61 protein-coding genes and 1 pseudogene (1 of these 62 cut by a window edge) are annotated in these 53,800 nt (G+C 72.2%); 34 read left to right on the top strand and 28 right to left on the bottom strand.

From position 1 onward, the window contains the following. Positions 1-1,744: the 5' portion of an amino acid adenylation domain-containing protein gene (locus ABZ459_RS48275; protein ID WP_357986750.1), read on the bottom strand. Its footprint begins 1,388 nt before the window's first position; the window shows 1,744 of its 3,132 coding nt (coding positions 1-1,744); it begins with the start codon at positions 1,742-1,744; its stop codon lies beyond the left edge, outside the window. Positions 1,745-1,749: 5 nt separating this feature from the next. Further along, the gene (locus ABZ459_RS48270; RefSeq protein ID WP_357986747.1) at positions 1,750-1,953 is read right to left on the bottom strand and encodes an MbtH family NRPS accessory protein; all 204 of its coding nucleotides are present in this window, start codon (positions 1,951-1,953) and stop codon (positions 1,750-1,752) included. Positions 1,954-2,035: 82 nt separating this feature from the next. Between ABZ459_RS48270 and ABZ459_RS48265 the strand changes: the two genes are divergently transcribed. Beyond that, positions 2,036-2,800 (top strand): alpha/beta fold hydrolase, encoded by a 765-nt coding sequence (locus ABZ459_RS48265; protein ID WP_357986744.1) that lies wholly within the window; start codon positions 2,036-2,038, stop codon positions 2,798-2,800. On the opposite strand, the gene ABZ459_RS48260 is transcribed toward ABZ459_RS48265, so the two are convergent. After that, positions 2,794-3,048, bottom strand: coding sequence for a hypothetical protein (locus ABZ459_RS48260; RefSeq protein ID WP_357986741.1), 255 nt, complete (start codon positions 3,046-3,048; stop codon positions 2,794-2,796). The genes ABZ459_RS48265 and ABZ459_RS48260 overlap by 7 nt on opposite strands. 110 nt (positions 3,049-3,158) lie before the next feature. Beyond that, positions 3,159-3,740, bottom strand: a complete 582-nt coding sequence (locus ABZ459_RS48255) for a helix-turn-helix domain-containing protein (protein ID WP_357986738.1) — start codon at positions 3,738-3,740, stop codon at positions 3,159-3,161. A gap of 115 nt (positions 3,741-3,855) precedes the next feature. On the opposite strand from ABZ459_RS48255, the gene ABZ459_RS48250 reads away from it, so the two are divergent. From ABZ459_RS48250 to ABZ459_RS48230, 5 genes are all read left to right on the top strand, one after another. Further along, positions 3,856-4,686, top strand: a complete 831-nt coding sequence (locus tag ABZ459_RS48250) for an SDR family NAD(P)-dependent oxidoreductase (protein ID WP_357986735.1) — start codon at positions 3,856-3,858, stop codon at positions 4,684-4,686. Positions 4,687-4,720: 34 nt separating this feature from the next. After that, the gene (locus tag ABZ459_RS48245) at positions 4,721-5,629 is read left to right on the top strand and encodes an SDR family NAD(P)-dependent oxidoreductase (RefSeq protein WP_357986732.1); all 909 of its coding nucleotides are present in this window, start codon (positions 4,721-4,723) and stop codon (positions 5,627-5,629) included. Positions 5,630-5,700: 71 nt separating this feature from the next. Beyond that, positions 5,701-5,940: a hypothetical protein gene (locus ABZ459_RS48240; RefSeq protein WP_357986729.1), complete on the top strand. Its 240-nt coding sequence runs from the start codon at positions 5,701-5,703 to the stop codon at positions 5,938-5,940. A gap of 27 nt (positions 5,941-5,967) precedes the next feature. After that, entirely contained in the window at positions 5,968-6,972 is a 1,005-nt protein-coding gene (locus tag ABZ459_RS48235) for a winged helix-turn-helix domain-containing protein (protein ID WP_357986726.1), read from the top strand. A gap of 125 nt (positions 6,973-7,097) precedes the next feature. Further along, positions 7,098-7,553: a hypothetical protein gene (locus ABZ459_RS48230; RefSeq protein ID WP_357986723.1), complete on the top strand. Its 456-nt coding sequence runs from the start codon at positions 7,098-7,100 to the stop codon at positions 7,551-7,553. Between the two features lie 85 nt (positions 7,554-7,638). On the opposite strand, the gene ABZ459_RS48225 is transcribed toward ABZ459_RS48230, so the two are convergent. Next, positions 7,639-7,968 (bottom strand): helix-turn-helix transcriptional regulator, encoded by a 330-nt coding sequence (locus ABZ459_RS48225; protein WP_357986720.1) that lies wholly within the window; start codon positions 7,966-7,968, stop codon positions 7,639-7,641. 129 nt (positions 7,969-8,097) lie between these two features. Here ABZ459_RS48225 and ABZ459_RS48220 point away from each other — a divergent pair, with 129 nt between their 5' ends. After that, complete coding sequence (locus ABZ459_RS48220; RefSeq protein ID WP_357986718.1) at positions 8,098-9,255, top strand: MFS transporter; 1,158 nt, start codon at positions 8,098-8,100, stop codon at positions 9,253-9,255. Between the two features lie 308 nt (positions 9,256-9,563). Here the strand turns inward: ABZ459_RS48220 and ABZ459_RS48215 are convergent, their stop codons facing one another. The 3 genes from ABZ459_RS48215 to ABZ459_RS48205 form a co-directional block, all read right to left on the bottom strand. Beyond that, the gene (locus ABZ459_RS48215; protein WP_357986715.1) at positions 9,564-10,376 is read right to left on the bottom strand and encodes a hypothetical protein; all 813 of its coding nucleotides are present in this window, start codon (positions 10,374-10,376) and stop codon (positions 9,564-9,566) included. A gap of 110 nt (positions 10,377-10,486) precedes the next feature. Continuing rightward, entirely contained in the window at positions 10,487-10,915 is a 429-nt protein-coding gene (locus ABZ459_RS48210; protein WP_357986712.1) for an NUDIX domain-containing protein, read from the bottom strand. 53 nt (positions 10,916-10,968) lie between these two features. Beyond that, the gene (locus tag ABZ459_RS48205; protein ID WP_357986709.1) at positions 10,969-11,223 is read right to left on the bottom strand and encodes a hypothetical protein; all 255 of its coding nucleotides are present in this window, start codon (positions 11,221-11,223) and stop codon (positions 10,969-10,971) included. A 124-nt stretch (positions 11,224-11,347) separates the two neighbouring features. Between ABZ459_RS48205 and ABZ459_RS48200 the strand changes: the two genes are divergently transcribed. Both ABZ459_RS48200 and ABZ459_RS48195 read left to right on the top strand, forming a co-directional pair. Beyond that, positions 11,348-12,121 (top strand): alpha/beta fold hydrolase, encoded by a 774-nt coding sequence (locus tag ABZ459_RS48200; RefSeq protein ID WP_357986706.1) that lies wholly within the window; start codon positions 11,348-11,350, stop codon positions 12,119-12,121. Positions 12,122-12,167: 46 nt separating this feature from the next. Next, positions 12,168-12,911 carry a VOC family protein gene (locus tag ABZ459_RS48195; RefSeq protein ID WP_357986703.1) on the top strand — a complete coding sequence of 248 codons (744 nt, stop codon included), beginning with the start codon at positions 12,168-12,170 and terminating at the stop codon, positions 12,909-12,911. A 70-nt stretch (positions 12,912-12,981) separates the two neighbouring features. On the opposite strand, the gene ABZ459_RS48190 is transcribed toward ABZ459_RS48195, so the two are convergent. Next, positions 12,982-13,890: an RNA polymerase sigma-70 factor gene (locus ABZ459_RS48190; RefSeq protein WP_357986701.1), complete on the bottom strand. Its 909-nt coding sequence runs from the start codon at positions 13,888-13,890 to the stop codon at positions 12,982-12,984. A 207-nt stretch (positions 13,891-14,097) separates the two neighbouring features. Between ABZ459_RS48190 and ABZ459_RS48185 the strand changes: the two genes are divergently transcribed. From ABZ459_RS48185 to ABZ459_RS48165, 5 genes are all read left to right on the top strand, one after another. Further along, on the top strand, positions 14,098-14,595 hold the full coding sequence (locus ABZ459_RS48185; protein ID WP_357986698.1) for a carboxymuconolactone decarboxylase family protein: 498 nt from the start codon (positions 14,098-14,100) through the stop codon (positions 14,593-14,595). Between the two features lie 14 nt (positions 14,596-14,609). Then, positions 14,610-15,362, top strand: a complete 753-nt coding sequence (locus tag ABZ459_RS48180; RefSeq protein WP_357986695.1) for an NAD(P)H-binding protein — start codon at positions 14,610-14,612, stop codon at positions 15,360-15,362. 171 nt (positions 15,363-15,533) lie between these two features. Further along, complete coding sequence (locus ABZ459_RS48175; protein WP_357986692.1) at positions 15,534-16,496, top strand: ankyrin repeat domain-containing protein; 963 nt, start codon at positions 15,534-15,536, stop codon at positions 16,494-16,496. 134 nt (positions 16,497-16,630) lie between these two features. Further along, on the top strand, positions 16,631-17,503 hold the full coding sequence (locus ABZ459_RS48170) for an alpha/beta hydrolase (RefSeq protein WP_357986689.1): 873 nt from the start codon (positions 16,631-16,633) through the stop codon (positions 17,501-17,503). A 276-nt stretch (positions 17,504-17,779) separates the two neighbouring features. Next, positions 17,780-18,484 (top strand): hypothetical protein, encoded by a 705-nt coding sequence (locus ABZ459_RS48165; protein WP_357986686.1) that lies wholly within the window; start codon positions 17,780-17,782, stop codon positions 18,482-18,484. A gap of 39 nt (positions 18,485-18,523) precedes the next feature. Here ABZ459_RS48165 and ABZ459_RS48160 read toward each other — a convergent pair whose 3' ends face one another. Further along, complete coding sequence (locus ABZ459_RS48160) at positions 18,524-19,300, bottom strand: hypothetical protein (RefSeq protein WP_357986683.1); 777 nt, start codon at positions 19,298-19,300, stop codon at positions 18,524-18,526. 145 nt (positions 19,301-19,445) lie between these two features. On the opposite strand from ABZ459_RS48160, the gene ABZ459_RS48155 reads away from it, so the two are divergent. Beyond that, complete coding sequence (locus tag ABZ459_RS48155) at positions 19,446-20,189, top strand: hypothetical protein (RefSeq protein WP_357986680.1); 744 nt, start codon at positions 19,446-19,448, stop codon at positions 20,187-20,189. A 15-nt stretch (positions 20,190-20,204) separates the two neighbouring features. Here the strand turns inward: ABZ459_RS48155 and ABZ459_RS48150 are convergent, their stop codons facing one another. The 4 genes from ABZ459_RS48150 to ABZ459_RS48135 form a co-directional block, all read right to left on the bottom strand. Further along, on the bottom strand, positions 20,205-21,002 hold the full coding sequence (locus tag ABZ459_RS48150) for an ABC transporter permease (protein WP_357986677.1): 798 nt from the start codon (positions 21,000-21,002) through the stop codon (positions 20,205-20,207). After that, the gene (locus tag ABZ459_RS48145) at positions 20,999-21,766 is read right to left on the bottom strand and encodes an ABC transporter permease (RefSeq protein ID WP_357986674.1); all 768 of its coding nucleotides are present in this window, start codon (positions 21,764-21,766) and stop codon (positions 20,999-21,001) included. The genes ABZ459_RS48150 and ABZ459_RS48145 overlap by 4 nt, the downstream gene beginning before the upstream one ends. Then, positions 21,756-22,673 (bottom strand): ABC transporter ATP-binding protein, encoded by a 918-nt coding sequence (locus ABZ459_RS48140; RefSeq protein ID WP_357986671.1) that lies wholly within the window; start codon positions 22,671-22,673, stop codon positions 21,756-21,758. Before ABZ459_RS48140 ends, ABZ459_RS48145 begins: the two co-directional genes overlap by 11 nt. A gap of 63 nt (positions 22,674-22,736) precedes the next feature. Beyond that, entirely contained in the window at positions 22,737-23,027 is a 291-nt protein-coding gene (locus ABZ459_RS48135) for an antibiotic biosynthesis monooxygenase (protein ID WP_357986668.1), read from the bottom strand. A 60-nt stretch (positions 23,028-23,087) separates the two neighbouring features. Between ABZ459_RS48135 and ABZ459_RS48130 the strand changes: the two genes are divergently transcribed. Next, a complete protein-coding gene (locus tag ABZ459_RS48130; protein WP_357986665.1) occupies positions 23,088-23,720 on the top strand; it encodes a helix-turn-helix domain-containing protein in 633 nt (210 codons plus the stop codon). On the opposite strand, the gene ABZ459_RS48125 is transcribed toward ABZ459_RS48130, so the two are convergent. Beyond that, complete coding sequence (locus ABZ459_RS48125) at positions 23,717-24,151, bottom strand: DUF3995 domain-containing protein (protein ID WP_357986662.1); 435 nt, start codon at positions 24,149-24,151, stop codon at positions 23,717-23,719. The genes ABZ459_RS48130 and ABZ459_RS48125 overlap by 4 nt on opposite strands. Before the next feature lie 72 nt (positions 24,152-24,223). Between ABZ459_RS48125 and ABZ459_RS48120 the strand changes: the two genes are divergently transcribed. Further along, positions 24,224-24,727, top strand: a complete 504-nt coding sequence (locus ABZ459_RS48120; protein ID WP_357986659.1) for a hypothetical protein — start codon at positions 24,224-24,226, stop codon at positions 24,725-24,727. Next, positions 24,724-25,212: a sigma-70 family RNA polymerase sigma factor gene (locus tag ABZ459_RS48115; protein WP_357986656.1), complete on the top strand. Its 489-nt coding sequence runs from the start codon at positions 24,724-24,726 to the stop codon at positions 25,210-25,212. The genes ABZ459_RS48120 and ABZ459_RS48115 overlap by 4 nt, the downstream gene beginning before the upstream one ends. A gap of 148 nt (positions 25,213-25,360) precedes the next feature. Here the strand turns inward: ABZ459_RS48115 and ABZ459_RS48110 are convergent, their stop codons facing one another. Next, on the bottom strand, positions 25,361-25,918 hold the full coding sequence (locus tag ABZ459_RS48110) for a hypothetical protein (RefSeq protein WP_357986653.1): 558 nt from the start codon (positions 25,916-25,918) through the stop codon (positions 25,361-25,363). Positions 25,919-25,945: 27 nt separating this feature from the next. Here ABZ459_RS48110 and ABZ459_RS48105 point away from each other — a divergent pair, with 27 nt between their 5' ends. Continuing rightward, positions 25,946-26,248: a hypothetical protein gene (locus ABZ459_RS48105; RefSeq protein WP_357986650.1), complete on the top strand. Its 303-nt coding sequence runs from the start codon at positions 25,946-25,948 to the stop codon at positions 26,246-26,248. After that, a complete protein-coding gene (locus ABZ459_RS48100) occupies positions 26,245-26,874 on the top strand; it encodes a response regulator transcription factor (RefSeq protein WP_357986647.1) in 630 nt (209 codons plus the stop codon). The genes ABZ459_RS48105 and ABZ459_RS48100 overlap by 4 nt, the downstream gene beginning before the upstream one ends. 92 nt (positions 26,875-26,966) lie before the next feature. Here ABZ459_RS48100 and ABZ459_RS48095 read toward each other — a convergent pair whose 3' ends face one another. From ABZ459_RS48095 to ABZ459_RS48085, 3 genes are read right to left on the bottom strand one after another with little or no spacing between them, the layout of a single operon-like run. Further along, on the bottom strand, positions 26,967-27,473 hold the full coding sequence (locus tag ABZ459_RS48095; RefSeq protein ID WP_357986644.1) for a hypothetical protein: 507 nt from the start codon (positions 27,471-27,473) through the stop codon (positions 26,967-26,969). After that, positions 27,470-28,990, bottom strand: a complete 1,521-nt coding sequence (locus tag ABZ459_RS48090; protein WP_357986641.1) for a HAMP domain-containing sensor histidine kinase — start codon at positions 28,988-28,990, stop codon at positions 27,470-27,472. The genes ABZ459_RS48095 and ABZ459_RS48090 overlap by 4 nt, the downstream gene beginning before the upstream one ends. A 7-nt stretch (positions 28,991-28,997) precedes the next feature. Continuing rightward, on the bottom strand, positions 28,998-29,672 hold the full coding sequence (locus ABZ459_RS48085) for a response regulator transcription factor (protein WP_357986639.1): 675 nt from the start codon (positions 29,670-29,672) through the stop codon (positions 28,998-29,000). A 191-nt stretch (positions 29,673-29,863) separates the two neighbouring features. On the opposite strand from ABZ459_RS48085, the gene vanY-N reads away from it, so the two are divergent. Then, positions 29,864-30,436: a D,D-peptidase/D,D-carboxypeptidase VanY-N gene (vanY-N, locus tag ABZ459_RS48080; protein ID WP_357986636.1), complete on the top strand. Its 573-nt coding sequence runs from the start codon at positions 29,864-29,866 to the stop codon at positions 30,434-30,436. A gap of 64 nt (positions 30,437-30,500) precedes the next feature. Here the strand turns inward: vanY-N and ABZ459_RS48075 are convergent, their stop codons facing one another. The 3 genes from ABZ459_RS48075 to ABZ459_RS48065 form a co-directional block, all read right to left on the bottom strand. Further along, positions 30,501-31,655, bottom strand: coding sequence for a right-handed parallel beta-helix repeat-containing protein (locus tag ABZ459_RS48075; protein WP_357986634.1), 1,155 nt, complete (start codon positions 31,653-31,655; stop codon positions 30,501-30,503). Between the two features lie 263 nt (positions 31,656-31,918). Then, positions 31,919-33,229: an FAD-binding oxidoreductase gene (locus ABZ459_RS48070; RefSeq protein WP_357986631.1), complete on the bottom strand. Its 1,311-nt coding sequence runs from the start codon at positions 33,227-33,229 to the stop codon at positions 31,919-31,921. A 38-nt stretch (positions 33,230-33,267) separates the two neighbouring features. Beyond that, positions 33,268-33,651, bottom strand: coding sequence for a DUF4267 domain-containing protein (locus ABZ459_RS48065; protein WP_357986629.1), 384 nt, complete (start codon positions 33,649-33,651; stop codon positions 33,268-33,270). Between the two features lie 237 nt (positions 33,652-33,888). On the opposite strand from ABZ459_RS48065, the gene ABZ459_RS48060 reads away from it, so the two are divergent. After that, complete coding sequence (locus ABZ459_RS48060; RefSeq protein ID WP_357986627.1) at positions 33,889-37,116, top strand: BTAD domain-containing putative transcriptional regulator; 3,228 nt, start codon at positions 33,889-33,891, stop codon at positions 37,114-37,116. Between the two features lie 67 nt (positions 37,117-37,183). On the opposite strand, the gene ABZ459_RS48055 is transcribed toward ABZ459_RS48060, so the two are convergent. Continuing rightward, positions 37,184-37,891: an MBL fold metallo-hydrolase gene (locus ABZ459_RS48055; protein WP_357986625.1), complete on the bottom strand. Its 708-nt coding sequence runs from the start codon at positions 37,889-37,891 to the stop codon at positions 37,184-37,186. A 156-nt stretch (positions 37,892-38,047) separates the two neighbouring features. Between ABZ459_RS48055 and ABZ459_RS48050 the strand changes: the two genes are divergently transcribed. From ABZ459_RS48050 to ABZ459_RS48035, 4 genes are all read left to right on the top strand, one after another. Further along, positions 38,048-38,299, top strand: a complete 252-nt coding sequence (locus ABZ459_RS48050; RefSeq protein ID WP_357986623.1) for a hypothetical protein — start codon at positions 38,048-38,050, stop codon at positions 38,297-38,299. Continuing rightward, the gene (locus tag ABZ459_RS48045) at positions 38,296-38,733 is read left to right on the top strand and encodes a nuclear transport factor 2 family protein (RefSeq protein WP_357986621.1); all 438 of its coding nucleotides are present in this window, start codon (positions 38,296-38,298) and stop codon (positions 38,731-38,733) included. The genes ABZ459_RS48050 and ABZ459_RS48045 overlap by 4 nt, the downstream gene beginning before the upstream one ends. Before the next feature lie 69 nt (positions 38,734-38,802). Beyond that, positions 38,803-39,774, top strand: a complete 972-nt coding sequence (locus tag ABZ459_RS48040) for a winged helix-turn-helix domain-containing protein (RefSeq protein WP_357986618.1) — start codon at positions 38,803-38,805, stop codon at positions 39,772-39,774. 313 nt (positions 39,775-40,087) lie between these two features. Then, positions 40,088-40,549: a hypothetical protein gene (locus ABZ459_RS48035; protein ID WP_357986615.1), complete on the top strand. Its 462-nt coding sequence runs from the start codon at positions 40,088-40,090 to the stop codon at positions 40,547-40,549. A gap of 181 nt (positions 40,550-40,730) precedes the next feature. Here the strand turns inward: ABZ459_RS48035 and ABZ459_RS48030 are convergent, their stop codons facing one another. Then, positions 40,731-41,156, bottom strand: a complete 426-nt coding sequence (locus ABZ459_RS48030; RefSeq protein WP_357986612.1) for a spore-associated protein A — start codon at positions 41,154-41,156, stop codon at positions 40,731-40,733. Between the two features lie 453 nt (positions 41,157-41,609). Here ABZ459_RS48030 and ABZ459_RS48025 point away from each other — a divergent pair, with 453 nt between their 5' ends. The 5 genes from ABZ459_RS48025 to ABZ459_RS48005 all read left to right on the top strand — a co-directional run bounded on the left by ABZ459_RS48025 (position 41,610) and on the right by ABZ459_RS48005 (position 46,603). Further along, positions 41,610-42,608, top strand: coding sequence for a helix-turn-helix domain-containing protein (locus ABZ459_RS48025; RefSeq protein ID WP_357986609.1), 999 nt, complete (start codon positions 41,610-41,612; stop codon positions 42,606-42,608). 154 nt (positions 42,609-42,762) lie between these two features. After that, positions 42,763-43,374: an RNA polymerase sigma factor gene (locus tag ABZ459_RS48020; RefSeq protein ID WP_357986607.1), complete on the top strand. Its 612-nt coding sequence runs from the start codon at positions 42,763-42,765 to the stop codon at positions 43,372-43,374. Continuing rightward, the gene (locus ABZ459_RS48015) at positions 43,374-44,360 is read left to right on the top strand and encodes a CU044_5270 family protein (protein WP_357986604.1); all 987 of its coding nucleotides are present in this window, start codon (positions 43,374-43,376) and stop codon (positions 44,358-44,360) included. Before ABZ459_RS48020 ends, ABZ459_RS48015 begins: the two co-directional genes overlap by 1 nt. Positions 44,361-44,516: 156 nt before the next feature. Further along, positions 44,517-46,034: an FAD-dependent oxidoreductase gene (locus ABZ459_RS48010; protein ID WP_357986601.1), complete on the top strand. Its 1,518-nt coding sequence runs from the start codon at positions 44,517-44,519 to the stop codon at positions 46,032-46,034. Then, positions 46,004-46,603: a TetR/AcrR family transcriptional regulator gene (locus ABZ459_RS48005; RefSeq protein ID WP_357986599.1), complete on the top strand. Its 600-nt coding sequence runs from the start codon at positions 46,004-46,006 to the stop codon at positions 46,601-46,603. The genes ABZ459_RS48010 and ABZ459_RS48005 overlap by 31 nt, the downstream gene beginning before the upstream one ends. Positions 46,604-46,751: 148 nt before the next feature. On the opposite strand, the gene ABZ459_RS48000 is transcribed toward ABZ459_RS48005, so the two are convergent. Next, positions 46,752-47,414: a response regulator transcription factor gene (locus ABZ459_RS48000; protein ID WP_357986597.1), complete on the bottom strand. Its 663-nt coding sequence runs from the start codon at positions 47,412-47,414 to the stop codon at positions 46,752-46,754. Then, positions 47,411-48,598 (bottom strand): histidine kinase, encoded by a 1,188-nt coding sequence (locus ABZ459_RS47995; RefSeq protein ID WP_357986594.1) that lies wholly within the window; start codon positions 48,596-48,598, stop codon positions 47,411-47,413. Before ABZ459_RS47995 ends, ABZ459_RS48000 begins: the two co-directional genes overlap by 4 nt. 208 nt (positions 48,599-48,806) lie before the next feature. Between ABZ459_RS47995 and ABZ459_RS47990 the strand changes: the two genes are divergently transcribed. Continuing rightward, positions 48,807-50,276 carry a serine/threonine-protein kinase gene (locus ABZ459_RS47990; protein ID WP_357986591.1) on the top strand — a complete coding sequence of 490 codons (1,470 nt, stop codon included), beginning with the start codon at positions 48,807-48,809 and terminating at the stop codon, positions 50,274-50,276. A 211-nt stretch (positions 50,277-50,487) separates the two neighbouring features. Here the strand turns inward: ABZ459_RS47990 and ABZ459_RS47985 are convergent, their stop codons facing one another. Both ABZ459_RS47985 and ABZ459_RS47980 read right to left on the bottom strand, forming a co-directional pair. Further along, on the bottom strand, positions 50,488-51,516 hold the full coding sequence (locus ABZ459_RS47985; protein ID WP_357986588.1) for a hypothetical protein: 1,029 nt from the start codon (positions 51,514-51,516) through the stop codon (positions 50,488-50,490). Beyond that, on the bottom strand, positions 51,513-51,992 hold the full coding sequence (locus ABZ459_RS47980) for a SigE family RNA polymerase sigma factor (protein ID WP_357986585.1): 480 nt from the start codon (positions 51,990-51,992) through the stop codon (positions 51,513-51,515). Before ABZ459_RS47980 ends, ABZ459_RS47985 begins: the two co-directional genes overlap by 4 nt. 93 nt (positions 51,993-52,085) lie before the next feature. Here ABZ459_RS47980 and ABZ459_RS47975 point away from each other — a divergent pair, with 93 nt between their 5' ends. Both ABZ459_RS47975 and ABZ459_RS47970 read left to right on the top strand, forming a co-directional pair. Then, entirely contained in the window at positions 52,086-52,982 is an 897-nt protein-coding gene (locus ABZ459_RS47975; RefSeq protein WP_357986582.1) for a hypothetical protein, read from the top strand. Positions 52,983-53,484: 502 nt separating this feature from the next. Then, positions 53,485-53,800, top strand: a pseudogene (locus ABZ459_RS47970) (hypothetical protein); the annotation flags it as partial.

Here is a 53,800-nt window from a genome sequence, read left to right as displayed (position 1 = left end):
CCACGACGATGACATGGACGTCCCCGCCGAGCTCGGGCCCGGTCCCGGGCCGGTCCGTGAGGAGCACCGAGGCGCCGCAGTCGGCGATCGTCCGGGCGAGCCGGGCCGGTGGCTGCCCCGGATGCAGGGGCACGTACGCGCCGCCGGCCTTCACCACGGCCAGCGTCGCCACCACCAGCGCGGCCGAGCGGCCGAGCAGCAGCGCGACCGTGCTCTCCGGCCGCACCCCCAGGCCGGCCAGGCGGCGGGCCAGCCGGTTCGCGCGCGCGTCCAGCTCCGCGTAGGTCAGCGTGCGCCCTTCGCACTCCACGGCCGTGGCGTCCGGGCTCCGCGCCGCCTGGGCCTCGAACAGCTCCGGCAGGGTCGCCTCGGGGACGGCGGCCGCCGTGTCGTTCCAGTCGAGGAGGACCTGCCGCCGTTCCTCGGCCGGCATGACGTCCACGTCCCCGATCCGCGTACCGGGATCGAGCGCCGGGATCCCGGCGAGCAGGTCCGTCAGGCGCCGGGCGTGGCGGACCACGTCGCCGGGGTCGTACACGGCGGGGTTCGCGTTGACGTCGACCCGGAGATCGCCCCGGTGCGGCCGGTCGTAGATCATGATGGACAGGTCGTCGATCGACCCGTTGGACACGTTCTCGACGGTGACGTCGTGGTCGGCGAACCTCAGGGGCTGGTCGAACGCCATGATGTTGACCGTGGGGCCGAACAGCCTCGCCTCGCCGCCGACGACGCCCAGGTCGCGCAGCATGTCCTCGTACCTGTGGCGCTGGTGCCGCAGGGCCTGGCGCATGGCGAGCGAGACGCCGCGGAAGAGCTCCGGCAGGGGCGCGTCCGGGTCCACGGCGCATCTGACGGGGAGCACGTTGACCACGTTGCCCGGCGTCCTACGCAGGCGGGCGGACCGCCGGTTGGCGGCCGGCAGGCCCACGACGACGGCGGTCGCGCCCGTCATGCGGTGGACGTACAGCACGACCGCGGAGACCGCCAGCGTCAGCCAGCTCGTGCCCAGCCGCCGGGCGGCCGCGCGCATGCCCTCCGTGGCCGCGGGCGGGAGCGTGGTCGTCTCGCGGAGGAAGTCCCACGAGGGCGGCGCGGGCGGTCGCGTCGCCAGGCTCGACGGGACGGGGCCGTCGGGGAACAGCGACAGCCAGTGTGCGCGGTCCGCCGCCGACTGGCTCGATCCCCGGTAGGCCAGGTCCTCCTCCAGGATGGTCCGAGGGGGCTCGAAATCGCACTCCGCGGCCACGACGCCGGCCCGGAGGGCGGTGTAGATCTCTCCCATGCGCGAGACGAACAGCGCCGCCGCGTAGCCGTCCATCGCCAGGTGGTGGACGCGCTGGTACCAGAAGAAGCGGTCCTCGGCCAGTCTGATGAGCGCCGCGGAGAACAGCGGGGGACGGTCGAGCTCGATCGGCCGGCCGCACTCCGCACGCATCCACTTGCGGGCCTGCTCCTCGGCCGCCTCCTCGTCCCGCAGGTCCACGAACGGGAGGTCGAACTCGATGTGCTCCTCGATGACCTGGACCGGCCCCTCGTCCCCGTCGCGGATCCACAGGCGCATACTGCCGGTCTCGGCGACGGCCTGCCGGAAAGCCGTTTCCAGCATTTCCCGATCGACGTTTCCGCGGAGGTCCAGGTATTCGGCGACGATGTCGTTCCGGCCGTCCGGGGCGAGCTGGCGGGCGTACCAGAGACCGAGCTGGGCGGCGGACAATGGCAATTCGTACCGGCCGGCGTCGTCCATGTGCGTCACTCCGCCGGGACGATCGCGTCGACCAGGCTGTCCGGCGTTATGTCGGTCCAATGCCCGGTGATGTATTCCAGGCATCTCTGCCGGACGTCGTTCCTGTACACGACCCTCCAGCCATCGGGAACGGCGGCGGAAGCGGGCCACAGGGAATGCGCTCCCTCGTCATTCACGAGCACCCGGCAGTGGTTCCAGAAATCGTCCATCAGGTATTCCCTTCCGCTTGTTCCCGGGGCCGGGCGTGTTGAATAATTCGCTCGCCCGGACATGCCGATGAGGGGATTTGGAATGGCTGACTGGTTGCGTTGCCCGGAAAAGCGTCCGCTTTCCGCGGTCCGGCTGTTCTGTTTTCCGCACGCGGGCGGCTCGGCGGCCTTCTACCGCTCCTGGGCCGAGAACGCGGGCGTCGAGATTCACGCCGTGCAGTATCCGGGCCGGGGCGACCGATGGGCCGATCCCCTGATCGGCGACCTCCGCGACATGGCACACCGGATCGCGGACGCCATGACGCCGCTGCTGGACCGGCCGGTCGCGCTCTTCGGGCACAGCATGGGCGCCCTCGTCGCCTACGAGGTGGCCCGCGAGCTGGCCGGAAGGGGCGTCGTGCCGGCCCGGCTCTTCGTCTCCGGCGCGAACCCGCCCCAGACGATGGCCGGCGTGCTCGGCTCCCTCGCCGAGACGGACGACGAGACGCTCGCCGGCCTGATGGGAACGCTCAACGGGACCGACCCAGGGCTGCTGGCCGACCCCGAACTGCTGGAGATCGTCCTGTCCTACGTGCGCAGCGACCTGCGTGCGGTCGCGGCGTACGAGCACCGGGAGGGAGCGCCGCTGGACTGCCCGATCCACGCCCTCCACGGGGACGCGGACCACGATGTCGTGCCGGAGCGGGTGCCGCTGTGGGGCGAGCTGACCCGCGCCGGGTTCACCGTCGACACCTTGGCGGGCGATCACTTCTACCTCGTGCCCCGGCGGGAGCAGGTGATGGAGATCATCACCCGGTACCTGCACGGCGGCGGCGGAACGGGCCGCCGCCGTCAGGTCGATCAGTAGAAAAGGCTGAGCGCGAAGCGCGAACCGGACACCTCGCACCGGAAATCCTGGACGATGCCCCCGCTGGTGATGGCGGTGAAACCGGCCCGCACGCACTGGTCGCGGTACTGGTAGTACCCGGCGAAGTGCCACGACCCGGAGCTGGCGGATGCGGACACGGCGGACGCAGGCATGGCGGAGCCGGTGACGGCGCCGAAAGCGAGCCCGCCGGCGACGAGGGCCGCCGCGGTCAGACGTCGAATGCTCATGTTTCCTCTTCTCCTCAGGGAACGGCGTTCTGCCGTCAAGATGTGCCAGGAGACTTGGGAAACACTTGTGGGCCGTCCTTAAGGGTGCGGCGGCCTCCTTAACCCGGCCTTCAGGGCGTGCTCCGTCCGGTCCGCAGGCCGTCGAGGATGAGCGCGAGGTAGCGGCGCCACGGCTGCGCGGCGCCGGAGGACGGCAGGTCCATCACCGAGTCGATCATCGAGACGATGGGGGCGATGTCGCCCACCGTGATGTCGTCGCGCAGCGTGCCCTGGTCCTGGGCGCGGGTGATGAGGCGGCCGCAGGACTCGGCGATGCCCTCCCGGGCGCGCTCGATCAGCTCGCTCTCGCCCGCGCCCCGCCGCATCAGCTCGCGCAGCCCGCGGTCGGTCGCGGCCTGTTCCAGGGCGTGCTCGATGAAGGCCCGCAGGGCTTGGTAGGCGTCCTGCGCCGCCTGCGCGGCCTGCGCCGCGGCGCGGATGTCGTCGAGCTTGCCGGCGTAGACGGCCTCGGCCAGGGCCTCCTTGTTGGGGAACCGGCGGTAGACGGTGCCGACGCCGAGCCCCGCGTGGTGGGCGACGTCGTTGAGCGTGGCCTGCAGCCCGCGCGCGGCGAACACCTCCCGCGCCGCCGCCAGGGTGCGCTGCCGGTTGTGCTCGGCGTCGCGGCGCAGCGCCGGTGTCTCTTCGCTCATGGCATCCCGTCCGTCGACTAACTGGATACATCATATCCGCTTCGTGTTAGGCTCCCTGACGTAAGCGGATATGACATATCCACTTCGGTGGATGTGCCGACGAGAGCAGGTGAACATGCAGACCGTGATCATCACTGGCGGCACCGACGGGCTCGGCAAGGGGCTGGCCCTTCACTACCTCCGGCAGGGCGCTCACGTGGTGGCCCTGGGCAGCACCGCCGGAAAAGGGGAGGCCCTGCTCACGGAGGCCAGGGCCCTGGCGGCCGGACGGGCCACGTTCGTACGCGCCGATCTCACCTCGCTGGCCGCCTGCCGGGGCGTCGTCGAACGCCTCGCCGCGGACCATCCGGTCGTCGACAAGCTGATCCTCTGCGCCCAGCGCTACCGGCTCCTCGGCGGCCGCGCGACCACCGGCGAGGGCTTCGAGCACAGCTTCGCGCTGGCCTACCTCAGCCGTTTCGTGCTGAGCCACGGCCTGCACGACGTGCTGCGGGCCGCGCGGCGCCCGGTCGTCATGAACGTGGGCACACCCGGCGTGCCGCTGGGCCGCATCCACTGGGACGACCTGCAGCTGACCCGCGCCTACAGCGGCACCAAGGCCACCCTGCAGTCCTTCCGGGCCAACGACCTCCTCGGCGTCGCCTTCGGCGTCCTGCACGCCGCCAGCGGGGTCTCCTACGTCGGCTACAACCCCGGCGTGGTCTCCACCGGCATGCCCGCGAGCCTGCCGCAACCGCTGCGTGCGGGCACGCGGGCGTTGTTCACCCTGTTCGCCGCATCGGTGCCGAAGGCGACGGTGCCCATGACCGCCCTCCTGGACGACCCGCCGGCCGAGCCCTTCACCGCCCACTGGGGCAGGCGCCGGCTGCCGCTGGACGGCCGCGCCTTCGACCGGGACGACGCACTACGCCTCCATGAGCTCACGCAGGAACTGATCTCGCGCTGACACCGGCGTCCCGACCGAGAGGAGACAAGCGCAGATGACACTGAACGACATGACGGGCAGGACCGCCCTGATCACCGGCAGCACCGGGGGCATCGGCATGGAGACCGCGCGCGGCCTGGCCGAACTGGGGGCCTCCGTCATCCTGGTGGGGATCGACCGCGTCCGGGCGCAGCGTGCCGCGCAGGAGATCCGCGCAGGCGCCGGACACGATCGCGTGGACGCCCTGGCCGCCGACCTCACCGGCCTCCACGGTCTGCGCCAGGTCGCGTCCCAGATCGCCGAGCGCCATGACACGCTGGACGTCCTGGTCAACAACGTCGGCCTCAACCGGCCGCGCCGCGAGCTGACCGTCGACGGCGTGGAGAAGATGTTCGCCGCGCACGTGCTCGCGCCGTTCACCCTCACCCACCTGCTGCTGCCGCAGCTCAAGCGCGCCGGTCGCGCCCGGGTCGTCAACCTGACGGGCGGCATCCCCGGCGGCCCCATCGAGCACGACAACCTGCTGGGGGAGCGGCGCTTCCTCGGCTGGACGTTCAGCCACTACAACCACACCAAGACCATGACGATGGCGCTGACCGCCCGGCTCGCCCGGGAGCTGCGCGGCACGGGGGTGACGGCCAACGTGGTCTACCCCGGGCACGGTTACACGCCGATGAACAGGGCGACCCCGATCAGCGCGTTCCCGCGGCTCTACCGGCCGATCGCGCCCCTGGTGCTGAAGGTCGTCGCGCCGCTCTTCCTGTCGGACCTGACCCGATCGGCTCGCTCCAGCATCCATCTGGCCGCGAGCACGGAGGTGGAGGGCCTCACCGGCGCCTACTTCGACGACCGGTGCCGCCGCAAGCCGCTGCCGGCCAGCGCCCTCGACGAACGCAACCAGAACGCGGTGTGGGACCTCTGCGCCCGGCTGAGCGCCGGCGTCCCCAATGAATCTACAACGTAAAGGCGCCGTCCGAAGTTCACTCACAAAATCCATCCGGCGAGAACCAGGCGCCGACAGACCTAGGCGTCGCCGTGGCCCGCTTCTATGCTCCGTTCGTGGCGGACATCGGCTACTTCGACGCGTGGGGGTTGTGGCTGCACGGCAGTTCCACGCTCGGGAACGATCTGCTCGGCCTGCCGTGGCCGGTTTCGCTACGGGGGGCCGTCGCGTTCGTCATGGGGCTGACCGACGTGCCCTGGTATCTGGGGTCGCTGCTCGGGTCGACGCTCGACGGCGCCGCGGGCCTGCTCGCCTTCTGGCCGTGCCGGTGAACGTTCGCTTCGGACGATGGATGGAGTATGTGGCGCTTTCATTTCACGGGTGAGGATCTGGCCCGGTTACGTTTCGAGGCGTCGCCCGGCCCGGTCATGGAGTCCTGGTTCGCGCTGAACGTCATGGCCAGGCGGCGGCCTGGGGCGCTGTTCGAGCCGTGGCGGCGGGGGGTGACGCCCCGTGACTCGCTTCGGTTGCTGGCCGGTCTGGCGCAGGGCGTTCATCCGTTCGACGTGTACACCTTGGCGGGGGCGGGGGCGCACGTGGAGGAGGGGGTGGAGCGGATCCTGGGGGTGCGGGCCGGTTCGGTGCGGGCCGAGCTGGACTCGTGGGGGCAGTACGGAGACCTGCCTTCCTGGTCGCGGCGGTTGCCCGACGACGCCGAGGCGCGCGGGCACTTCGTGGCGGCCGTGCGGGAGGCGTGCACCGCGCTGCTCGGCCCGTACCGTGATCCGCTGCGCGCGCACCTGGAGGCGGAGGTCGCCACCCGTGCGGGCGTCATGGCGCGGGGAGGCGCCGAACGCCTGCTGTCCACGCTCCACCCCGACCTGGTCTGGCGGGACATGACGCTGGACGTGCCCACCCGGTTCACGGCGCAGACGATCGACGTGCACCTGAACGGGCGAGGGCTCGTGCTGATCCCGTCGGTGTTCTGCCGGTTGCCGCTGTTCAGCTGCGACGGCTTCCGTCCGGACGACGCGCCGGTGTTGTTCTACCCGGCTCTACGGGATCCCGCCGACGCCTTCGCCCTGTGGGGGCACGGCGCCGCGGGCTCGTCGCGGCGGGCGGGCACGCTGGCCGCCCTCCTGGGCCCGACCCGGGCGGCCGTGCTGGAGGAGGTCGGCCGCGGTTGCACGACGACGCACCTGGCCAGGAGGTTGTCGATCTCCGCCGCGACCGCCAGCCATCATGTGTCGGTCCTGCGGGACAGCGGCCTGGTCGTCTCGCGCCGGCAGGGCGGCTCGGTGTTGCACCTGCTGACGCCGCTCGGCCTGTCCCTGCTGAACGGGGCTCTGCCCGCGGCGAACTGAGCCGGACGGCCCGGCGGGCTGTCGCCTGGGGCTTTCGACCACGCTCGAAGGCCCTACCTGCGGCCGGGGCCGCCGTTCGAACATCGTCGTGGCAGGAATCCCCCACCGAAAGGGACACGCTCGCGATGAACGTAACGGGAACCGCTCTGAAGACGGTCGTGCTGTCGGCGGCCATGGTGGTGCTGACGTCCGCGGCCGCGGTCGGCGCCGCGCAGGCCGCGACGGCGGATGTGCCGCCCTCGTGCCCGTCCATGACCAGCCCGTCGAATGCCACGAGCGCCGCGACCAGGGCGCAGAAGGCCATGCCGAACGGCCAGACGCTGGAACTGCGCTCCGGGAACGTCGGCGGCTATCAGTACGCGTGGGCGCGCATCGTCAACTCCAACGACGGCGACGCCATCTGGGTCGACTACTCGATCGACAGCGGGCGCAACTGGCGGCAGTGCGACCTGCGGACGATCAGCGGCGGCAGGAACTACGGCAACGGGTTGCGGACCAGCTCCAGTCAAGTCGTCTGCATGCGGGCCGGCGGGCGCCCCAAGGGGTCCACCGTCTCCTACCTGACCGACTGGTGGTGTTAGCGGTCGCCGCGGTGTTCGTGTCGTAGATCGCCGAGGGGCGAGGTCTCCGGCATGAGGGTGATCCTGAATGCCGGAGACCTCGGGGTCACCCGTCGGTGTCGCGGGTGCGGCGTTGCGCGCCGAGCACGGAGTCGAGCAGGCCGGGGAAGAGGGTGTCGAGGTCCTCCCGGCGCAGCCGGACCAGCCGGGATCGGCCCTGCACCTTCGTCCATGTCACGCCGGCCTCGCGCAGCACCCGGTAGTGGTGCGACAGCGTCGTCTGGTGCACGTCGATGTCGGCGCCGATGGCGTTGCAGTAGTCCTCGCCCATCCGGTCGAGCCGCAGGACGAGGTCGAGGCGCACGGGGTCGGCCAGGGCGCGCAGGACCTCGACCAGCCGGATGGCCTCGGTGGCCGGTTGTGACACCTCACGCATGGTCGCCCCCTGTGTTCCGCACACCCGTCACGCTACCAATAGATGGATATATGGACAAGCATCCATGTATTCCGTAGGGTTCCCCTCGATACGTCCGAGGTCCCTATGGAAAGGTGGCACCGTCCGGTGTTGCGACGACTTCTCCCTCTGGCCCTGGCGACCTTCGCCGTGGGCACCGACAGCTACGTCATCGCGGGCCTGCTCCCGGCCATCGCCGCCGACCTGGGGGTCTCGACTCCCGTCGCCGGGCAGTTGGTGACGGTGTTCGCCCTGGTGATGGCCCTGTCGGCGCCGATCATGGGCGCGCTCACCGGTGGGCTGGACAGGCGGACCGCGCTGCTGATCGCGTTGGGCGTGTTCGTGGCCGGCAACGCCGTCACCGCCCTGGGCACCGGTTACGAGGTGGTGATGATCGCCCGCGTCGTCACCGCGGCGGGGGCCGGAATGATCAACTCTGCTGCCTCCAGCACCGCGGGGGCCATCGCGCCTCCGGAACGCCGCGGCAGGGCTCTGGCGTTCGTGCTGGGCGGGCTCACGGCGGCGACGGCGCTGGGTCTTCCGCTCGGCACGCTGATCGGCCGTACCGACTGGCACGTCACCCTGTGGGCGGTCGCCGGGGTCGGCCTGGTCGCGGCCCTGGGGATCGCCGCCGGGCTGCCCAAGGTGCGGCTTCCCGCCGCCTCGCTGGGTGACCGGCTGCGCCCGTTGAAGGAGGGCCGGGTCGTGGCGCTGCTGGCCGTCACCACGCTGGTCTTCCTCGGCGCCTACACCCTCTACACCTACATCGGCCCGGCCCTGCGGGAGGCGACGGGCGGCTCCGAACCGCTGTTCGCCGCCATCCTGCTGGTCTGGGGGGTGGGCGTCCTGGCCGGAAACATCGTCGCCGGACGACTGGTCGACCGGTACGACCCCGCGCGCGTGCTGACCTGGCCCCTCGTCGTCGCCGCCGTCGCGCTGGCGCTCACGCCGGTGGCGACCAGCACGTTCGTGTCGACCCTGGTATGGGCCGCGGTCTGGGGGGCGGCCGTGGGCGTCGTCGTCGTGCCCCAGCAGCATCGGCTCATCGCCCTCGGCCCGGCCGCGGCGCCGGTCCTGCTCGGTCTCAACTCCTCGGCCGTCTACATCGGGATGGCTCTTGGCGGCGGGCTGGGCGGGCTGGTCCAGGAGTGGTTCGCCGTCGTGCCCGCGGCGTTGGGGCTGCCGGCCGCCGGCGTCACGACCGTGGCGCTGCTCCACCACCTGACGACCGTCCGCCGCGCCTCAGCCGTCCTGACCGGGGCTCGCTGATCCGGGATGCAGGGCGGGAGGCGCCTGCCGGCCCGCGCCTCCCGCCGCACACCCCTCTCGAACGTGAACAGGACCTGGCGCGGGGGCTGGCCCTGGAGTCGGCCGAGAGCCCAGATCGTGCCGTCCGGCGCCGCAACCAGCCCGGTCATGACCGGGTCACCGGCGGCCGGTCCTCACCGGCCCGCCCCCCGCCTCATCCGCCCGGAGCGAGATCCCCTTAAGGATCACTCTCCCATGTCCTCATCCGGTCACGGCTGGGACGTACCATGCCTTCCGCGCCGGGACAGCTGGGATCGGGCCTGCCCCTGTCAGCCCGACCCGGTGGCTCCGGGGAGGAACGCGGCGGCGGCGCTGGACAGCAGCGGCCCGAGGATCACCAGGCCCGTCTGCAGGTCGGTCATGAGGTTGTGGTCGACCTCCAGGACCTGCTCCAGTTTCGCGCGTTCCTCGGCCCGGGCGACCACCGTCGCGGCGTCGTCCACGTCCCCGAGGGGCAGCAGGTCGTCGCAGAGTCGGGTGGCGGCCTCCCGCAGCGCGGCGCGGGCCGGGACGTAGGCCAGGGCCACCAGCAGTGACCCGTTGCCGCCGAAGATCAGCACGATTCCTTGGGGCGACGAAGCGGGAGAGGCGCCGAGCGCGAGCGTCGCCAGCGCGACCAGCAGGCCGACGGCGCCCAGCAGCCGCCGCAGCAGCCGCCGGAAGCTGATCAGCGTGGCCGCCCGCGTGCCCGGCCCGCCCTCCAGCGCCCCGGCCGACCGGCGGATGCCCGACATCGTGGCCACGGCCGGAAGGGCGCCCAGGCACGCGATCGCCGACAGCGCCCAGCCCCGCCAGCCGGCGAGCGGATCGGGGGACAGGACCAGGGCGAGCACGACCAGCAGCAGGGCCACCAGGAACAGGGCGCCGAGCGGCCGGAGCACCTCGCGGACGCGTGCGGGACGCAGGGCCGCCAGCTCCCTCCAGCGCTGGACGCCGTAGGCGAGGACGGCGCCCGAGGCGGCGGTCAGCGCCAGGGCGAGTGCTGCCCACACCTCCCACCGGGGAGCCGCCTTGGAGGCGGAGGTGAGCACGATCGCCAGGCCGAGTGCGAGCGCGGCCACGACGGCGACGGGTCGGAGCACGGGTTCCCCCTCACCGCGGGGACGGAGCCGGACGGCGATCGTGTCAGATGCCCCGGCCGGTGTCCATGCCCGGCCCCGCCCCCGCCAGAGCGCGAGGTCCGGGACGGGGCTCATCCCTGGAGGCGACCCAACCACGCGTCCTGGGCGTCGGCCAGCCCCTCTGCAAGCGGCAGGGGGACGAAGCGGCACGCGAACTCCAGGCCGGCGTCCGAGCCGTCGCCGTGGACACGGTGGCGCCAGGCGTCGGCGCTGTCAGGGGTGGCGGTGAGGTGGAAGAACGTCGTGCGCCGGGGTTGGCCGTTGTCCTCACGAGGTTTGTGGTCGACCGCGATGGGCCCGACGACGGCGATCTCGGTCAGGCCGGTCTCCTCCGCGACCTCCCGCAGGACGGCCTGTTCCAGGCTCTCGTCCGGCAGGACTCCGCCCGCCGGAACCTGGGTGCCCGCTTCGGGCGCGTCGACGTGATCGAAGACGAGGAGTTCGGGGGTGGTCCGGTGGCGGACGACGTAGGCGGCGACGCGGATTCTCGGCTCGGGCATCCCTCCATGATCGCAGGGCGCCGGGCCGAGAATCCCGCCGTTCGAGGTGCGGCCTACGAGACGTACAGCAGCCAGTAGGGGGGCTTGGCGTAGATGCTGTTCAGGCGGCAGGAGGCGGTCTTCCCGGCGGCGGTGTACGGGGCGGCCGCCCGAGCGCAGGCGTCCGACGTCGGGTAGACGCCGACCAGGACGGGGGTGGTGGAGGTCTGCGCCGCGGCCGCCTGGGCCGCGGCGGGGAAGGCGAGGGCGGCCAGGACAAGTCCGACACCGGCCGCGGTGCGGCGGAATGTGTTCGTGTTGATAACCATGGGTCGAACGGTAGAAGTCGTCCCTTTCCGCGGTCGTCAAAGCGGTCCTTGATTCCCCGTCCCCCTCGGGGATGATTTCCGCAGCCAGGACGTCCTTCTCCTGGAGTGTGGTCGAATCGCTCCCATGACGATCGAGTACATCCCCGTCTCCGGTGACGGCCGCCTGTGGGCCGAGAAGGCCGGCGACGGTGCCCCTATGGTCCTGCTGCACGGCTCCGTGCACGACAGCCGCCTCTGGGACGGCGTCTTCCCCGAACTCGCACGCCACCGCACCGTGATCCGGTACGACGCGCGGGGCCTGGGCCGTTCGACGCCGCCGACCGCCCCGTTCCGCTTCGAGGACGACCTGCTCGCGGTCCTCGACCACTTCGGCGTCGAGCGTGCCGCGCTGGTGGGGCTGAGCATGGGCGGCGAGGTCGCGCTCGACTTCACCTTGGAGCACCCGGCACGGGTGCGCTCCTTGACCCTGGTCGGGGCGTCGGCCGGTGGCCACGACTGGCCGCGCTCTCCCGAGCTGGACGCCTACGCGGCGGCCGACCGCGAGGGTGACGCCGCCCGCCTGGCCGAGAGGGAGCTCACGTTGTGGGCGTCGCTGGGCGACCGGGCGCCGGGATACGCCACGATCTGCGACATGGTCACCGAGAACGCCAAGGTGCGGGCGGCCGCCGAGAAGGGCCATGCCCGCTTCGGGGACGTGGGCGCCGTCGAGCTCCTCGACCGGGTCACGGTGCCCACGACCGTGGTGGTCGGCGACCACGACCACCCGGAGATCGGCGTGATCGCCCGCCGGCTCGCCGAGGGCATCCCCGGCGCCCGCCTGGAGATCGTGGCCGCGGCCGACCACTACCTGCCGTTGCGCGCTCCGGAACGGCTCCTGGACGTCGTCCTCGCCGACTGACCGGCGCGGAGGCGGCGGCCCGGCCGCCGGGCATAGGGTGAATCGCATGGCATTGCGGCTGGTTCAGGTGAACTTCAAGGCTCGGGACGACGCGGCGCTCGGCCGGTTCTGGGCGGACGCGCTCGGCTGGGGCGTCTCCAGCGAGGGCCCCGGCGTGACCAACGTCGAGCCTGTGGGCTTCGCCTGGCCCGATCCCAGCGCCGTCTGCGTCGACGTCGTCGCCGTCCCCGACCCCGAGACGGTGAGGTACCGCGTGCACCTCGATCTCGCCACCACCTCCGAGGCCCATCAGGCGGAGCTGGTCGCCCGCCTGGAGGAGCTCGGCGCGACGCCCGCCGACGTGGGCCAGGGCGACGTCCCGTGGACGGTCATGGCCGACCCGGAGGGCAACGTGTTCTGCGTGCTGGAGCCCCGGGAGATCTACCGGGACACCGGGCCGATCGCCGCGGTGGTGGTCGACTGTGCCGACCCGCGGGCCATGGCCCGGTTCTGGGGCGAGGCGGCGGGCTGGACCGTGCACGAGGCCGGCGACGATCACGCGCGCCTGCGCGCGGCCGAGGGTGTCGGGCCCTACCTGGAGTTCCTTCGCACGACGCCCGGCCCGAAGACCGTGTGGAACCGCGTGCACATCGACCTGCTGCCGCACCGCGGCGCCGATCAGGCGGTGGAGGTGGCCCGTCTGGCGAAGCTGGGCGCGACGCCCGCCGACGTGGGCCAGGGCGACGTCCCGTGGGTCGTCATGGCCGACCCCGAGGGCAACGAGTTCTGCGTCCTCGGCGCACCGCGCTGACCCGTGCTGACCCGTGCTGACCCGTGCTGACCCGCGCTGACCCGTGCTGACCCGTGCTGACCTGCCGCGCTCAGCGGGTCACGGCGGTCTCCCGCCCCATCCGCGAAAGCTTGTCGGGATTGCGCACGTGGTAGGCGCCGGTGACGTAGCCGTTCTCGACGCGTACCGCCACCACTCCGTCGATCTCCCCGTCGATCCGCACGAGCAGCCCGGGCCCGCCGTTGATCTGCACCAGCTCGACCGATCTGTCCGCGTCGTGCTTCCACCAGCCGGTGGCCAGCAGGCGGGCCACGTTGTCGATGCCCACGACGGGCCGCAGCAGGGCGTGCCTGAGGCCGCCGCCGTCGCTCAGGGCGACGACGTCCGGCGCGAGCACGTCGAGCAGGCTCTGCAGCTCGCCGGTCTCGACCGCCCGCTGGAAGGCCTGGAGCGCGGCTCGCGTCTCGGCCGGGGAGGCGTTGCCGCGCGGCCGGCGGGCGGCGACGTGCGCCCGCGCCCGGTAGGCGATCTGGCGGACCGCTGACGGACTCCTGCCGACGGCTTCGGCGATCTCGTCATAGTCCAGCTCGAACACCTCGCGCAGCACGAACACCGCCCGCTCGGTCGGCTGCAGCGTCTCCAGCACCAGCAGCATCGCCATGGAGACGCTCTCGGCGAGCTCGACGTCCTCGGCCACGTCGGGCGCGGTCAGCAGCGGCTCGGGCAGCCACGGCCCGACGTAGGACTCCTTGCGCCGGCCGAGCGCGCGCAGCCGGTCGAGCGCCTGCCGGGTGACGATCCGGACCAGGTAGGCGCGCTCCTCCCGCACGCTGCCGTGATCGACGTCCGCCCAGCGCAGCCAGGTCTCCTGCAGGACGTCCTCGGCGTCGGCGGCGGAGCCGAGCATCTCGTAGGCGACGGTGAACAGCAGGTTGCGGTGCGCGACGAACACCTGGGTGGCGCGGCCGGGCGGCCCGCCGTGTTCGTTCCGATCGGTCATGTCCCGCTCCTGCCTGTCCGTTCTCCGCACTGCCACACGCACAAGACGCCGCCCCGCACCGCCGCGTAACACCGCCGGCCAGTGGCCTACGTCACAGGGGCATCGCTGTTACGCGGGCCGGGGCGGCGGCGTCTCGTGGTCGTGACGCCGCGCGGACCATCCGCACGGCACGACGACGAGTCGAGAACGAGAAGGGAAGTCTTCCTCATGTCCACCTCCACGACGACCGGCCGGCGGTCGCGCATGCCCAATCCTCTCCCCTTCCTCCCCGAGATGGCGGTGGTCGGCGAGGGCCTGCACAAGGCGCTCCAGAACGGGGTGATCCCCCCGGTGACCATCGGCCTGCTGCAACTGCGCGCCGGGCAGCTGCTCGGCAGCACGTACTTCACCGTCAGGGAGACCGCCAACCTGCGCGGGCTGGGGGAGCCGGAGGAGCGCATCACCGCCGTGGCCACCTGGCGGGACGCCACCTGTTTCACCGAGGCGGAACGCGTCGCGCTGGAGCTGGTGGAGGCGGTGCTCACCCCGAACCCGTCGGGGGAGCGCGTCCCGGACGAGCTGTACGCCAGGGCGTCGGCGCTGCACGACGACAGGGAGATGTGGTCGCTCGTCATGGCGATCGCCCACATCGGCTTCTTCACCCCGGCGGCCCTCATCGCCAAGCCCATCCCCGGCATGCCCCCCGGCCGGAACTACAGCGAGTGAGAAAGGCACCTGACATGAGCATCACCACGTTCGCCGTGGCCGGGGCGACCGGCCGGCTGGGCCGCCACGTCGTCGACGTCCTGACCGAGAGGGGGCACCGGGTCGTGCCGATGTCCCGCGCCACCGGCGTGGACGTCGTCACCGGTCAGGGCCTCGCCGAGGCGCTGACCGGGGCGCAGGTCGTCATCGACGTCGCCTCGTGGCACTCCTCCGACCAGGAGGCGGCGACGGAGTTCTTCCGCGCCTCGGCCCGCAACCTGCACGAGTACGGCCGCGAGGCCGGGGTCGCGCGGATCGCCGTGGCGTCCATCATCGGGGCCGACAAGGCCACCGCCGGTTTCCTCGCGGCCAAGAAGGTGCACGAGGAGCTGCTGCTGGACGGGCCGCTTCCGGTCCGCGTCCTGCGGGCGGCGCAGTTCCACGAGTTCGTGGGCCAGCTGCTGGACTGGCAGCCCGGTGACGTCGCCCACGTACCGGCGCTGCCCACCCAGCTCGTGGCCTGCCGCACCGTGGCCGAGGAACTGGCCGACCTGGCCACCGCCCCCGCCGTGCCCGGCACGCCGATCCCCGAGATCGCCGGCCCGCGCAGGGAGACGCTGGCGGAGGCGGCCCGGCTCCTGGGCGCCCGCCGGGGTGTCAAGGTCGTCGGCGTCGACGGCGCCGGCATGCCCGATGCCGAGCTGGCCGCCGCCGGCGCGTTCCTGCCCGGCCCGCACGCCACGCTGGCCGGCCCGACCTTCCAGGAATGGCTCGACGCCCAGCCCTGATCCGGCCCCGCCCTTGTCCTCGGTGGGGCGCCGGGGACAAGGGTTTCCCTGTGTGGGCGTCCCCGGAAGGCGACGGCTGTGCGGGCGTCTCGACGATCTTCGAAAATTGTCCGTGCCCTGCGCCATGATGGCACCGCTCGCCTCCGCATAACGGATCTTGAAGGAGCTGTCATGACCGCACAGGAAACCCCCGGCTGGTCCGATCTGGGATGGGACTCCTGGAAGAACCTCGCCCTGGTCCGCGCCAAGCTGGCCGCGGGCGCCGATCCGGACGAAGGCACGAACTTCTTCGAGCGTCCCCTGCACATCGCGGCGGAGCGCGGTTCGCCGGAGGTGGTCGCCGAGCTGGCCGGCCGGGTCGCCGACGTCGACGCTGAGTGCGAGGGCCGCACCGCGCTCTGGGAGGCGGTCTTCCACGACCAGCCGGACAACGCCCGTGCGCTGGTCTCCGCCGGAGCCGACCCGTGGCGGCCGATGATGGGCGGCTGGTCGCCCGGCCGGCTCAGCCTGGCCGGGCCGACGCCCGGCCTGTTCTTCCCGTTCCCGCCCGGCCACGCCCAGCTGACCGAGGCCGAGACGGCGGCCGTGGCCGAGGCCGCGCGCCTGGTCGAGGTGCTGGAGGGCGTCGACGGCGACGGTTTCAGCCTGACGTGCGTGCGCGGTGTCAGCGCGGCCGAGGCGGCGCGGCTCCTGGCCGCCGAACCAGCCACTGAGGAGGAGCTCGAAGAGGTCGAGGAAGATCCCTTCGACGACGACGCGATGCGGTTCGTCGGCGTCACCGACGTGCCCGGCGGCTGCGTCGTCTTCCAGGAGTGGGGGTACACGGCCGCCGCGCCCGGCGTCATGAAGGCGCTGTCGGCGGGCACGGTCGCCTACGGCATGTACGCCAATCCCAAGAGCGGCAACCAGGGCAGCGTCTTCCGCGACGGCGAGGTCGAGGAATGGGACACCCATCCGGGCGGCGGCGACGCGTCCCCGGATGACTCGCCGGAGGAGGTCCTGCGCAAGTACCTGTACGACGGATGCGCCGAGGCGTACTGCTTCGCCGGTGCGGGGCTGCGCCCGGCCGACGCCCGCTCGCTCACGGAACCGGCCACGTACCTGCGGCTGCCCGACGGCGACCACTGGGCCTGATCCGGCGGCCGGGCCGTGCCGCCCGCGAGCGGTCCCGGCCCCTTCGTGCGGGGGGTCGATGCCAGCGTTCTGCCAGCCGGGTGACAGCCTCGGCGGCCAGGCTGCTGTCTCCACCGACGTGAAGGCAGGGCGTGATGGGCGGCAAGAAGTCGATGCGATGGCAGAGCACGGACGTGACCTCGAAGGACGGCACGACGATCGCCGTGCTCAGCGCGGGGCGGGGGCCGGGGCTGCTGGTGATACCCGGGAACAACCGGCGCGCCCACCACTACGAGGCGCTGGCGCGAGAACTGTCCGGCACGCACAGCGTGCACGTGATCGAACGGCGCGGACGCGGCGCCAGCGGCCCGCAGGGCCCGGCGTACGGCGTGCACACCGAGGTCGACGACGCGCTGGCGGTCATGGAGCGCACGGGCGCGCGGCTGGTCTTCGGGCACAGCTACGGCGGTCTCGTCGCCCTGCACCTCGGATTGCGGCGCGAGGTGGCCGCGCTCATGGTCTACGAACCGGGCGTGAGCATCGACGGCTCCTTCCCCGCCCGGTGGCTGCCGGCGTTCGAGCGCCGGCTGGCGGAGGGCAGGCACACCGCGGCGATGGCGGGCTTCCTCAAGGCCACCCGCCTGGTTCCGGTCGGCGACGCGCCGGCGCCGGTGTTCCGCGCGCTGGCGTTCCTGATGCTGCGCGGGGCGGAGGGGCGCGACACGCGGGCGATGATGGCGACCACCCCCGCCGAGATCGGCGAGATCGTCCGCCTTGACTCCGACGGCAGCAGGTACGCCGGCGTCGGCTCCCCGACGCTGCTGCTCGGCGGCGACAGGTCCCCCGGCTACCTCACCGGCGTGCCGGCTCGGCTGGCCCGCCTCATGCCCGACGCCCGGCACGAGATCATCGCCGGGCTCGACCACAACGCCCCCGACCTGAACGCCCCCGAGGTCATCGCGGAACGCATCCGGGCCTTCACACGGTCGCGGGTTCAGGAGAACGATCCCGCCGAGCGGCACCCCTGAGCCATTGGCACTCAGACAACGGAATCTTGCCGGTCACCGGGAATGCGGTTTCGGTGTGGCGTCGATGAGTGTTTCGTGGCAAGTGTAAACATCGTACCGGTCTAGATGCCCTGCTCGGCGTGCGGAAAGGCCGCATCCCGGTCTACGGCTTCGGATAGCGACTACGGGCTGCATTTCCGGAAGGAACGGTACATGTTCTCACCCCATATACGAGCAAAAGCCTTCAGCAACCCCACCCGGCCGACGGCGCCTCGTCTTGGGCGGACCATGACACGAGTGGCCGTGCGCGGCTCGCTCTCGACGGCCCTCGTCCTCGCCATGACCCCCGGCGCGACCCTGGCCGCGTACGCGGACGGCGACGGGCGGTGCGACCCGCACACCTTCTTCAAAATCCGTTCGCTCTCGCCGAGAAACTTCTTCATTCCCCGTACCCGCTACATTGACGGCCCCGGCGGCACCATCACGGTGACGGTGACCCGGGAATACGAGGTGAGGGCGTTCCGGGAGACGGAGAACGAGCAGCAACTCGTGATCACGACCGGAGATCTGGTGCGCAACCTGCGCAAGATGGGCGTGCCACATCTCGAAGAGCGGCATATGGTCTTCACCGGCCATGAATACAGCCGGACAATCACCAAAGGGATGTACGGCAATATGTGGTACCGCGTTTTCGGTTACCGCATCGGGTGGTCGGCCTGGTCGGTACTCGGCACCTGCAAGCAGGTCGAGATCGGCTCGGGGATAGCCAACGTGCCGGCCAGGGTGGAGGGCTGGCGGTACTGGGAGACCAGGCACCCCATGTTCAAGGGCCGCATCCTGTCCATCGACGGCGGGGATCCTGACGGCGACAAGGGGGCGGGGTCGGGGGCGGCCAGGCCGCGGCCTCGGCAGTGGCAGGGGCCGGCGCTGGCGCCCCTGGCCAGACCGTCGTTGCCGCGAGAGTCCACCTCGACCGAGAGGGCCAGGCCGCGCAGACGCTGAGCCGCGGTCATTCGCCCCGGTCGTCGGCCCGCCCCGAGCTCATGCCTCCAGCATGGCCTCGGGGGCCGGTCGGCGGCGCGGGGCGGCGAGGTCGTGGGCGGAGCGGACCAGCCAGATCATCGTCAGGACGCTCGAGACCACGCCGAGAGCCTCCACCGCGCCCTCCTCGCCGGTGAACGGCAACGCCGCCAGCACCAGGACCAGCGGCGTCACCAGGGCGGCGATGCCGTACGCGACGGTCGCCGTCCCCCAGCGGTCGTCGGAGCCCTGGGCCCGCAGGACCAGCATCGTCCAGGCCAGGCCGGCCAGGCCGCAGACCAGCTCCACCCCCTCCGGGACGGACAGGCCGAGGAGGTCGAGCGCGCCGATGACGGTGAATCCGCCGTACCCCAGCAGCCCGGCGCCCCGCATGTACGGCCGGCCGCGGCCCAGCACCCGCGTGAACAGCACCACGACCACGCACGTCACCGCGGAGTCGATCACCGTCGTGTCCGCCCAGATCGACGTGGTGAGGTGGAGCAGGAACGTCGTGGCCGCCGAGGCGTACAGCGCCAGGCGCAACCGCAGGGTGTCGGGGTCCTGCCGGGGCGGCGGCCCCGCCCACGGCCCGCGCAGGATCTGCCAGATCCCCCAGGACCAGCACAACCCGGCCAGGACCAGGAGGAACAGGTTCTGCCCGGTGGCCGCGACGCCTTCGGTCACGGCCGAGAACAGCGTCAGCCCCCACAACGGGCCCAGCTCACCGGAGACCAGGGCGACGACGGCGGCGACCGTCAGCGCGGCACCGTACAGACCGGTGAGGAGCAGGGCGGGCACGGCCGAACGGTGACGTAACACGGGACGCTTCCTGGACTGCAGAGGGGGACGAATCCCTCACTCTACAATCGATCATGAGAAGTGACGCCAGACGGCGCGCGCGCCGCGCGTCACGATCCCCCCACTGAGGAAAGGCGCGAACGTGATGTCCGCCCCCACCACCGGTGACGACTGGGAGTCGTCGCTGAGGCAGGCCTTCGGCGTCCTGCTGGACCACCCCGTCTCCGGCTTCGACCCCGAGGCGGAATACGCGGCCTGCTACAGCGGCAACTGGCTCCACGAGACGGGATTCGACAGGGATCCGGCGTGGCTGGAGCCGACCGCCCTCGTCGGCCGCGCGACCGTGTCCAGCGAGAACCTGCTGCTGCTCGACGAGGTTGGCTACCCCGAGCTGCGGTTCGACCCGAGCCGGTCGCTGTTCGAAGTCGACGCCGCGGCGCGGTTCCCGGCCGGCTTCGGGGAGGAGCTGGTGGCCGTAAAGGTCACCGGTTCCGACCGCTGGCCCCAGGTCGGCGGCGCCGAGCTGGCGCGCCTGACGGCACGCCACGGGGTCGACCTGCCGGCGAGTGCGTGGTGCGTGACGAGCGCCACGATCGCCTCGGACGGCACGCTCCTCGACGCCCTCCGGGTCGCCACCGGCATGGGCGACGGCTTCGACAGCCTCGTGCCGTACGAAGGGGGCGACCCGGAGACGGAGGCGGCCCTCGCGGCCGTGGAGCACGACGGGCTCCGGGCGCACCTGCGCGCGTTCTGCGACCCCCGCTCCGACGAGCTGGCCCTGTGCCGTCAGGACATGCGCAGGGCCAGGGAAGAGGGCGGCGCGCTGGTGGCCCGGTGGGAGGGCGCCGTGGACCAGTACGAGATCACCGTGCGGCGCGTCGGGCCCTGACGGGTCACCCGCCCCCTAGGAACGGCCGAGGGTGCCGCGGTGCCGGGCGACGTTCTCCAGCCGGTGGAACAGGACCACCCCGGCCGCCGTGATCAGCAGCGGCTGGGCCAGCAGCCAGCCGAGGCCCCAGCCGGTCGGGAGGGCGGCCAGGGAATGCCCGCCGAGCAGGATGTCGCGCATCGCCTCGATGCCGGGCGCGATGGGGACGACCAGCCGGCTGAGGAAGGCGACCGGTTCGGGCATGGCGGCCAGCGGGACCAGGGTGCCGCCCGCGATGGCGTAGACGGCCACGGACAGCTGGGTGACGATCTCGATGCGCCTGAACACCAGGCACAGGCCGCACAGGATGAGCGCGAGCCCGCAGGTGCCCAGCACGATCGCGGCCAGCGGCACGACCATCTGCGCGTCGACGGGCAGCCGTCCGCCCTGGAGGGCGACGGCGGTGACGCCGGTGACCAGCACGGCGAGCGCGGCGGGCACGGCCGCGATCACGGCGGCCACCTGGCGGCCGAGGATGCTCGCGGCCGAGGGCAGCGGGGTCAGGTAGGTCTGCTCCAGCACGCCGGACCGGATGTCGCCCAGGTAGCTCCAGAACACGCGGTTGACCTGCTCGTGCACGAAGGTCAGCGCCACCATGCCGAGCAACACCGGCGCCAGCAGGTCGGCGCGCAGCTGCCCGCGTCCCATGAACAGCACGACGAGCAGGTAGAACAGCGGGAACGTGAGCATCTCCAGGACGACCTCGCGCCATCCGGCGAGCAGGCCGATCAGCCCCTTGCGGACCTCGGCGGCGAATCCGCGGACGAAGGTCATGACGCCTCCAGGGCTCGTCGGTGGTTGCGGACGAACAGCAGGCCGGCGACGGCGGCGAGGACGAGGGTGTGGACCAGCAGCCAGGGCAGCGCGCCGCCGGTCCACAGCCCGGCCAGGGTGCCGCCCTCGAACAGCGTCCGGTTGAGCGCCTCGACGCCCAGCGTGGTGGGCAGGAGCCGGGCCACCGAGGCCAGCCAGTCCGGATACAGGTGCAGCGGCAGGAACGAACCGTTGAGCAGCAGCACCAGCGAGGTGAACAGCGACTGCAGCGCGCCGACCGCAGGGGAGACCAGGGCGAGGGCGGCCAGCAGGAAGGTGAAGGCCAGCGCGTTGACCCCGAGCAGCGCGGCGGGCAGGAGCGCGGCCCAGCGCAACGGGACGGCGATCTGGGCCAGGAGCATCGGCACGAGAGCGGCGACGGCGGCCACGGCCAGCCCGAACACCGACGCGGTGAACAGGCGGCCGAGCATCGGCAACCACGGGGGCGCCGTGCTCATCTGGGACTGGGCGAAGGTGCCGGCACGTATCTCCTCGACGAGGTCGGCCACCATCACCAGGCCGGCGTACTGCAGGAACCAGTAGCCGCCGATCGCGACCAGGGTGGGCGGCAGCAGGTCCTGGCGCAGCTCGCCCTGGCCCAGCACGAACTGCAGGCCGAGGTACATCATGGTGCTGATCAGCAGCGTGACGACGTGCCCGGCCGGGTGGGCGAGCTGCACCCGCAGGCCCTTGCCGATCTCGGCGCGCAGGATGTCAGGCAGCATGGGACGGCTCGTTCACCAGGGCGAGGAACACGTCCTCCAGGCCGGGCTGGACCTGCGTCAGCGACTCCAGGACCGCTCCGTGCGCGCGCAGCCGCCCGACCACGTCGTACACCTCGGCCGGATCGCTCACCCGCACGCTGATGGTGGTGACGCCGTCGCGGGTCTCGGCGTCGAAGCCGGGCGGCGCGGCTCCCTCGACGCGGATCTCGTACCGGTCGCGTTCGCGGAAGCGGGCCAGCAGCTCGCGTGTGGGCAGGTCGGCCACGAGCCGCCCCTGGCGCATGACGGCCACCCGGTCGCACAGTTCCTGGGCGATGTCGAGCTGGTGGGTGGTGAGCAACACGGTGGTGCCGAGCTCGCGGGCCTGCTCGGCGATCCAGTTCTTGACGGTACGGGTGGCCTCGACGTCCAGGCCGAGGGTCGGCTCGTCCAGCAGCACGACGGGCGGGTCGGCGATCAGGGCGACGGCGATGGCGACCTTCTGCTGCATGCCCCGGGAGAAGCCGCCCACCTTCTCGTGGCGGCGCTCCCACAGGCCCAGATCGGTCAGCAGATCCTGGGCCCGCTCGGCGACCCTGGCCTTGCGCAGACCCTTCAGCCGGCCGAAGTACATCAGGTTCTGCCAGGCCGACAGGGTCCAGTAGACGTTGCGGGAGCCCTCCAGCACCGCGCCGAACCGTGCCATCGCGGACCGGCGCTGCCGGGCCACGTCGAACCCGGCCAGCCGGACCCGGCCGGAGGTGGGGGTCAGCAGCCCGGCCAGCATCTTGATGGTCGTGGTCTTGCCCGCGCCGTTGGGGCCCAGGAAGCCGAAGACCGACCCGGCGGGGACGTGCAGGGACACCTCGTCGACCGCCCGGACCTGCGCCGATCCGTACACCTTGGTCAACGCGTCGATTTCGATCATGTCATCTCCTCGATTCGGGGGAACCCCGGCTCGCGGCGTCGGGCCGGGAGCCGGGGCAGGCCGTCAGAGCTCGGCCAGGACCTCGATGTCCTGCGCCGTGACGTCGCGGACGACCGCGAACGCGGCGACGGCCGCGGGGGTGCCGGGCGCGGCCTGACGGGCCGCCTGCAGGGCGGCGGCCGAGTTCCAGCGCCAGACGCCGACCCACGTGTCGTCGTCCAGGCGGCCGAGGCGTGCCTCGGTGAGGCCGGGCCCGGTGGCTCTGATGGCGGTGACCAGGGCGGCGTGCCGGGCCTGGACCTCCTCGGCGTCCGCGGGATCGGCCTGGAAACGGGTGACGCTGATGACCGTCATGGCTAGACCTGCTCTCTAGAGTTGACTTCTAGTGACTGAATCTAGAGATAGACTCTAGCCATGAGTGATGTCAAGCGGACGAACAAGCGGGCCCAGAAGGCGAAGGAGACGCGAAGGCGCATTCTCGACGCGGCGCTGGAGCTGTTCATGCGCGACGGATACGGCGCCACGAACCTGCAGGACGTCGCCGAGAAGGCCGGGGTCGCGGTGCAGACGATCTACTTCGTCTTCGGCAACAAGCGCGCCCTGCTCAAGGAGCTGGTCGACGTCACGATCGCGGGCGACGACGAGCCGGTGGCCACCATGGACCGGCCCTGGTACGCGGCGGCGCTGGCCGCCGGCACCGCCCAGGACCTGCTGCGCGCCCACGTCGCCGGCACCAGCTCCGTCCTGGAGCGCGTCGCGCCGATCGGCAAGGTCCTGGAGGCGGCCGTCGCCAGCGACCCCGAGGTGGCCGCGCTGTGGCCGGACGACGTCGATCCCCGCTACGTCGTCCAGCGGGACGCGGCCGAGGCTCTGGTGGGCAAGCCCGGGGCGCGGGCCGAGGTGTCCGCGCAGGAGGCCGCCGACCTGCTGTACGGCCTGCTCAGCCCCGAGCTGTACCTGCTGTTCGTGCACGCCCGCGGCTGGCCGCGCGAGCGCTGGGAGCAATGGGCCTTCCGCACCCTGCACGCCCAGCTCTGCTCGGACTAGAGCCGCCGGGAGCCGCGGCGGGCCGCGACGACGGCCGCCGCCGCGGCCATGACCACGCAGAGGGGCGTGTAGAGGAACAGGTTGAGCCAGTAGAACGGCGTCGCGGTGTCCGCGCCGACGCCGGCGATCCACACCAGCCCGGCCGCCGCGCGCACCAGGGTCCCGGCGGTGACGGCGGCCGTGATCAGACGGGCGGGCAGGCCGCCGCGGCCGCGCGAGCACGCGAGGACCGCCGCCGCCCCGGTGCCGAGCACGACGACGAGCGGCACCAGCACGCGCGGGGTGAACGGCACCTCGAAGTTCAGCACCGCCAGGGACAGGGATCCGACGTCGTGGGCGGGCCACGTGCGGCCGGTCAGCCAGTACAGGTGCGCGGCGGCGTCGGTGAGCAGGATGGAGGCGGTCAGGGCGCCGAGGCGTGAGATGTTCATGCCCGGCAGGAGGCGGCGAAGTTCGCGATGGTTCCATGGAACCTTTCGCGCCTCTCCCGCCTCTGGATGGACATGAGCTGGCCTGTTGCCGATCTGGACCCCGTACGCCGCCTGCGCGCGCTGGCCGCGGCCATTCCCGGGGCGTCCGTCGCCGAGCGCGTCATTCCCGCACCCTTCGCGGCCGTCTGGGCCGTGGTGAGCGATCTGGAGAAGGAGTTCGGCACGTTCGAACCCGACATGCGGCATCTCACCGTCGAGTCCACGGGCCCGGACGACGGCCGCCTCGTGGCCAGGGCCCGCAGCCGGTACGGCATGCGCGCCCGGTTCGACGTCGACCTGCGGCCGGGCTGGTGCTGGATGCAGAGCCGGTTCCTGCTCATCGGCCTGGCCGCGACGGCCGTGCCGGAGGGGACGCTGGTCGCGCAGACGGGCGGGGTGCGCGTCCCGGGCCGCGCCGCGCTGGTGCCCTGGGGCGTGCGGGTGGCGGGGGAGAGGGCGCTGGCCAGGCTCGCGTCCCGGGTCGCGGCCCGGGACGCCGGCGGGCCCGTGGTCAGGGACGCCGGGGGCGCGTCATGACGGCGGCCCGGGTGCTCGCCGCCCAGCGGGGCGACACGATGGCCATGAACGACCTGCTCGCCGAGCTGACGCCGTACCTGGGCCGGATCTGCGGGCCCATCGCGTTGGACAGCGGGCCCGACGCCGTGCAGGAGGCGCTGATCGCGATCTTCCGGCATCTGCGTGACCTGCGTGAACCCGAGGCCCTGCTCGGCTGGGCGCGGGCGATAGCCGTGCGCGAGGCCGTCCGGATCGCCCGGCGCGACGGCCGCTCCAGCCCGGCGGAACTGGCCGGCGTGCCCTCGCCGCACGACGTCGAGCGTGCCGTGGACATCCGGGACGTGCTGGAGCGCCTGTCGCCGGAGCATCGGGCGGTGCTGGTGCTGCGCGACCTGGAAGGGGTGCCGGAGGACGTCGCGGCGCGGATGTTGCGGGTGCCGTCGGGCACGGTCAAGTCCCGGCTGCACCGGGCCCGGGCGAGCTTCCGCCGCGCCTGGCAGGGCTGAGAGCCCGTCCGGCGATCCCCGGGATCGCGGGGCTGGGGCACATCGTGCTGACGGTCGGGTTGATCCTGTTCCTCGTCAACCTCGGCAGGCGCATCCCCGCCAGGACCTGACCGCAGTCACGTCCCGGCGGCCGTTCGCCTGCCGGAGCTCAGGCCGTCGCCTCCTCCGGTGCGGCGCGCCGGCCCTTGCGGGGCAGCAGCACCATCAGCGCCACCAGGACAGCGGCGGCCGGGGCGCCCCAGAACAGGACGTCCGGGACGGCGGCGACCGTCGCCGCCGGGCCCGGGGCCCGGCCCTGCAGTTCCCGGCTGAGCAGGGTGCCGAAGACGGCCACGCCGAGGGAGAGCCCCAGGCCCCGGACGGACACCACGGCCGAGGTGGCGGCGGCCAGGTCCGCGAGGGAGGCCGCGTTCTGCGCGACGACCACCAGACTCTGCATCAACAGCCCGAACCCCACCCCCAGCACCGCGACCGCCGCACCGGCGATCAGGTAGGGCCTGAACCGGCCCCTCGCGCTGATGCGGGCGCCGGCGAGCGAGCAGACCGCCATGAACGTCAGCACGTACGGGTTGAGCGCCAGCCCCGCCTGGGTGGCCCCCATGCCGTACGCGGCCTGCAGGTAGGTCGGCAGGTCCACGATCGAGCCGCGCTCCGCGAGGACGTCCCGCCGCTGCCCGAGGCCCTGTCCACGCTGGCCGACGCGCACCGCCGCGACCACTCCGCCGAACTCGCGATGCGCACCGCCGGAGTCTCCCGCCAGGCCGCCCCCGCGGTCGAGGTCGGCTTGCTGCGTACGGCACGCGAAGCGCTCACCAACGCGGCCAGGCACGCCCCGGGCGCCCCGGTCTCGCTGACCCTCGCCTACACCGCCACCATGGTCACCCTGACCGTCCGCAACCCGCTCGGCGCACCGCAGGCCGGCCCGCCCGGCCACGGCCTGGCGGGCATGCGGGAACGGCTGGCCCTGATCGGCGGGATCCTTGATGCGGGCCCGGACGGCGACGACTGGCTGGTGAGAGCGGAGGTGCCCGGATGAGGGTGGTGGTGGTCGAGGACCAGCAGATCATGCGCGAGGGCCTGGTGGCGCTCATCTCGCTGATGGACGGCGCCGAGGTGGTGGGCGACGCCGCCAACGGCGAGGAGGCGCTGCCGCTGGTCGCGGCGGAACGCCCGGACGTCGTGCTGATGGACCTGCGGATGCCGGTCATGGACGGCGTGGCGGCGACCCGGCGCATCACCAGGGACCATCCGGACATCGCCGTGCTGGTGCTCACCACCTACGACGACGACGAATCGATCACCTCGGCGCTGCTGGCGGGGGCCCGCGGCTACCTCACCAAGGACGCGGGCCGGGCCGAGATCGCCGCGGCGCTGCGCTCGGCCGCCTCGGGCCAGTCCACGTTCGCCGAGCCGGTCTCCAGGCGGCTGGCCCAGGCGCTGTCGCGGCAGAGGCCCGAGCCGGTCACGCACCTGCCGGACGGGCTCACGACCAGGGAGGTGGAGGTGCTGCGGCTGATCGCCAGGGGGCTGCACAACGGCGAGATCGCGGCCACCCTCGTCATCGCGGAGACGACGGTGAAGACGCACATCAACAACGCCTTCGCCAAGATCGGTGTCCGCAACAGGACCGAGGCGGCGAACTACGTCCGCGAGAGCCTCTGACCAGGCCCGCCTGCACCCCTGAAGCCGCCCGCGTCAGCCGCCGATGGCCGTCCTCGCCGTCAGCCGACGGTTCGGCGGTGAGCAGCGCCGCGTCACGCCGGGCAGCCGCGGGGGTCGACGTTCGTCCGTGCCCCGGCGACGGTGATGCGGGCGGGGCTGTCCGTCAACGCGGCGGCCGTGCACACGATCTGCTGCACGGCCAGGGCGGACAGGTCACCGCCCGGAGCGGACGGAGTCAGCACCATGCGGCCGTGTGCCTTGGCGGTCACCAGGAACGGGTCGGCTTCCGGCGGCACCTCGGTGCCGAACCCGGACGCCCGCTCCTCCGCAGTGGGTCCGGCCGCCAGCAGCGCGAGCCTCTCGGTCAGGAACAGCGGGCGGGCGCTCGGCCGCCGCACGGCGCTGAGCCGCCCGTCCTGCACCAGGTAGAGGACGATCGTCGTGGTCACCGCGACGGATCCCTTCGGCGGCTCGCCGACGGAGATGACGTCGCTGGGACGCACACCGCAGCCCGTCACGGCGACGAGCGCCACAAGGGCCGCCACAAGGGCCGCCACGAGGTTCGCGGCGAGCGCGCGGCGGGGGAGCCCGGCTCTCACTCGGCTGCTCCGTCCTGCTCGGGGGCCCTGCGCGGCAGGCGCAGCGTGAAGAGGGCGCCGCCGTCAGGGGCGTTGGCGACGGTGAGGTCGCCCCGGTGCAGGCGCGCGTTCTCCATCGCGATGGCCAGGCCCAGGCCGCTGCCCTCGGATCTGGCCCTGGCCGCGCTGGCCTTGAAGAACCGGTCGAACGCGTGCGGCAGCACCGCCTCGGCCAGCCCCGGCCCGTGGTCGCGGACCTCGAGAGTGATCCATTGCGGGTCGGCCGACAACCGCACCGACACCGGCGGCTCGCCGTGCCGCAGGGCGTTGCCGACCAGGTTGGCGAGGATGACGTCCACGCGCCGCGGGTCCAGCCTCGCCGTCACCGACGGGGGAAGCTCGGTGCGCACCGAGTCCGACCAGCCCCGGACGCGCAGCGTCGCGGGCACCAGCTCGGCCACGTCCACCTCGTTCAGCGACAGGGCCGCGACGCCGGAGTCGAACCTGCTGATCTCGATGAGGTCGTTCACCAGCGCGGTGAGGTTGAGCGTCTCCTGGCTGACCAGCTTGGCCGCCCGGCCGGCGGGCTCGGGCAGCTGGGCCGCCTCGTCGTCGAGGACCTCGGCGACGGCGGCGAGCGCGGCCAGGGGAGTGCGCAGCTCGTGCGAGACGTCGGCCACGAACCGGCGGGCGTCGGCCTCCATCTCACGCAGCTGCATGACGTGCCGCTCCAGCTCCGCGGCGGTGTCGTTGAAGGTACGCGCCACGTCGGCCAGCTCGTCGGAGCCGCGGACCTCGACCCTGGCCCGCAGCTCGCCCTCGCCCAGCAGGCGGGCCGCCCGGCCGAGCTCGCGCACCGGGCGCAGCACGCTGCGGGTGGCCAGCAACGCCACGACGACCGCGAACGCCATGGCCGCCCCGCCGATGAGCCAGGCGCGCGTGGCGAGCCAGTCGATGCTGCGCTGCTCGGGAAGCAGGCTGCGCACGGTGTAGACCTCGATGCCGGACACCCGCCACCGGTCACCCTCGGCGATCAGCAACGGCGCGCCGATGATCAGGAACGGCCTGCCCTCCCGCACCACCCGTTGCCAGGCGATCTCACCTTCGGCCACTTTCCGCCGCAGGCTCACGGAAAGGGCCTGGGGCCTCAGGTCCTCGGGCTTCAGGGCCGGCCCGTTCCCGTCGCGCCCCCCGCTCCCCGGTGCCGGCTTCCCCGACAGGCCCGGCGGCGGACCGGACGGCGGCCCTGCCTGCTCGTACCGCTCGCGGTAGACGGCGATCGCGTAGCTGTCCCGTTCGGCCATGGTGGCGGCGATCCTGCCGAGCTCCGTCCGATCCGGAGCCGGGGTCCGCAACGGGAAGAGCGTCTCCATGCGACCTCTCGTCGCCTGCAGCGCGGCATCCTGGGCCCGTTGCAGGATGTCGGTGCGGGCCTGGACGTAGAGCCCGCCGGCCACCGCCGCCGTGGTGACCACACACAGCAGCGCGAACGCGAACAACAGCCGGGCGCGCAGCCCCAGGCTCGGCCCAGGCGTCACCGCCGGCTCACACCGGCCCGAACCGGTAACCGAACCCCCGCACCGTCTGCACGTAGACGGGGGAGGCCGAGTCGTCCTCGATCTTCGCGCGCAGCCGCTGCACGCACGCGTCCACCAGCCGCGAGTCGCCGAAATACCCGTGCTCCCACACCGAGTCCAGCAGTTGCTGGCGGCTGTGCACCCGGCCCGGCGTGCCGGAGAGCTCCAGCAGCAGGCGCAGCTCGGCCGGGGTGAGGCCGACCGGCGCGCCGCGCTTGGTGACCACCAGCCCGGCCCGATCGATGGTCAGCTCGCCGTGCCGCTCCAGCTCCGCCTGGTCGCGGCCGATCCGCCGGAGCACGGCGCGAATGCGCGCCTCGAGCACCCTGGGCTGCACCGGTTTGACGACGTAGTCGTCGGCGCCCGCCTCCAGCCCCGCCACCACGTCGATGTCGTCGCCGCGCGCGGTCAGCATGATGATCGGCACCTCGCCGATGGCCCGGATGCGGCGGCAGACCTCGAACCCGTTCATGCCGGGCAACATCAGATCGAGCACGACGACGTCGGGACGGTCGGCGCGCAGCCGCTCCAGCCCCTCCTCGCCGGACTCCACAGCGCCCACCCGATGCCCGTGCCGGGTCAGGGCCAGCTCAAGGCCCTCCCGCACGGCCGGGTCATCCTCGATCAACAACACTCGCGACACGCCGCCGAGTACCACAGCACGCTCCGTAACCTCGCTCGCCGGTCAACTCCGTCCACTGTGGGCCGGTCATGTCCCCGCCTTGTCAGCGCCATGTCATCGTTGTGTCACGGTGCGGCCGACGTGGTGGCCGTCGACAAACGGTGACATTCGGCAGACGACCCACACACATTCGGCGCCAATCGTAGTTCGTCATGAACGAACCACGCACCATCCCAGCTCGGCCCCGAGATCGGCTGTTCGCCGTGGTGACACTGGTGCTCGCCGTGCTCCTGCTGCCGGCGGCGCTCGTCCGCCGCCCCGGCCGGGCCCGCGAGCTGGCCTGCCAGTGGGCGTTACGGATGCGGTTCCCCGCCGAGGACCTCACCGGGCTCACCGACGGCGCCCTGGCGGCGTTCACCGCCGCGCGTACCGAGGCGCTCTGGCGTCACGGCCAGCTCCTCGGCCTCACCTCGGGATACCGCGATCCAGTCGTGCAGCTCCGGATGTTCGACGAGGAGGTGCGCCGCACAGGCTCCCCGGCCCTGGCGCGCATGCTCGTCCTGCCGCCGACGGAGTCGAACCACGTCAAGGGCATCGCCCTGGACGTGCGCCCGCACGAAGGCGCGCGCTGGCTGGAGGAACACGGCGCCCGCTACGACCTCTACCGCATGTTCGACAACGAGTGGTGGCACTTCGAGCACCACCCGGAGTACGGAGGCACGCCACCGCGACGACGGCCCCACCCCGGCGTGGGCCACGCGGGGGAGAACCGGCACCGGATCTGACCCGGGCGCGCCCGCAGACCTCGGCAGGTCCGCGCCCGGGGAACGACCATCAGGGCCGGTGCTTTCACCAGCAGGTCAGATCGGGGTTGGGGGTGGGGCCGCAGGGGCCCTGGTTGCCGCCGCCGTCGGTGACCGTGCCCGGGGGCGCCCAGATGAGATGGCCGGCGTTGCCGGTGCCGACGTTGTTCCGCAAGGTGACCGGCGTGGTGAGAGCCGCGCGGGAGCTCAGGTGGATGCCGCCCTGAACCGCGTGCCCTTGGCCGTCGACCCGGCCGCTGGGGTGCCGGCCGTTGCCGACGAACACGTTGTCGGAGATGGGGTCCGGGCCGGCCCGGTTGGGCCCCCACGGGTTGTCCACGAGGATGCCGACGGTGTTGTTGCCGTTGAACACGTTCTTGCGCACGATGATGTGCCGCAGCATGGAGCCGGAGTACAGGCCGATGTCGTTGCCGGTGAACACGTTGAACTCGATGATGTTCGCGTCCTGCGGCAGGAAGGTCTCCGCGGCGCCGAGGCCCGCCGCGGCCGAGTTCTTGAAGACGTTGGCCCGCACGAGGTTGCGGCGGCTGTCGTTCGACAGGCCCATGTAGAAGGCGTCGAAGACGTTACGGGTGAAGGTGCCCTGGTCGGTCGCGCTGACCGTGAGGCTGCCGTCGGTGAGCGCGCTGTCGCGAATCGCCGAGCCCGAGCTGCGCACCATGACGGTCTGCTTGGTCACCGTGCACCGGTCGATCGTGATCAGCCCGTCGACCAGCCGCAGACCGGACAGCAGGCAGGCGTCCCGCCGCGTGCCGGTGAAGGTGATCGTGCCGGGCCAGGCGTCGATGGGCGCCGCGACGAGCCGCACGTCCGTGGCGGTGACGTCGGTACGCGGCAGGCCCGAGTAGGACGAGAGGTAGATCCCGTACGTGAAGCCGCTGATCGTGCCGTTGCGGACGGTGAAGCCGACCCGGCTGATGGCCGTCAGCCCCTTGCCCGTGCCTGAGCCGGTGACGGTGTGGCCGTCGAGGTCCAGGTCTACGCCGTCGGCCCCGATGGTCAGGGCGTCGCCGGCGCAGGTCAGGTCGGCGGTGAGGGTGGTGTCGGCGGTCAGGACGTCCCCGCAGGTCACCGCCAGTGCGTCCGCCCTGGCGGGGCCGGTCAGCGCCATGGCCGTGGATAAGAGGAGCAGGCACGCGGCGAAACCGCGGGCAGCCCTGTTCGTGCGTGTTTCGGGCATGGCGTTCTCCTGTCCGACTGGGGATGGGGTGGTCGTGATCAGAAGCATGCGCGCGATCACCCGGGCGGAGGAGTCACTCGATCACGGCCGGCGGGCGGGAAAACTGTGGCCTTCGCACGTGTAACGAATGATGTGATCTACATTGTAAAGGCGGTGGGCTGGTGCAAAAATCCCCATTCCTCTTAAGGAACGGGCTTCGCCCGTACTCATCGACCAAAGCCGTGCGGCCCCGCCGTCCCGATGGGCGGAGGGGCCGCACCGGGCTATCCGAGCACCGGGTAGTTCGCCCGGAACACGTTGTGCGGGTCCCGGGCCCGCTTGATCTCCCGCAGGCGCGCGAGCGTGTCGCCGGAGAAGGACATCGCGGCCGTCTCGCCAGGGGACAGCAGGGTGTACGGCTTGCGTCCGCTGACGTAGGCGCCGAGGTCGGCCACGAGCTCGGCCTGCTTGGCGCGTGTCGCGTCGGCCGCGTGCGGCAGGCCGAGCCCCACCATGCCGAGCAGGTACGGCTCGGTCACCGCGCCGCTCGCACCGGCGCCGCCCCCGGGCTCGGCGAGTGCGCCGCCCAGGTGCCTGATCTGCACGTTGATGAGCGGTGCGACCGGCTTGTCGAGGAGGAGCTCCACCGCGTCGGTGTCCAGGCCGGTGAGCAGCTCCGCGCGGGTGATGGACGGGGCTGGGGCGGTGGGCTCGGCGGCGATGGTGCCCAGGTCGGCGACCGGGACGAGGCCGCGGGTGTCGGAGATCGCGCCGTCGATCTTGTCGAGGCGGGTCAGCAGGTCCTGTGCCTGAGCAGCTTCGCCCAGGTAGGCCAGGTCGAGTGTCACCATGGGCGGCGCGCCGGGCGGCTGGAGGCGGTTGATCCAGACGCTGAGTTCGCGTGGCGCCTCGGCGGTGATCTCCAGGAAGGCGTCGTACACCTCCCTGGTCCGGTGCTCCGGCCAGATCACGCGTCCGCCGTAGAGGGCCGGCGCGGGGTGCAGGTCGAGTTCGAGGGCGGTCACCATCGCGTAGTCCCCGCCGCCGCCGCGCAGTGCCCAGAACAGGTCGGGGTCGGACTCGGCGGTCACCCGGTTCGGCTGGCCGTCGGCGTCCACGATGTCGATGGCGCGCACGCTGTCGGCGGCCAAGCCGTGCTTGCGGCTGAACCAGCCGACTCCGCCGCCCAGGGTGTAGCCGGTCACGCTGACTCCTGGCGCGCTGCCGGACAGGCCGGTCAGGCCCAGCGGGCCGGCTGCCGCGAGCAGCTGTCCCCACTTGGCGCCGGCGCCCACCCGGACGGTGCGCTCTTGTGCGCGTACCTCCACCTTGTTCAGCAGGCCGGTGCGCAGCAGGATGAGGCCGTCCACATCGCCGGAGGCGCCATGTCCGCTCGGCTGGGCGGTCACCGTCATGCCTGCTCGCCGCGCGTAGCGTACGAGTGCGGCCACGTCGTCGGCGTCCGCGGCCTCGGCGACGGCGGCCACGGGTTGCCTGACGGTCAGGTTCCATGCGGTGGACGCCTGTGCGAAGCCGTCGTCGTCGGGCAGGAGCACACGGCCCTTGAGGACGCCGCGCAGGTCGTTGATCGTCATGATGGTCTCCTTTTTCGAGTTCTCGATGTCGGGGGAGGTCAGGCGGTCTTTCGGGTCTCGCGGAGGATCAGCAGTCCGGTGGCCGCGATCAGTGCCGAGGTCAGGCCGTGGATGCCGAGGGCGGCGGCGGTGGATCCGTGGTGGGCCAGGACGTTGACCATGTCGCCGAAGGGGGCCACGGCCACCATGAGCAGGACCCAGCCCAACGGGCGGCGGTGGCCTGTCACCAGCAGGACGCCCATGGCCAGGCCCATGGCGATCTCGCGGCTGCCTTTCACGATGGAGAAGCCGGTGTCGTCGGCGGGCCAGTGCGGCAGGCCGGGGAAGGTCGTGGCGAGGGGCAGGGCGAAGGATGCCCCGAGGTAGAGGGTGAACAGGACGACGGCGGTGGCCAGGGCGGTGTTGAGCTTCTTCGGCGCCATGGTCGTTCTCCTTGGGTGTTGCGAGGTCGTTGGGGATGGTGGCGCGTTCGGCGTCTTCCAAGGCGGTGCCGAAGAGCGTGCGCAGGGCGGGTTCGGGTGGGTGGTGCACCGGGTGGGACGCTCATCTGTTCCCGCCCTTGGTCGGTTGCGATGTGTTAAGGCTGCTCCTGGGTGTTTGGAAGGGATTTGGAGGGCCTTTGGAGGTCATTTGGAACGTCCGCATACGATGTGCAGATCATGGTCTTCATCCGGGTTCTGGGCGCTCTCGAGGCCGAGGTCGGCGGCGAGCCGGTTCCGCTGGGCGGGCCGCGGCAGCGGGGTGTGCTGGCGTTGCTGGTGGCGGCGCGTGGGCAGGTCGTGCCGGTCGACCGGATGATCGAGGATCTGTGGCGTGGGGAGCCGCCGGCTCGGGCGTTGCTGTCCCTGCAGGCGTACGTGTCCAACCTGCGTCGGTTGCTGGAGCCTGGACGTCCGCCGCGTTCGCCGGCCCGGCTGCTGGTGAGCGCGGCGCCGGGTTATGCGTTGCGGCTGCCGTCGGAGGCGGTGGACGCGTGGCGGTTCGAGGGTCTGCTGGGCCGGGCGCGTACGGACACCGACCCACGCACCGCGCAGGCTCGGCTCGCCGAAGCGCTGGGGTTGTGGCAGGGACCGGCGTTCGCCGAGGTCGCCGACGAGCCGTGGGCCGCCGCCGAGACGGCCCGGTTGAACGAGCTGCGGTCGGTGGCCGCGGAGCTGCATGTGGCGGCGGGTCTGCGCATCGGCGATCCGGCTGCGGTGGTTCCCGAGGCCGAGCGGCTCACCCGCGACGAGCCGCTTCGGGAGGAGGGCTGGCGGTTGCACGCCTTGGCGTTGTGGAGCAGTGGTCGCCAGGCGGACGCGCTGGCGACGCTCCGCCGTGCCCGCGGCGTTCTCGCCGAGGAGCTCGGGCTCGATCCCGGTCCTGAGCTGGCGGCGCTGGAGGAGGCGATCCTCACCCAGCGCACGGAGGTCCTGCGTGCGACCGTGCCGGCGCTGAGCGCCCCGCTGCCGCAGGTGGCCCCCGTCGGGGGGACGGATCCGGTCGTCGAGGCGCCGTTCGTCGGACGCGAGGCACAGCTGTCGGCGCTGGTCACGGCCGCCGACGAGGCCGTCGCCGACGGAGTCCGCGTCGCTCTGGTCACCGGCGAGGCCGGGCTCGGCAAGTCGACGTTGCTGGACCACCTCGGCCGGCGGCTCGAACGTGAGGGGTGGCTGGTGGCGGTGGGCCGCTGCCCGGAGGTCCACGGCGCGCCGCCCGCGTGGGCCTGGACCGAGGTGCTGGGAGCCGTCGCCGCTTCAGCGTCTCCGGGCGAGTTCGGGCACGATCTTGCGCCGCTGCTCGCCGATGCCGAGCCGGTGAAGGCCGACGCCACGGCTGGACGGTTCCGCCTGCGCCGGGCCGTGTGGAGGTGGCTCGCGGCGGTCGCCTCGGGGCGTCCGGTCGCCGTCGTGCTGGATGACCTGCACTGGGCGGACGCCACCACGCTGGAGCTGCTCGGCGGCTGTCTCGGCCTGCGGGCCCCGATCCTGGTCGTCGCCGCATACCGCGCGGACGAGGGCGGGCGGCTCAGTGAGACGCTGGCCTCCCTCGCGCGCGCCGCGCCTCTCCGTCTGGCGCTGCCGGGGTTGGACGGCGAGGCCGTCGCGCGGCTCGTGCGGGCCGAATGTGCGGCCGATGACGAGACCGTCGCGGGGATCGCCGAGCGTACTGGCGGCAACCCGTTCTACGTGCGTGAGAGCGCCCGGTTGCTGAACGGCGAAGGTGCGCTGGTCGCCCTCTCCGAGGTTCCCGAAGGCGTACGGGACGTCCTGCGTCGCCGGCTCGCGCGCCTGCCGGAGGGAGGCGTGTCGGTCCTGCGGCTGGCCGCGGTGGCGGGCCGGGAGAGCTCGGTGGACGTCCTGGTCAAGGCCGCCGACACCGACGAGGACGGGGTGCTGGACGCGCTGGACGCGGGTGTCATCGCCGGGCTGCTCGACGAGCCCGGTCCCGGCCTGGTCCGCTTCGTGCACGCCCTGGTCAGGGACACGCTCATCGCGGACCTGAGCAGGTTGCGCGCCACCCGGATGCATGCCCGGATCGCCGCCGCTCTCGAGGGGACCGACGACATCGCGGCGCTGGCCCATCATTTCGCGCGCGCCGGCTCGCCGAAGGCCGTCGGTTACTGCGTGCAGGCCGCCGAGCTTGCCGAGGCCCGCTACGCCCACGACGTGGCGGCCGACCTCCTGGCCGACGCGGTCGCCAACTCGACGGGGCCGGACGAACGCGTCGAGTTGCTCGGCAGGCTGCTGCGCGCGCAGATCCGGTCGGGGGCCGTCGCGGCCGCCCGCGAGACGCGCCGTGAGGCCGTGGAGTACGCGGAGTCCTTGGGGCGTGACGACCTGATGATCGCCGCTTTCACCGCGTGGACGGAGCCGACCCCGTGGCAGGCCCGTACGTACGGCACGGTGGATCGGCCCGTCGTCGATCGCCTGAGTCGGCTGCTGAAGCGTGATCTGCCCCCTTCTGTGCGATCCCGGCTCCTGTCGGCGTACGCGCACGAGCTGATCGGCGAGGACGATCCGACCGTTGTGGAGGCGGCGCGGGAGGCGCTCGATCTCGCCACCGGGCCCCGGTTGCGGGCGGCGGCGCTCGAGATCCTGGCCGAGGCCCAGGGGGACGCCGGGTTGTGCCGGGAGCTGGTGGAGATCGGCGTCGAGCACGACCTGCCGGTCTATCGTGTCTCCGGGCTGCTCAACCATGCCGGCGTCGCCGCTGCCGCCAACGATCCGGTGACCATGCGCCGGGTGATCAGCGAGGCGCTGGAACTCGCGCGTGCCTACCGGATGCGCGAGGCGATCGCGGTCGCGGAGATCACGCTGGCGGGTCTGGCGCTCATCGAGGGCCGGTTCGCCGACGCCGAAGCCCTCTACGTCGAGGCCGGCGAGGGCATGCGGCGCATCGGGTCGGTGCACGCCGCGGGTTTTCTCCAGCTCGCCCTGGCCACGATCCGGCTGAACGAGGGCACGCTCAGCGGGCATCTGGAGGAGGTGCGTGCCCTTCACGCTGTGCTCGGCTCCATGACGTCCGACCTGCTGGCGCTCGCCCTTGACGCCAACGGCCTGGATGCCGAAGCCCGAGAGGTCCGTACGCCACCCGGTCCGATTCGTCGAGACTTCTTCTTCACCTTCCTCACCACGTTGCGTGCGATGGCCGTCATGGCCCTGAACGACCGGGACGCCGCCGAGGAGATCTACGAGACGCTGCTTCCGTACCGTGACGGTCCTCCGGCGGGTGCCGAGAGCCTGGCGATGGCGCTGCGCCCGGTCGCCCACACCCTCGGTGAGCTGGCCGTCTTCCTCGGCCACGACGACGAGGCTGCCGCCCACTTCGCCCAGGCCGCCGCCGTCGCCGACCGGTGGAACGCACCCCACTGGGCCGCCGAGGCCCGCTCGCGAACGCCGTCGTAGGCGGCCATCGCGGGGGCGTTGTTGCAGGTGCGGATTGACCAGGGTGACGTGCGTCACTGTCGCGTGTTCAGCCGTTTCTGACGGCCTCGCTCACCTGGGCAGGGGAGGTGCGCCAGGGGGCGCCGTGGCCGGGGAGCACCCAGGAGGCGGACAGGCCGGCGAGGCGGTCCAGGGAGGACAGGGCGGTGGCGGGGTCGTCGGTGAAGGGGGCGGGCTGCGGGCCTGAGCGTCCGGTGAGGACGTGCCGGGTGGTCAGGGCGTCGCCGACGAAGATCGCGTCGGCGACGGGCACGTGCACCGCGACGCTGCCCGGTGAGTGTCCCGGCATGCCCACGATGACCGGCTTTCCGGGCAGGTCCAGGACGTCGCCGTCGGCGATCTCGGTGACTTCGCTGACGTAGCGGGTGCGCAGGCCGTTCTTGCGGATGGAGTAGGCGAAGAAGCCGAGGGTCGGGCCGAGGCGCATGGGGCCCGGCGCGGTTTTGGGCTTCTCCCCGGTGCGGGTGCGGACGGCGTCGCCGGCGTGCACGAACACGGGGACGCCGTGTTCGCTGCGCAGGAGTTCGGCGAAGCCGATGTGGTCGGAGTCGCCGTGGGTCAGCACGAGTCCGCGGATGTCGTCGACCGTCTTGCCCAGCGTGCGGAGTTCGGCCTGCAGGTCCTGCCAGTGGCCGGGCAGTCCCGCGTCGATCAGGGTGATGCCTTCGTCGGTGTCGACGAGGTAGCAGGCCACGACATCGTTACCGAGGCGGTGGAGGTGAGGTGCGAGCTTCATGAGCTTCCCCAGGGTTGACGTGGTCGAGAGTCCCGGCCGGAGGACGTTGCGGGCGTCGCTCCGTTATGAGAGCAATGCTCTCGCGGACAGGTGCTCCGCGTCAAGAGCACTGCTCTCCGTCGCTTGGCCGGTGGCACCTCGGGTCTGGGGGGCGGGATGAGGAGCTGGCCGAGGTCGCGCGGCTGCTCGATCGGGCGCGGGCGGGTCAGAGCGGCGTCCTGGTCCTGCGTCGGCATCATCGTGCCGCCGGGTTACACCGACCCCGTCCAGTTCAGGTCCGGCAACCCCTACGGCGCCTCGCGCGTGGCCGGCGACGGTCCGCCCGCCGAGGTGACCCTGCAGGCGGCCGGCCACCAGGCCCGCCGCGTCGCCGAGACGGCGGCCGCGCTCAAGGCCGGGCGGCGATGATGTCGAGCGAGTTCGAGATCAGGGCGCTGCTGGAAGTCCGGGCCGAAGCCTGCCAGGTGAAGGACGTCGATCGGTTGCTGCGGCTCTACGCTCCCGACGTCGTCTACTACGACGTCGTTCCGCCGATGAGATTCGCCGGGCTGGATGAGGTTCGCGGCAACTTCGTCCGCTGGTTCGACGAGTACGACGGCCCGATCGCGTTGGAGACGCGCGAGCTGGTGGTCGCGGCGGGCGGGGAGGCCGCGTTCGCGCACATGCTCCATCTGGACAGCGGGAGGCGCGGGAACGGCCTGCGGACCTCGATCTGGGTCAGGTCGTCCCTCGGTCTCCGGCGCACGGAACAGGGCTGGCTGATCACGCATGAGCACGTCTCGGCGCCGATCGACCCGGCGACCCTGCAGGCATGGTTCCCGCCGGACGGCGAGCCGGTCTGACGTCTACGCGCCCGCCGGGGAGGCGTTCTTCTTGGCTGGAGGGAGCCGGCTCGGTGAGAATCCATCGTCATGATCCGTGTGCACTTCTCCGACGCCGACCTGCGCAAGATCACGTTCGCGCCGGCTCCCAATGCTCTGTGGGAGACGGTGCTGAGTGTGCGCCTCCTGCTCGGCGCGCCGACGAGCAGGAGCTGGACGCGGCCCGGAGCGCGCCGGTTGTTCCGGCAGATGGGAGGGAGCCTGGCCGAGCGGGCGGGGGTGCTGGCTCCCTTGGTTCCGCCGAGGAGTTCGGTGCCGGCGTTCCTGCTCCAGCCGGACGCCGGTGACTTCGCCGCCGGTGTCGAGCTGGCCAGTCGGACGCCGAGCTCCTATCTGGCGGTCGATCTGGGCGCGTTGTCGCCCGCCCAGCGGGCCGGGCGCTGGGCGCGGGACCTGGCCGAGGGCAGCCGCGGGGCGCGCCAGACCCTCGCCGACGACCTGCGCGGCTACTTCGGCTCGTCGGTGGAGCCTCTGTGGTCGCAGATCCAGGCCGAGGCCGGCGCCGACCGTGCCCTGCGCGCCGAGACCCTGCTGCGCGGCGGGGTGGACGCCCTGCTGGCCACGCTGCATCCCGGGTGCCGCTGGCGGCCGCCGACCCTGCACATCCCGATCGACGGCGAGCACGACGTCGCGCTGTGCGGGCGGGGGCTGCTGCTGATCCCGTCCTACTTCGCGCCCCGGCCGATGGTGATGTACCGGCCGGACGCGGCCACGGTGCTGGTGTATCCGATCTGCGCCACGGGCCGGTCCGCCGGCGCGGACGACGTGCTCGTGCCCCTGCTGGGCCGTACCCGTGCGGCGGTGCTGGGCACGTTGCGCAGCCCGGCCACCACCACGTTCGTGGCCGAACGCGTCGGTGTCTCCCTCGGCTCCGCCAGCCAGCACACCACGGTCCTGCGCAACGCCGGACTCATCTCGACCGTCCGCACGGGCAGCTCGGTCCTGCACACCCTGACGCCGCTCGGAGAAGCCCTCCTGAACGGCTCCCCGGACGCCTGCTGACGGCCGCTCCCGCCATCGCCGCTCCGGCCGCGCACACCCAGGTCACGTCCCAGGTGCCGGGGCAACGACACGCGCATCAAGGTCGACCTGTGGTTCCTGCGCCGCTGGGGCGGCGGCGAGAAGATCGCCACGTCCGGCACGTGGCCCTGCAGCGGCAAGTACGGCATCGTCCGCATCGGCAACGCCGGGCACTCCCTGTACTGGGCGGCCTTCTCCCTCAGCAAGAAGCACACGGTCGAGTACTGGGTGCGGTAATCATCCATGGTTCGATGCTCGTCCGGCGGGGACGGGCGCCGGCTTCTATCCTCGTGGGATGGCTCTGCAAGATCGACTCGCCGCCCTGGACGCCCTTCTGGCCCGCCCTTTCCCGCAGACGGAGGAACGGGAGAGCGCCTCGCCGGACGTGTGGGAGGGATATCGTTCCAGCGGGCCGGACCACCACGTGTGCTATCTGGTGGCCAGCCGGGACTTCTGGGACGACCGCGGCGAGGAGGTCGTCGAGGCGGCCCAGGCGGAGATCGACGCCGCCCTCCAGGAACTGGTGACCGCCCTGACCAGGCGCTGGGGCGCTCCCCGGGTGGTCGATCTCTGGCGCCGTGCGGAGACCGAGGACCCGGCACCCGCGCCGCTGGACGAGCTCGGCCAGCTCACCGACACCATGCTGGTCTGGCGGCGCCCGGACACCGACCGATGGGTCGCGCTCGCCGTCGGTCAGGCCGATCCGGAGTTCCCCGTTCTGCTGCTCGCGGCGGTCGGTGAGACGTCGCTGGACTGACTCGCCGTGCAGCCGGCGCGACGAGGGAGGCCCGCCGCAGGGGCGGGCTTCCGGTCGTGCGGTTCGACGCTCAGTGCGTCATCGACGCGGACGTCAGTGATGACGCACTGAGCCGTCGGAGCCCGTGGTGTACGCCAGTGCCCTCGACCCTGGGGTACGGGCTCAGCCGGTCGGGACGGTCTCAGCCGCAGTGCACGTTGTCGAGCTTGACGCTCGTCCACGACGGTGAGATGCCCTCGACGTCGATGCACTGCCCGGCCGCCGAGACGTACACGGGGCCGGCGTAGTACTGGTAGTTTCCGGCGTCGCTGTCCTTGCCGCTGCCGTCGCCCCTGGAGATCACGACGCCCTTCCAGCTCGTGGTGTTGGCGTAGGGGCCGTCGCCATAGGTGAGTGCGCAGTTCTTGCCGGTGCCGGAGCTGTAGTACACCTCCAGGATGCCGGTACGGTACCCGTACTTCTCGATGCCGATGTTGTAGACGCCGACCCGGGTGTAGCCGCTGCCGCAGGGGCCGGCCGCGCCGGCCGGGGCGGCGGTCGCCGCCAGCGTGGTCGCGGCGGTCAGGGCCGCGCCCGCCAGGAGGGTCGCCAGCTTGCGTGCTCGCACGAAGATCCCTTCGGTTGCTCAGTGTTGTGATCTTGAGTACCACTGGCTCACTTCTGCTACACGCGACTCGTGATCAATGTGATAGTTCGCACAAATCGGCGGGCCGTCAGGCGGCGCCTGGCCCTGCTCGAAGCTCCAGGCCGGGAACCCGGCTCGGCGTTCAGCCGCCGGTGCCCGGCCAGTAGTCCTCCTTGGCGGCTGCCGGGCCGGCGGCCAGGGCGAGTCCGGTTGCGGTCAGCAGCCCGATCGTGGCCAGTTCGAGCGTTGTCCTGGTCATGCCGTCACCTCTCGTCAGTCCGATGCGTGTTTCTCCCGAGCGGCAGAGGCTAGGCGGAGTCCTGCCGCAGCGGGCCGAGCGTGCGGCCGTCCGGCCCCGTCGCCGCCCGGCGGGTCAACGGCCACCGTCGATCAGGTTTTGATCTGTCTGTGATCTTGGCGGCCGAGGATGCGATCATGATCAAGGGGACCTTGCGGATCATCTTCACCGGCGAGGACCTGGCCCGCGTGCGTATCGCCGGCCGGGTGGACATGATGTGGGAAATGGCGCTCAGCCTGCACATCCTGCAACGTCCAGGCGGGGCGAGGGCGCTGTCCGGCTGGCGGCGGCAGGCCCGCACGGACTTGGCCGACGCGGGGTTGCTCAAGCCGGTGCGGGAGCGGCTGGTGCCGCTGGTGCCGATCAAGGCGTACTTCCCCGACTTCCTGACCCCGTACGAGTCGATGAGCGGGTTCCGGCAGGGCCTGGACGTCCTGGCCGACACCCCGTCGGCGCGGGTGCGGCACGAGGTCGACCGGTTGCGCCCGCACGTGCCCGTGCCCGCGACGCTGGACGACCTGGCCCGCGGCAACCGGCGCTCCGTCCGCGGCCTGGCCCGGCTGAGCGAGCGGTACTGCCAGGTCGCCTTCGGCTCCCGCCGCACCACGATGGAGGACGCCCTGGGACGTGAGCGCGCCAGGCTGACCCGCCTGCTCACCGACCAGGGCGTGGATGCGATGCTCGCCGCCCTCGGGCCGTCGATGCGGTGGCGGCCGCCGGTGCTGGAGGCCGACTACGCCACCGGCCGGTACGAGATCCACCTGCAAGGCCGCGGCCTGACGCTCATCCCCTCCTACTTCGGGCGCTTCACCCCGGTCGCGATGGCCGACACCAGCCTGCCGCCCGTCCTGGTGTTCCCCATCCAGCACGAGACGCCCGCCCCCGAACCCGAACCCGACGACGCGCTGCCCGACCTGCTCGGCGCCACCCGGGCCCGCGTCCTGCGCTGCATCGCCGCCACCACCGGCTGCACCACCAGCGAACTCGCCCGCAGGACCGGCGCCTCGCTGTCGTCGGCCAGCGCGCACGCCCAGGTGCTGCAGCGGGCCGGGCTCATCACCAGCACCCGGCACGCCAACATGGTCATCCACCAGCTCACCCGGCTGGGTGGCGACCTGATCCACCGGCAGCAGTGACCGCACCCCGTCATCCGGGCCGGCGGTCCCGACGAGATCCTGGATGGAACCTTTCTCCCGCATGCGGATAAGTACCGTCGTGACATCCCTTCCACACGATGAACCCGTCCTGGCAGGTCCTCCGGCGGACGCGCGAGCGCCGCTTCGGGCGGACGTGTCAGCACCGGTCCAGCCGACGGTCTCGACAGCCCTCGAAGCGCCCGCGCCGGACTCGGCGGTCATCGAAGCGTCGCTGATCGAGCCGGAGCGTTTCGCCGAGTTGTTCGAGCGGCACGCCGCCGTCCTGCATCGCTACGTCGTCCGGCGTCTCGGTCCCGATCAGGCCGAGGACGTGGTGGCCGAGACGTTCACCAGGGCGTTCGAGAAGCGGCACAAGTACGCCCTGGATCGCCAGGACGCCCTGCCGTGGCTGTACGGCATCGCCACGAACATCATCGGCACCCATCGAAGGGCGGAGATCCGCGGATATCGCGCGCTGGCCCGAACCGGGGAGGACCCCGTGGCGGTCGCCTTCGACGAGCGGGTGGTCGCCCGCGTCTCCGCCTCGGAGACCCGCAGACCGCTGGCGGCCGCGCTGGCCGGGCTGGGCAAGGGCGAGCGCGACGTCCTGCTGCTGGTCTCCTGGGGCGACCTCAGCTACGAGGAGACGGCGCAGGCGCTGAACGTGCCCGTCGGCACCGTGCGGTCCCGGCTGTCCCGCGCCCGCCGCAAGATCGCGCACGCACTGGGCGGCAGCAACCCCACCGACGTGATCGAGGAGGTCTGATGAACGATCTGGACATGGTCCGCGACCTGCGGTCCGAGGTGCGGCAGAGCGAAGCGGGCGATCTGTGTCACGCCCGGCGGCGGATGATGGCCGCGCTGGCTCCGGAGCCGCCGGCCCGCCGGGTCCGGCGCATGGTGCTGCGCGTGGCGGCCGTAGGCGCGTTCGGCGCCACGATCGCGGCAGGCGTCACGGTGGTGCAGAGCCTCGGCACGGATGGCCCGGGGACGGAGGCCACCGGCGCCCCGGCATGGCTGCCGGTGGCGAACGCGGAGACCCTGGCCAGGCACGCGACGGCGGCGGCGGCCGGCCAGCCGGACGTCTACCCGCGAGCCGACCAGTGGGTCTACGTCAAATGGGACAGCTACACCTCGCCCAGGCTGATGGCCAAAGCCACCGCGCCACCGGCCGGCGCAGGCCGGACCCGCTCGCGGGAGACCGTCGAGAGATGGACGCGGGGGGACGGCGAGGAAAGGGCCATGCGGGACGAGAACAGCGACACGATCAAGCGCCGCCGAGGCGGCGCGGATCCCCGTCTGCGGTTCGACCCCGCCTATCTGCGCTCGCTCCCGCTGGAGCCGTCCGCCCTGGCCGAACGCCTGAGGAAGGACACGAGTGAGATCGATCTGCCGCAGGCGCGGGCGGTGTCCCATCAGATCCTGAGCATCCTGGAGGAAGGCGCACCGGCGGCTCGCCTGCGGGCCGCCCTCTACACCGTCCTCTCCCGGCTGGACGACGTCGGCGTGGAGACGGTGCGCGACCTGCTGGGCCGACAGGGCGTGGCGATCTACACGCGCGACGACGACGGGGTCCGCCAGGAAGTCATCATCGATCCGAACACCTTCGACCTGCTCGGGGCACGCCGAATCTACGTCGGCGGCGCCAAGTCGCCCGACCCGTACTACAGCGGGTTGCCCGAGGGCGAAGTGATCACCTCCAGGGCCCGGGTGTCCGTCGGCATCGTCGACGATGCGGGGGACCTTCCGTAATCGAGCCCTTGGCCGGTGCCCGTGACGAGGGCCGGGCACCGGCCGGCGAGCGTAAGGGGAGCTCCCCGCAGTGGTCGCCCCCGTGGTTCCCCACCACACTTCCCTACCCGTGGGCCCCCTTCCGGACTTAGTAATCGGTACCGTATCGTTTACTAAGTGACTGACACCGTACTCATCGTGGGCGCCGGCCCCACCGGGCTGGCCCTGGCCGTCCACCTGGCGTTACACGACATCCCCGTCCGCGTCATCGACGCCGCCCCCGCCCCCGCCACCACCTCCCGCGCCCTCGGCCTGCAACCACGCGGCATCGAGGTCCTGGAACGTATCGGCGCGCTCGGCGACCTGCCCCAGCGCTCCCGGTCCTCGCTCAACATGTCCTACAACGAGGGCACGCGCACCGTGCTGCGCCTTCACGTCGGCCAAGCCGTCGCCGACCAGCCGAAACAGACCCTGCTGATCTCGCAGGCCGAGGTCGAGAGCGCGCTGCGGCAACGTCTGGCCGAACTGGGCGGCCATGTGGAGTGGGACACCCGGCTGGCCGCGGCCCGGCAGGACGACACCGGCGTCACCGCCACCGTCCAGACGGCCGACGGCGCCGAGCGCCGCATCGAGACCGACTGGCTGATCGGCTGTGACGGCGCGCACAGCACCGTACGCAAGCTCGCCGGCATCGGCTTCCCCGGCCGCAAGCTCCTCGAACGCCTGCTGATGGTCGACGTGCGGGCCCAGTGGCCGCTGGACAGGAACGGCAGCACGACCTGGATGGAGGCCGGTCACATGCTGTCGGTCACCGCGCTGCCCGACGACACCTGGCGGGTGTTCACCGAACCACCGCCGCAGCTGCCCGACCAGCTGTCCGAACGCGAGATCGGCGACCGGGTGCTGGGCGAGTTCTCCCGCCGCAGCGGGATCGGCCTCGACACGGTCACGGACGTCCGCTGGGCCTCGGAGTTCCGCATCCACCGCCGGCTGGCCGACGCCTACCGGCGCGGCCGGATCCTCCTGGCCGGCGACGCGGCGCACATCCAGAGCCCCACCGGCGGCCAGGGACAGAACACCGGGCTGGGCGACGCGGAGAACCTGGCCTGGAAGCTGGTGCTGGTCGCCCGCGGCCGCGCCGACCAGCGGCTGCTCGACACCTACGAAGGCGAACGACGGCCGCTGGCCCGCAAGGTCCTGCGCGCCACCAGCACCGCCGTGGACATCATGTTGCCGCACGCCCCCTGGAAACGCCTGCTGCGCGACAACGTCGTCCTGCCGGTCGTCCGGCTGCCCGCGGTGCAGCGCCGGCTGTGGCTGGCCGCCTCCCAGCTCGGCATCAGCTACCGAGGCGGACCGCTGGCCTCGGCCGTCCACCGGTGGATGCCCGGACTGCGTCCCGGCGACCGGATGCCCGACCTCACCTGCCGGCGTCCCGACGGCGGCAGCACCACCCTGCACGCCGCCGTCGGCGGACGCTGGGTCGTGCTCGCCGCTGATCAGCACGTCGCCGCCCGCCACGCCGAGGCCGCCGCGGCGCAACTGGGCGCCGACCTGATCGTCGCGCTCACGCCGGTCGAGCCCGGCTCGCCCGACGTGACGCTGATCCGCCCTGACGGGCACATCGGTTGGCGTGACCATCCGGCACCCGACAGACTGACCGCATGGCTGAACCAGGTGCTGTGGCCGGCGTAGAACGCCACGGCCGTCCACGCGATCCGGAGAACGACGCCGCCATCCTCGACGCGGCGCTGGACCTGCTGATCGAACGCGGCGCGGCGGGTACCAGCATGGAAGCGGTCGCCCAACGCGCCGGGGTGGCGAAACTGACCGTCTACCGGCGCTGGCGAGTCAAGGAGGACCTCCTGATGGCCGCCCTGGAGCACGCCCGTGCCCCTGACATGGACGCCGCCCCCGCCGGGCAGTCGATCGACGAGCTGATCTCGTCCGTCGCCGAGCTTCTCAGCCGTCCCCGCTTCCGCGCGCTGATGGCCCGCGTCATCGGCGCCTCGGTCGACCACCCGAAGCTGGTGGCCGCCTACACCGAGCGCTACCTGCGGCCACGGCTCAACGCCGTGGCCCACGTCGCGCAGCAGGCCGTCGAGGCCGGTCATCTTCCGGCGGGCACCGACCCGGGCGTCATCCAGGACGTCCTGGCCAGCTCGATCGGATCCGTCCTGCTCCAGCATGCCGACGATGTGACCGCCGTACAGATCGAGCAACGGCTGCGGAATCTGTTGCGCCACATCGGATACCGGCCCTGACACCGCGCGGCCGCCGTCCCGCCCCTACCCGCCGGTACGTTCCGTCAGGGCCGCGCCGGTGGGCTGGACGCGCTTCCTCCCGTCACGGCGGAAGCACCGGAGTCGGCGACCGAACGCGACCGCCTCCAGCACCCCTGGGGACGGGATCTCAGGCGGGCAGATCGTCGCGGCCCACGAGCCCGTTCTCGTAGGCGTGGATCACCGCGTGCACGCGGTCGCGCAGGCCCAGCTTCTGCAGGACGGCCCGGACGTGCGACTTCACGGTGTTCTCGCTCAGCACCAGCTCCGCGCGGATCTCGGCGTTGGACCTGCCGCGGGCGAGCAGGCCGAAGATCTCGACCTCGCGTGGGGTGAGGCCGTCCAGGGCCGCCGTCCTGCGCACCGGCGTCTGCCGGACGAGATCGAGGATCGTCGCGGCCACCCCCGGGGCCAGCGCCGACGTGCCGGACGCGACGTCGCACACCGCCTGGGCCAGGGCGGCGGGCCGGACGTCCTTGGTCAGATAGCCGCTGGCGCCGGCCCGGACGGCCGCCACGACCAGTTCGTCGTCGTCGAACGTCGTCAGCATGAGCACCCGGGTCGCCGGAGCGATCCGCACGATCTCCGCCGTGGCGGCGACGCCGTCCATGCGCGGCATGCGGATGTCCATCAGCACCACGTCGAGGCGGTGCCGCCGGACGACCTCGACCGCCGCGCCGCCGTCGGCGACGTCGTGGGTGACCTCGATACGTTCGTCGGCCGACAGCACCGTGCGCAGCGAGGCGCGCAGCAGCTCCTGGTCGTCGACGAGCATGACCCGGATCGCGCTCATGCCCCCTCCTTCGTGGGCAGCCGCGCCCGCAGCACCCATCCGTCGTCCCCGTCGTCGATCGACAGTGTGCCGCCCGCGGTACGCACCCGTTCCTCGATCCCCATCAAGCCGGTCCCCTGGCCGCCGCCGCCGCGAAGCGCGCTGCCGCCGTCGTCGCGGACCTCCACCACCATCTCGGCCGGGCTCCAGCGCAGGTCGACGCTCACCGCGACCGGCGGTTCGAGGTGGCGCAGCGCGTTGGTGATGCCCTCCTGCACGGTCCGGACCGCCGCGACCTCGGCACTGAGGCTCAGCGGTCGTCGCTCGCCCGCCTCGGCGAAGGTCACCGCGTGCAGCGGGCTCGCCGCCGAGGCGACGAGGTCGGGCAGGACGTCGAGCGAGATCGGGACCTGACCGGACCGGGAACCGGTGCCCGGCGCCACCGTGGTCGCGCGCCCGCTGGCCGGGCCCAGGGTGGCCAGCATCGCGCGCAGCCCCTGGTGGGCGTCCCGGCCGGTCTCGGCGATGTCGCCGAGTTCGCGCCGGGTCGCCGCATCCGACGTCGTCACCGCCGCGGCCTCGATTCGCGCGACCATGACGGTGACCGTGTGGGCGATCACGTCGTGCAGGTCGCGGCGGATGCCGGCCCGTTCGTCGGCGATCGCCGCGGCCAGCCGTTCGCCCTCGGCCCGGCGGGCGGCCTCCCGCCTGCGCCGTACCAGCAGGGCCGCGAGCCACACACCGCCGACCACGAGCATCAGCAGCCCGCCCTCGACCAGGCGGCTCCACACGGGGTCGGCGGGCAGCCGGGCCCACCCCACCAGCTCGGTCAGGACGATCCCGAGCGCGGCGACCGCCAGCGCCGGCACCGAGGACCTGACCGGGACCAGGCCGGTCAGCCGCCACAACGCCAGGGGGAAGCACACCGCCGAGGGCAGCAAGGTCAGCGACCATCCCGGGAAGGGCGTCAGCACCAGGACGAGCATGGCCAGCGCGCCGATCGCGTACCCCGTCCACGGCCGTCGAGCGGCCACCACCGCTCCCGCATGGAGCAGCACGGCGGCGCCCGCCGCGGCGAGGACCTGCCACCAGGCCGCGCCCAGGTGCCGGGCGCCCGCCAGGATGATCACCGTCAGGAGGGCCGGGACCGCGTGCGCCGCCACCGTCGTGGCCGGCCAGGCGCTGCGGCGCTGGGGGGCTGTCACGGTCGGTCGTCGCCTTCCGGTGGGCTCGTGGTGGGGGAGCCGTGCCCGGCTCGACCTGCCACAGGATAGCCAGCGCCCGCGGGCACCCGCCCCCGCGGGCACCCTGCCGCTCCGGGAGCGCGCATATGGATCACGAGTCTGGACATTCGGCAGATACGCGCGAGCACGCATGGATAGGCTGCCACAACTTGATCATCGACGAGGGAGCATGGTGGCCGCGCAGACGCAACCAGGACGTGTGATCGGCGGACGGTACCGGCTGGAGTCCGTTCTGGGAGGCGGGGGCTTCGGACGCGTCTGGAAGGCTCACGACGAGTCCCTCGACGTGTCCGTGGCGGTGAAGGAGGTCTGGCTCCCGTCGGCCACCTCCGACGAGGAGCACGCGCAGCGGCTGCGCCGCGCCGAGCGTGAGGCGCGCAACGCCGCCCGGCTGCGCTCGCATCCGCACATCGTCACCGTCCACGACGTGGTGATCGAGGATCAGGCGCCGTGGATCGTCATGGAACTCGTCGACGGCGGCACCCTCGCCGATCTGATCGCCCGTGACGGCCCCATGGCCCCCGCCGCCGTCACGTCGGCCGCCAAGGGGCTGCTGGAGGCGCTGAGCACGGCACACGCGTCCGGCATCGTGCACCGGGACGTGAAACCGGCGAACGTGCTGATCGCCCGGGACGGCCGCGTGCTCCTCACCGACTTCGGCATCGCCGTGCAACAGGGCGACACCGCCCTCACCAAGAGCGGCGGGCTGATGGGCTCGCTGGAGTACATCGCGCCGGAACGGTTCAACGGCGTGGACAGCGGCGGCGCGGGCGACCTGTACTCGCTCGGCGTGACGCTGTACCAGGCGTTGGAGGGGGTGTCCCCGTTCCACCGGGACACTCCGACGGAGACGCTCACCGCTGTGCTGCTGGGGGAGGCGCCCGTGCCCCGCGCCGCCGGCGGGCTCGGGACGCTGATCACCCGGCTGCTGGACAAGGCCCCGGCCAACCGTCCCACCGCCGCCCAGGCCCTGGCCATGATCGACGCCCTCGGGCAGCCTCGTGTGCCGGCGTCGCCGTTCGCCCCGGCCGGCGCGTCGGCCCGCACCGAGAACGTCCCGCCTCCGCCGCGGCCCACGTTGCTGGAGCAGACGCCCGTCTTCCACGACCCGTCACGGCCCGGCCCCGGCGGGCCGCGGAACCGCAAGCTGCTCATCGCGGGCGGCGCCGGGCTCGTCGTGGCGATCGCCGCGGTCGTCGTCGTCGTGGCCACCTCGGGAGGTGGCGGTCAGACCCCGCAGGCAGGGTCGTCCGGCGCGGCGGAGCGGACGGCGTCCGCCGCCGAGCAGTCCGGCGAGAAGGGCGAGGGGATGCCGCCGGGGTGCGAGAACCAGACCGACGTCATGGAGAAGTGGACCCTGGTCCCGGTCAGCGGCACGGTGCCGCTTCCGCCGACCGAGAACCTCCTCAACGAGATCGTCGACCTGCAGCAGGCCAATCTGGCCAAGGCGGTCCGCCCGGCGCTCAAGGCCGCGTTGCAGAACGACGTCGACACCGCCAAGAAGGCACTCAAGGCGCTTCGCGCCGACGATGTCGACACGTATCGGCAGGCGGTGACGAAGGACAAACTCGGGCACCTGACCGAGATCTCCGACGCGTGCTTCTTCAACAATCTCGGCCCGTCGCAGTCGCCGGGTTGATCTGGGGGGCAGAGAGTTCGTCTGCGTCGTACCTGATGCACGAGGACCTCTTCGGCGACGCGCCCGCCCCGCACCACGGCCGGCCGAGCGAGGCCGAAGGCGGGCCCGCCCGACCGAGGAGGGGCACATGGTGAAGATCTCGACGGCCTTCGTCGCCGTCCTGCTGCCGGCCGTCCTGGGCGGCTGCGGTGCGGTGCGGACCTGGCGGCGATCAGGTGCGCTTGCGGTAGACGGCCATGGCCCAGCGGACCGGGCGATTGGTGTCCTGGCCCCAGATGCCCGCCCGGACGGTGACGGTGACCCGCTTGCCCTTCGGCACGGCGAGCTCGGTCATCGCCATCGGGTACGGGCCGCTCTTCCACTGGCCGCAGGTGGCCGTCATCTCGTCGCCGCCCTCGACCCGGTACGTGAACCACATCCGCCTGGCCAGGTCACCGGTGCAGAGCGCCTCGATGCCGATCTTGCCGCCGTCGCCCCGGACCGTGACCGTGTCCGTCCTGTCCTGCGGCCAGATCCGGTCCTGCGTCGCGCCGGCCAGCTCCCAGCTCGCCAGCCGTCCGGGGAAGGCCTTGAGCGGTTCGGGATCGACCGGCCGCGCGGGAGGGGTCCATTCGTAGACGGCCAGGCTCCAGACCGCCTTGACGGGCTTCGGGGTCACGCACGGCGCCCCCTTCTCCTGCCGCGTACACCCTCCGCCCCTGGTGGTCGTGTCGAACGTCACCGTGACCGGGCCGGCCCCGGCGGGCACCAGCAACGGGACCAGCTCCATGCCCTTCAGACAGGGGGAGAAGGACGGGGAGGCCCCGGAGGCGCCACCCGCCACGGAGATCCTCGGCGCCGTGGCGCCGAACGAGCCGTCGCACCGCGCGGCCACGTCCAGCGGCCTGCCGGTGACCGGGATGGTGACCGACGCCTTCCGTGTGCCCTCCGTCCTGACCGTCGCCGTCGCCAGCCGCCGGTAGGCGGTGCCGTCGTCGGCGGTGAACCGTTCCGGCAGCTCGCGGGCCGGGGCGACGGCGTCGGCCGAGGTCGCCGGCTCGTGCCGCGTCACGGCACCCCCAGGGAGGAGCAGGGAGAGCACGACCGCGCCCGCGGCCACCGTCGCGGCGGCGGACGCCAGGCCCCTGCGCCGCCAGGTGCGGCGCACGCGGCGGCGGATGAGCTCGTGGCGGTCCGGGGTCGCGGGCGCGGGCCCCTCGGCTCGCTCCCGCAACATCTCACGCAGGTCCTGCACGCTCATCGGTACTCCTTCACGATCGACTCGTCCACGCGCAGCTTGGCCAGCGCCTTGGCGGTCTGGCTCTTGACCGTGCCGTCATGGCAGCCGAGGATCCTGGCCACCTCCTGCACCGACAGGTCCTCGTAGAACCGCAGCACGATCACCGCGCGCTGCTTGGCGGGCAGCCTTCCCACCGCGTCCCACAGCTCCTCCCGCCCGGTCCGCTCGGCATCGGCCACCCCCTCGTCGGGCAGCGCGCCGCTCGGCACCTCGCCCCGCCATCGGCGCCGCCACCACGAGGTGTAGGTCGTCACGAGCACCCGCCGCACGTACGCCTCGGGCTCCTCGATGCGCGGCCAGGCGAACCACGCCTTGGCCAGGCATTCCTGGAGCAGGTCCTCGGCCGTTCCCCAGTCGCGGGTCAGCAGGTACGCCATCCGCAGTAACCGGTCGGACCGCGAGGCCACGAAGTTGTGAAAGAGCTTCCTGTCTGGCACACACCTACTGACGCGGTGCCGGCGCGATCAGGTTGCCTGGCCGCACACGATCCTGAAGGGCGGGGTCGCGCCCGTCGCCATTATGATCACCGGGTGCCTTTACCGAGGATCGCGCCGACCCTGCTCGTGCTCACCCTGACGGCCGGATGCGGCGGACAGGACGCGGCGGCGGCCCGGACGCCCGCCGAGGCGGTGGCCCAGCAGGCGAAGGACGGAGCCGGAGTCAAGGTCACCAAGGTCGTCCGGCTGGACTACGGCGAGGCGATACCCACCCCTCCGGCGGAGGACGACGACATCGTGCCGGTCAACATCGGCGAATACAGCGAGAGCCGGACCACCGGGATCCTGCGCCTCGGTGCGGCCGCCTCCGATCTGACCACGACCTTCCACCGGACCAACATCCCCGAGGACCTGAAGAACGTCATCCCGGATGATCTGTCCTCCATGACGACCAGGGCGATCTCGATCGGCGACTCCGGCACCTACGAGCAGCGAGCCGACCGGAGGGACGTTCCCGCCGGCAAGACCTGGCTGCACCACAGCAGCCCCGAGTGCGGGATGGCGGCGCGCGCCGCCGGAGCGCTCGACGCACGCGCGGTCCTGTCCCCCAAGGTGCTGGAGCAGCTCGCGGCGCCCGCGCCCTCCTCCGCCGGGGTCATCGACGCGGTCACCACCGTCGTCCATTCCGGCAGCGCCGCGCAGACCGAGTTCAGCATCCCGGACCAGAGCGGCGACGACCCCGTCATGGCGGCACAACTGCGGGAGCAGTCCCGTTCGGTACGGGTCTCGTGGCAGTTGTGGGTCGGGCCGGACCGGCTTCCCCGCCGGGTCCGTCTCGTCACGGCCACCCCCTCGCCCGAGGAGGGTGTGCCCAGGAGCGCCGTGACCGAGATCGACTTCACCGACTGGGGGAACGACGTGTCCGTCGAGCCCCCGCCGAAGGACCGGGTCCATGAGAGCGGAAGCTGTCTCGACCCGGAACCGTCGTGAACACCGCGGCCGTGCCGAATGCATCCTGGGCGTGAGGTTTCCGTCCGGTGCCGGTTAGACGAAGGTTGCGGGGACGTTGGTGGACGCGCTGAGGCAGGTTCCGGTCCCGCCGAATAGCGGTGACGTCGCCGCCTCTAACGGGCGTCGCTGAGCCGGTCGCCGCCGACCGATACCACCTTCCACGGGCCCGGAATGCCGGACTTTCCCTGCCCGATTGTCGGGCATTACGGCCGTTTTCCGCATGTGGAGGGGTGTGACCAGCGGTAACAGAAATGTCGGTATGCCTACCGATGAACATACGTATTTTCGAGCAGTCAACCAACGCTTAGCGTCTGGCGGCAACAAGGCGAAACGGTCCACTTGCTGTATCCGTCACCCTTTATCACCCCCCCGACCCCCTTCACCTCCGCGCGATCCAGGACACCCCTGACCGCGTGGTGACCCGCGCACGCCCAAAGGCGGCAACGGCCCGAAGGGAGCCCGCCGAAAGGAGCACCACAGCGTGAAACCCAAAGCCTTACTCGCGGCGGTCGCCGGCCTGGCCACGGCCGCGACCCTGACGCTCCCCGCCAGCGCCGCCCCGCCCGGAGCCACCCCCGCACAAGACCCCGGCAGCTCCACGCGAGCCGCGGCAGACCCCGCCTCGCTCGCCGCGGCGGTCGCCGACAAGGCGGTCTCCAGCCAGCTCGACAACCTCAGCAGAGGCCCCGACGAGGCCTACAACCGCCGAGCGGTCACCCCCGGCGCCGGCGACATGTTCTACGTCGCCTACGAGCGCACCTACAAGGGCCTGCCCATGGTCGGCGGCGACGCCGTCG

The organism is Nonomuraea sp. NPDC005692, assembly GCF_040631115.1.
Taxonomy (GTDB): domain Bacteria; phylum Actinomycetota; class Actinomycetes; order Streptosporangiales; family Streptosporangiaceae; genus Nonomuraea.
Note: the sequence above shows the minus strand (reverse complement) of the source record. Positions and strands in the feature narration are given on the sequence as shown.

Bases quoted from the DNA above. Each gene is read 5' to 3' on its own strand.
- vanY-N (WP_357986636.1), top strand. From the start codon at position 29,864: ATGAACGAACCACGCACCATCCCAGCTCGGCCCCGAGATCGGCTGTTC.
- ABZ459_RS48185 (WP_357986698.1), top strand. From the start codon at position 14,098: ATGTCCACCTCCACGACGACCGGCCGGCGGTCGCGCATGCCCAATCCT.
- ABZ459_RS48225 (WP_357986720.1), bottom strand. From the start codon at position 7,968: ATGCGTGAGGTGTCACAACCGGCCACCGAGGCCATCCGGCTGGTCGAG.
- ABZ459_RS48000 (WP_357986597.1), bottom strand. From the start codon at position 47,414: ATGAGCGCGATCCGGGTCATGCTCGTCGACGACCAGGAGCTGCTGCGC.
- ABZ459_RS48200 (WP_357986706.1), top strand. From the start codon at position 11,348: ATGACGATCGAGTACATCCCCGTCTCCGGTGACGGCCGCCTGTGGGCC.
- ABZ459_RS48245 (WP_357986732.1), top strand. From the start codon at position 4,721: ATGACACTGAACGACATGACGGGCAGGACCGCCCTGATCACCGGCAGC.
- ABZ459_RS47990 (WP_357986591.1), top strand. From the start codon at position 48,807: ATGGTGGCCGCGCAGACGCAACCAGGACGTGTGATCGGCGGACGGTAC.
- ABZ459_RS48055 (WP_357986625.1), bottom strand. From the start codon at position 37,891: ATGAAGCTCGCACCTCACCTCCACCGCCTCGGTAACGATGTCGTGGCC.
- ABZ459_RS48180 (WP_357986695.1), top strand. From the start codon at position 14,610: ATGAGCATCACCACGTTCGCCGTGGCCGGGGCGACCGGCCGGCTGGGC.
- ABZ459_RS48235 (WP_357986726.1), top strand. From the start codon at position 5,968: ATGTGGCGCTTTCATTTCACGGGTGAGGATCTGGCCCGGTTACGTTTC.
- ABZ459_RS48260 (WP_357986741.1), bottom strand. From the start codon at position 3,048: ATGAGCATTCGACGTCTGACCGCGGCGGCCCTCGTCGCCGGCGGGCTC.
- ABZ459_RS48040 (WP_357986618.1), top strand. From the start codon at position 38,803: ATGATCCGTGTGCACTTCTCCGACGCCGACCTGCGCAAGATCACGTTC.
- ABZ459_RS48230 (WP_357986723.1), top strand. From the start codon at position 7,098: ATGAACGTAACGGGAACCGCTCTGAAGACGGTCGTGCTGTCGGCGGCC.
- ABZ459_RS48250 (WP_357986735.1), top strand. From the start codon at position 3,856: ATGCAGACCGTGATCATCACTGGCGGCACCGACGGGCTCGGCAAGGGG.
- ABZ459_RS48190 (WP_357986701.1), bottom strand. From the start codon at position 13,890: ATGACCGATCGGAACGAACACGGCGGGCCGCCCGGCCGCGCCACCCAG.
- ABZ459_RS48025 (WP_357986609.1), top strand. From the start codon at position 41,610: ATGATCAAGGGGACCTTGCGGATCATCTTCACCGGCGAGGACCTGGCC.
- ABZ459_RS48065 (WP_357986629.1), bottom strand. From the start codon at position 33,651: ATGGCGCCGAAGAAGCTCAACACCGCCCTGGCCACCGCCGTCGTCCTG.
- ABZ459_RS48120 (WP_357986659.1), top strand. From the start codon at position 24,224: ATGAGCTGGCCTGTTGCCGATCTGGACCCCGTACGCCGCCTGCGCGCG.
- ABZ459_RS48100 (WP_357986647.1), top strand. From the start codon at position 26,245: ATGAGGGTGGTGGTGGTCGAGGACCAGCAGATCATGCGCGAGGGCCTG.
- ABZ459_RS48210 (WP_357986712.1), bottom strand. From the start codon at position 10,915: ATGCCCGAGCCGAGAATCCGCGTCGCCGCCTACGTCGTCCGCCACCGG.
- ABZ459_RS48145 (WP_357986674.1), bottom strand. From the start codon at position 21,766: ATGCTGCCTGACATCCTGCGCGCCGAGATCGGCAAGGGCCTGCGGGTG.
- ABZ459_RS48155 (WP_357986680.1), top strand. From the start codon at position 19,446: ATGTCCGCCCCCACCACCGGTGACGACTGGGAGTCGTCGCTGAGGCAG.
- ABZ459_RS48140 (WP_357986671.1), bottom strand. From the start codon at position 22,673: ATGATCGAAATCGACGCGTTGACCAAGGTGTACGGATCGGCGCAGGTC.
- ABZ459_RS48270 (WP_357986747.1), bottom strand. From the start codon at position 1,953: ATGGACGATTTCTGGAACCACTGCCGGGTGCTCGTGAATGACGAGGGA.
- ABZ459_RS48005 (WP_357986599.1), top strand. From the start codon at position 46,004: ATGGCTGAACCAGGTGCTGTGGCCGGCGTAGAACGCCACGGCCGTCCA.
- ABZ459_RS48130 (WP_357986665.1), top strand. From the start codon at position 23,088: ATGAGTGATGTCAAGCGGACGAACAAGCGGGCCCAGAAGGCGAAGGAG.
- ABZ459_RS48175 (WP_357986692.1), top strand. From the start codon at position 15,534: ATGACCGCACAGGAAACCCCCGGCTGGTCCGATCTGGGATGGGACTCC.
- ABZ459_RS48255 (WP_357986738.1), bottom strand. From the start codon at position 3,740: ATGAGCGAAGAGACACCGGCGCTGCGCCGCGACGCCGAGCACAACCGG.
- ABZ459_RS48205 (WP_357986709.1), bottom strand. From the start codon at position 11,223: ATGGTTATCAACACGAACACATTCCGCCGCACCGCGGCCGGTGTCGGA.
- ABZ459_RS48265 (WP_357986744.1), top strand. From the start codon at position 2,036: ATGGCTGACTGGTTGCGTTGCCCGGAAAAGCGTCCGCTTTCCGCGGTC.
- ABZ459_RS48105 (WP_357986650.1), top strand. From the start codon at position 25,946: ATGCGCACCGCCGGAGTCTCCCGCCAGGCCGCCCCCGCGGTCGAGGTC.
- ABZ459_RS48170 (WP_357986689.1), top strand. From the start codon at position 16,631: ATGGGCGGCAAGAAGTCGATGCGATGGCAGAGCACGGACGTGACCTCG.
- ABZ459_RS48060 (WP_357986627.1), top strand. From the start codon at position 33,889: ATGGTCTTCATCCGGGTTCTGGGCGCTCTCGAGGCCGAGGTCGGCGGC.
- ABZ459_RS48195 (WP_357986703.1), top strand. From the start codon at position 12,168: ATGGCATTGCGGCTGGTTCAGGTGAACTTCAAGGCTCGGGACGACGCG.
- ABZ459_RS48045 (WP_357986621.1), top strand. From the start codon at position 38,296: ATGATGTCGAGCGAGTTCGAGATCAGGGCGCTGCTGGAAGTCCGGGCC.
- ABZ459_RS48115 (WP_357986656.1), top strand. From the start codon at position 24,724: ATGACGGCGGCCCGGGTGCTCGCCGCCCAGCGGGGCGACACGATGGCC.
- ABZ459_RS48135 (WP_357986668.1), bottom strand. From the start codon at position 23,027: ATGACGGTCATCAGCGTCACCCGTTTCCAGGCCGATCCCGCGGACGCC.
- ABZ459_RS48070 (WP_357986631.1), bottom strand. From the start codon at position 33,229: ATGACGATCAACGACCTGCGCGGCGTCCTCAAGGGCCGTGTGCTCCTG.
- ABZ459_RS48125 (WP_357986662.1), bottom strand. From the start codon at position 24,151: ATGAACATCTCACGCCTCGGCGCCCTGACCGCCTCCATCCTGCTCACC.
- ABZ459_RS47985 (WP_357986588.1), bottom strand. From the start codon at position 51,516: ATGAGCGTGCAGGACCTGCGTGAGATGTTGCGGGAGCGAGCCGAGGGG.
- ABZ459_RS48075 (WP_357986634.1), bottom strand. From the start codon at position 31,655: ATGCCCGAAACACGCACGAACAGGGCTGCCCGCGGTTTCGCCGCGTGC.
- ABZ459_RS48015 (WP_357986604.1), top strand. From the start codon at position 43,374: ATGAACGATCTGGACATGGTCCGCGACCTGCGGTCCGAGGTGCGGCAG.
- ABZ459_RS48050 (WP_357986623.1), top strand. From the start codon at position 38,048: ATGAGGAGCTGGCCGAGGTCGCGCGGCTGCTCGATCGGGCGCGGGCGG.
- ABZ459_RS48035 (WP_357986615.1), top strand. From the start codon at position 40,088: ATGGCTCTGCAAGATCGACTCGCCGCCCTGGACGCCCTTCTGGCCCGC.
- ABZ459_RS48150 (WP_357986677.1), bottom strand. From the start codon at position 21,002: ATGACCTTCGTCCGCGGATTCGCCGCCGAGGTCCGCAAGGGGCTGATC.